Here is a 57,671-nt window from a genome sequence, read left to right as displayed (position 1 = left end):
TAACCGTACAACTTCTCCGCCTACGATTTCAACGATCGCAAGCTCAGGCTTGCATCGGACTGCAACCGAACAGCAATATCGTCATGCCGCCTCTCAACTGGCCTATGGATTGAATCTGTTGTGGCGCTATAAGCGGTTCAAAATGGGTGTTCATTTCAATCAGACACAATTAAATGTCTTTAAAACAAAAGGCAATGGTATACGGCAAAAGGCGGACTTTGAAGGTGATTTTTTGCGAAATATAAGTCTATATGCAAACTATACGATTCGGAATGCTTATTTATTTGGTGAGTATGCAAGCAGCATGGATGGCGGTTCAGCACTGTTAGCAGGATCTATGATAAGTTTGCATCCACGTTTATCATCGGTTGTATTGCTGCGGGACTATAAAAAGAATTTTCATACTTTTTATGGACAGGGATTTGGTGAATCGGATAACACCTCCAACGAGCAGGGGGCTTATTTGGGACTAACGTATCAATTGGGTAGAAAATTGCTCTGGTCCAATTATGCGGATATATTTCGTTTCCCGGGAGCAAAGTATCAGGCTGATACGCTATCTACAGGCGCTGATTTTTTTAGCCAGCTGAGTTACATGTGGTACAAAAAAGGCCAACTTTCATTGCGCTATCGTAACCGATTGAAACAAGTTAATTATCAGGGAGAGGGACAAACCGAGCACGGGCTTGTAAATACCAGCAAACAGCAGTTCAGGGTAGAATTTCATTACCGCCTAAGTTCAATATGGACGATTCGCTCCCGTGTAGAAGCTAATTTATTCCAAAAAGAGTATCAGGAAAATAGTTTCGGTTATATGCTTTATCAAGATTTGCTCTGGAAGTCTAGCGCGGGAAAATTTCAGTCGAATATACGCGTTGCGTATTTCGATGCGGCAAGTTATGATAATCGGATCTATGCTTATGAGCAGGATGTATTATATGCATCTGGTTTTGGAATGTACAATACAAGGGGATGGAGAATGTATTTCAATCTGCAGTATCGGTTAAGCCGCCATCTTCAGGTATGGACCAAATATGCGGTCTATTATTATCCGGGGCGAGAGAGTATTGGGACTGGACTGGACCAAATTGAGGGTAATAGAAAGTCAGAGGTTAAGATACAGTTGCGGTGGCAGTTATGAAAGAGCTTAGTTTTATACAAAGATTAGAGCGGCTGCCTACTCTTAAGATAGCGATCCTATATATTGTGACGCTTCTTTTCGCCCCTAAATTACCTATGTCGTTCCACATTTTCCAATGCGTTCAGCAGCTATTGGTTGTGCTGGTTTTGATAACGTTTTGTTGTTATTTATTAAAGGGAAGAATCCGCCAGTATGGCTACATCTACGGGTATTATGTGTCTGTTGTATTATTTGGGATTTTCCAATTTTGGCGCGAAGCCCCTTTGGTTACAATCAGTCATTTCTCCCATATAGTGACCGATAGTTATGTAGTCAAAATTATTGAAGAGCCCAAGGTGAAGCGGGATATCATTCGTTTTTCGGCGGAAGTAGTAGGGGCTTACCAAAAAGGTGAATTTGTTGAAACTACAGGTCGACTGATGTTATCTTTAAAATCCAGCCAGAAGAACCCACTGCAGTTTGGTGATCTATTGTGGTTAAAAGGTCAAGTAAAGGAAATAGCTCCGCCATTCAATCCAATGGAATTTGACTATAGACAGTATTTGAAAAGACAGCATATCTATCATGAAATTTTCGCAGTCTTTGGTCGGTATAAGCTGATCAGTAGGAAAGAAACAACGGCTTTTTCATTAACTGGGCTCGCTTTACAAACGAGGAGATATTTTTTGGTTAAGCTTCGTCCCCATATCAAAAAGGATGAGCACTTTGCTATTGCTTCAGCTTTATTATATGGTTCCCGGAGCGATATCAGTGCCGAAAGCATCCAGGCCTTCACCAATACGGGAACGATACACGTATTAAGTGTTTCGGGAATGCATGTTGCTGTTTTATTCAGTTTTCTATCCCTTATTTTCAAGCGAATTGCCTGGCCTTTCTATCTCAGATGGCTGCCACTAATTTTGTTATGGAGTATGATCTGGATATATGCTTTTATTGCAGGGCTTGATCCGCCGATTACGCGGGCAGCTATTATGATTAGTTTTGTGCTGTGTGCACAGCATTTTAAACGAAGCTTTTCAACACTGAATTCGCTTATTATTGCCGCATTATTGATTTTACTGGCCGTTCCCCGGGCTGTTGTTGATGTGGGTTTTCAGCTGTCTTTTTTAGCCGTTTTGGGTATGACGATATGTTCGCCGCTTGTCGAAGGATTCCTTCCGGTTAAAAGACCGATATTACGGCTTTTGAGAGATGCATTGGCTGTTTCTATTGCTGCGCAGCTATTGACAACGCCACTGAGCCTTTATTATTTTGGACAATTTCCAACTTATTTTCTGGTAGCCAATGTATTAGTCGATTTCCCTTCAACATTAGCGATGTATCTCGGTTTTATTATGACAATCAATCCAATGCAGGGGCTCAACGATTTATTGGGCTTTCTTTTGGAGCATCTCATCGCTTTCATCTTATACTGCTTGAAATTTATTGACCATTTGGCTTTTTCAACAATAAAAGTTGAACCTATGGGGCTGGAGCTTCTATTTTTGACCTATTTTGCACTATTTTCTTTTTTATATGCTTTTCAATGGAAAGATAAAAAATACGTTTGGCTAGGGGGATGCTGTGCAATTGGAATACTATTGATCACTGCGCAAAAATACCTGGAAAATAAAGATGTAGAACGGTTTCGGGTCTATAATACGAAACATGAGCTGACGATCGGCTATTTCAAAGGTGGGCGCAGTATCGTTTACAGCACATTTGATTCTTTGCAATCCCGAGGCTTGCAATATGCATGTGGAAGAGAAATCCAATTACTGACGAGGGAAAAAGTTCAGTTTGTAGCTTTGAATGGTCGGGAGCGGAAAAACTATCTTGTTACGCTCCCTTTAGGTAGAATTGCTATTTTATCGCATGCAGGGGGAACAATGACACCTGCCGACCTTGTCATTGTCAGAAAAAATTTACTAAATGGTTTACCTCGTTTATTGAAGCAAATTAGACCAAAACTTGTTATACTGGATGGATCCAATTCAATGGAGAAATCCAAGCATACAAAACGTATGTTGGATAGTTTGGGAATACAGAATTATCTCATGAAAGATAATTTTGCGTATGTTTGGGATAAGGAGAACTTATGACGCAAGATAGTATATCAATCTTAAGGCAATACTGGGGTTTCGATTCATTTAGACCCCTGCAGGAAGAAATTATTCAATCGGTCATTTCAGGTAAAGATACACTGGCTTTATTGCCGACTGGCGGCGGAAAGTCGATTTGTTTTCAGGTACCTGCCTTGATGCGAGAAGGGATTTGTATTGTCGTTACACCGCTTATAGCATTGATGAAAGATCAGGTTGAGCATTTGAAAAAAAATGGAATTCAAGCGGTCGCGATTTATGCTGGAATGCGGAAGAGGGAGGTGGATATTACGTTGGACAATTGCGTCTATGGGCAAATAAAATTTCTCTATCTTTCTCCTGAAAGATTATACAATGATATCGTAAGGGAGCGCATACGATTTATGAATGTAAATCTTTTTGCGATAGACGAAGCACATTGTATTTCTCAATGGGGGTATGATTTCAGACCTCCCTATTTAGAACTCGCTAAGTTACGGGAACTGCATCCCAAGGTTCCTTTTCTGGCCCTTACAGCGACAGCAACTGAGCGTGTCATTAGCGATATACAGCAGAAGCTGAATTTTCCAAAAGAAAATGTATTTGTCAAAAGCTTTCTCCGCGACAATTTGGCTTATATGGCCATTGAGGAAGAGGATAAGATGGGACGTATGGTCCGCATCATACACAAGTTGGGTGGATCCGGTATTGTTTATGTCAGAAACCGGCGGGAAACACAGGAGATAGCCCGTATTTTAGTCAATAATGGCATTTCGGCAGATTATTACCATGCCGGGCTCACGGGGCAGGAACGGGATCAGAAACAGCAAGGGTGGATGACAAATGTTGTTCGCGTTATTGTAGCTACAAATGCGTTTGGGATGGGAATTGATAAACCCGATGTACGGTTTGTCATTCATCTCGATTTGCCCGATTCGCTGGAGGCCTATTATCAAGAAGCCGGTAGGGCAGGAAGAGATGGCAAGAAGGCCTATCCCGTTATTCTTTATCAAAAGGCAGATGAGCGGAAACTTGTCGATAATTTGCAAGCTAGCTTTCCTGATATTCCATTTATTCAACAGACCTATCATTACCTTTGTAATCATTTTCAGATTCCCTATGGTTCTGGAGAAGGAGTGACTGTAGATTTTGATGTTGTTGCATTTGCAAAAAAATATCAGCTACCGTTGGTTCCTGTTATGAATGCGCTGAAGTTTCTGGAGCGGGACACTTGGTTGGTTTTGTCAGAAGCTGTTACAATACCTTCACGCTTTAAGTTTGAAATTGATAGCGCCGAATTGTATAAAGTTCAGGTGCAGTATGTCAAATATGATAAGCTTATTAAGGCTATTTTGCGCAGCTATGGTGGTGTATTTGAAAACTATATCCTCATCAATGAATATGAATTTGCACGTAAGTTAGGTCTGCCTTATGATCGTGTTGTCGAGCTGTTGAAGTCGTTGGAGACACTGGAAATAGCGAGCTATCTGCCTTCTACAGATGCGCCACAATTGACCTTTTTGCAGAACCGAGTCGATTACAAACACCTGCATATCGATCATATTTTTATTCGCGATCGCCATCAGGTGAAGGAAGAGGAAGTCAATGGCATGATCGGTTATATTGAACAGAGCAATTGCCGCAGTCAATCGCTGTTGTTATATTTTGGAGAGAAAAATGCGGGATTCTGTGAAGTATGCGATTTATGTCTGATCCGCAATCATCAGGAAAAGCAGCGGGCAAATATAAAAGCAGAAATCAAAAGCAGTTTACTTGCTGAAGCCAAAAACATTCATGATTTGGTGGCGAGTTTGACGATAGGCACAGAAAAGAAAAGAATAGAGATCATCCGTAATCTCCTAGATGCCGAAAAAATCCGCTTGGAGGATAATCTCTATTCTTGGAATACCTTGTTTTAAACTATTTCTCGATGGGTAGATTGAGCTCTTCACGGCCCCACTCTGACCAAGAACCATCGTATACACGGATTTGCTCATGACCAGCGAGATGACAAGCAAATGCTAAGACTGAGGCCGTGATACCCGATCCACAGGAGAATACATATTCATTTCCGGTCGCATTAAAATGATCAAATTGCTGTTTCAATTCATCAACGGGTTTATAAACGATTCCGTCAAATAATTCTTCGAAAGGGAGATTTTTGGAATGGGGGATATGCCCACCATGAAGGCCTTTCCGGGGTTCAGCTACTAAACCACTAAATCGACCTTTACTTCTGGCGTCAAAAATATTCACTTGAGTATCCCGATAATGTGTTAAGATATACTCTTTATCGGCATAAAGGTTTGCTTGAAATTGGGCTTTAAAATTACCGGGACTTGCAGCGGTTGTATACTGGTCTACGACGGGCAGTTTGTTATTTTTCCAAGCAGGAACACCGCCATTTAAAATAAAGACCTGTTCAAATCCCATGACCTTAAACATCCACCAGGCCCTTGGGCTTGAATAAACGCCCCATCTGTCATATAATACGACCGTACTATCCTGATTTATTCCCAGGCTTTGCATTTCCCTTTCGAATACCGCTGCAGAAACGAGGGTATGCGGTAATTTGGAAGTAGCATCCGAAAGTTTCCCTTCGATGTCAAAAAATTGAGAATGGGGAAGAACTTCGAACTTGGTATCCTTGATGGATTGACCAACTTTGTCGATGGTGCAATCGAGGAGGACAATGTCTGTATGCTGTCCCAGTGATTCCTGAAGTTCGGTGGGGTTAATTAAGGCTGATTTGAATGACATAACAATAACGTTTATTGATACAAAATTACAAAAGCATCCCTATAAAAACAAAGCGGCTGTCCTTTTGGAACAGCCGCTTTTTATGGATTGAAATTGCTAATTACTTAGCGTTTTTATCATTTTCCATTTGCTCTTTCAATTGAGCTAATACGTCTAAGTCGCCTAAAGTAGATTTTTCAACAGAATCTTTTACTTTTTTCACAGCTGAAGACTCAGCTTTAGCGTCTTTTTTACGGTTGTTAGACTCTTCTTTGCGAGCTTCTTCTTTCTCTTCTTCCCAGATACGAGAGTGAGAAATTACCAAACGTTTGTTCTCTTTGTTGAACTCGATGATTTTGAATGAAGTAACTTCATCAACTTTCAATGAAGAACCGTCTTCTTTAACAGAGTGTTTAGAAGGACAGAAACCTTCAACACCGTATTGTAAAGCTACGATATCACCTTTGTCACCAACTTTGATCACAGTACCTTCGTGGATAGAACCTTCAGTAAAGATCGTTTCGAAAGTATCCCAAGGGTTTTCTTCCAATTGTTTGTGACCTAAAGATAATTTGCGGTTTTCTTCATCTAATTCTAAAACAACTACGTCTAATGTTTCACCAACTTTAGTGAATTCGTTAGGGTGGTTGATTTTTTTAGACCAAGATAAATCAGAGATGTGGATCAAACCGTCGATACCTTCTTCTAACTCAACAAATACACCGAAGTTAGTCATGTTTTTAACAACAGCTGTTTGTTTAGAACCTACAGGGTAACGCTCAGTGATGTTTTTCCAAGGATCTGGAGTCAATTGTTTGATACCTAAGCTCATTTTACGCTCATCGCGATCTAATGTTAAGATTTGCGCTTCGATCTCATCACCAACTTTCAAGAACTCTTGTGGAGAACGTAAGTTTTGTGACCAAGACATTTCAGAAACGTGGATCAAACCTTCAACACCAGGGATGATTTCTAAGAAAGCACCGTAATCAGCAACTGTTACGATTTTACCTTTAACTTTAGAACCAACTTCTAATGCAGTATCTAAAGATTCCCAAGGATGCTCAGATAATTGTTTCAAGCCTAAAGCGATACGTTTTTTCTCATCATCAAAGTCTAATACAACAACGTTGATTGTTTGATCTAGCGATAAAACTTCTTTTGGATGCTCGATACGACCCCAAGAGATATCTGTGATATGCAATAAACCGTCAACACCACCTAAGTCGATGAACACACCGAAGTCAGTGATATTTTTAACTGTTCCTTCTAATACTTGACCTTTTTCTAATTTAGCAACGATTTCAGATTTTTGGTTCTCTAAGTCGTTTTCAATTAATACTTTGTGTGATACGACAACGTTTTTGAATTCGTGGTTGATTTTCACAACTTTGAATTCCATTGTTTTACCTACGTATACATCGTAGTCACGGATAGGTTTGATATCGATTTGAGATCCAGGTAAGAATGCTTCAACACCTTTGATATCAACGATAAGACCACCTTTAGTACGGCTCTTAACGAAACCAGTAATGATTGCATCATTTTCCAATGCCTCATTGATAGCTTCCCAAGATTTTTGAGTTTTAGCACGTTTGCGAGAAAGTACTAATTGACCGTTAGCATCTTCTTGAGATTCAACGAATACGTCAACTTTGTCACCAACTTTTAATTCTGGTAAGTCACGGAATTCTGATAAAGAAACTAAACCGTCAGATTTGAAACCAACATTTAAGACTACGTCTTTGTTGTTGATAGAAACTACAGTACCTTCAATAATTTCACCTTGGTTAACTTGGTTGAAAGTATCTGCGTATTGTGCTTCAAGTTTAGCGCGTTCAGCATCGCTATAATTTCCGAAACCTTTATCATTTGCATCCCAGTCAAATTCACCTTCTGGTGTGATCCAAGTGTTTGATTTGATTTCGTCGATTAAGTTTGAATCAGCTTCTGATTCAATTTTTTCAGTGTCTTTCACTACTTTAGTGTCAGCACCTTGTAGCTCTGCGTTTTTCGCTGCTAATTCTTTTTCTGCTTCTTGTTTTTTTGCCATTAATTAATTTTCTCCTTTTTCCTACTTTGTAGGAGTTGCAAAGGTACAAAAAAACTTTAAATGCAAAATTTTATTTTTCTTATTTTATTGAAAGACTTTCAGTTATACAGGCCTTTTGCTTTAGACATGTAAAGCTGCCTGTTCGAACGCTCGTTTAGCGTCTTCTACCGTTCATTTGTTGCCAACCTGACGGGGTAAATGAAGCTTTAAATAATTTTATACACCTATTCGTCTCTCTTAAAAGAGTTGAAAATGCGTGGTTTGGCAATAACAATGGTTTGTTTAGACAGCGCTATTGCTGCATTAAGCTCATAGCCCAATAATAAAATAAGCGTATTCAGGTAAATCCAGAGCATAATGACGATCAGTGTCCCGATGGATCCATAGAGTTTGTTATATGCACCAAAATGATTGATATAAAAGGTAAATATGGAAAACGTCAATATTGCTAAAATGGTAGCCATAGAAGCTCCGGGACTGAAGAGTTTCCATTTATTGGAGTTGGAAGGACCAAATTTGTAAATACAGCTTACCGTGAAAAAGTAAATAGCAAATATTATCAACCATCGGGCTACTTTAAGTAGAATGGCCCAGAAGCTCGACTTTATACCTGTTGTTTCCTTGAGGTAGTCTATGGTAATGCCAGCTAGGGTAAATATTGTCATCCCAACTGTTAACGCAAAAATAATTAGGAAAGCCAAGGCTAAGGCAAGCAAACGTTTTCTGACCCATGGCCTTCTTTCCGTCATGAGGGAAGCCTTATTGAAGGCATTCATCAGAGAGGCCATACCATTGGTTGCAAAATAGGCCGCAAATAAAAAACCGAAAGAAAGTAATCCACCATTTTGGTTTTTAATAATATCCTCCAAAGTCGTTTCAACAACCAGAAAAGCATTTTTGGGAATAACCACGGCCAGAAAGTCCAGCAACTGTTCCTGAAAATTATTGATCGGAATATAAGGGATCAATGTAAATAAAAAAATGATACCCGGAAAAATGGCCAATAAAAAGCTATAGGAAAGGGAAGAAGCCTTGCTGACAATGGAATCTCTCGATAGCTCCTGAAAGAAAAATACGGCCACAGTATAGAGTGGTAGCGAGCCAAAGCCAGGTAGTACGACACGTTTACTCCATTCGATTAATCTAAAATAAGGTTCAATATTTAATAGCCATTGGTGGATTTTCCCCATATCAATTAAAATAGTTACTCATCTTATCCAAGAAAACCTGTGGCGGCATACAAGGTCTATTTTTTTCCATGTTGACAAAGACCAAAGTTGTCTCGCCCTGGTTGAGTAGTTCTCCGCTTTCATTGAACAGTTCATATTCAAAAATAATACGGACGGCAGGTTTCTGGCGGATTGTTACCCGTATCGTGATCAAATCATCGTATTTGCCCGGTTTTAGGTATTTTGTTTTCATCTCCGTAACGGGGAGCATGACCCCCATTTCTTCCAGCTCCTTATACGATATCCCCGTGCTCCGCAGCATTTCAGTCCGCGCTATTTCGTAAAATGCAGCATAATTTCCATAATAAACATACCCCATTTGGTCTGTTTCTGCATAGCGGACACGAATCTGATGGTCAAATACAAACATTATTTTTTAATATTTCTGGCGTCCAATGCCTGTTGAAATTTACGTGCATTGATCAAATGCTCAGCCTCTGTTTTTGCAAAATTATGATAGCCCGAAAAATCATCTTTAGCACACATGTAAATATAATCATGTTGCTTAAAGTTTAAGACCGCATCAATTGCAGCAATACTTGGAATTGAAATAGGACCTGGAGGCAAGCCCCTATAGATGTAAGTATTGTAAGGATTGTCTGTTCTAAGGTGCTTATTCAATACCCTTCTAATGGTAAAGTCGTTGTTGGCAAAGATCACGGTAGGATCAGCTTGCAATAACATGCCTTTTTTGAGGCGGTTTAAATATAATCCGGCGATCATGGGCATTTCATCCTGGTGTAAGGCTTCACCTTTGACAATAGAAGCCAATGTACTGACTTGTTGCGGTGTCAGGTTAAGTGCTTTTGCTTTTGCCGTGCGATCTGCATTCCAAAACTTTTTCCATTCATCATCAAAACGAGCAATTACTTTTTCGGGATTGGTGTTCCAATAAATTTCGTAGGTATTGGGGATAAATATAGCAATCAGATTTTCTTTTGTAAATCCATATTTCTGTGCTGTAGCCTCATCATTTAGTACCGCGATAAATTCTGCAGAATCTGCCTCAAAACTTTTACCAAGGAGTGCGGCCATATTCTCTTTCAGTCGCACATTGGAAAATCTGAATTTTACAGGTTCTTGGTAGCCACCAATCAAATTGCCAACTAAGCGTCTATTGTTCATACCAGGGGTTAACAGATAACGTCCGGGTTTTACACTTTGCTCATATTTTTTATATTGTGCGGCACGCTCAAAGGAAGCGATGTCATCCACAAGATTTGAATCCTTGATTGATTTCAATACATCTTCATATTTTTCGCCCTCGTGTATGTACAGGTATTTTTTCTCTCCCGATACATTGGAAGCATAAAATGCTTTATAAAATGTCCAAGCAAAATAACCTCCGATAACGATAACGATCAGGGCAATGATTTTTAACCAACTTGGTATTCCTTTTTTATTTTCCATGCTAAAATTTTTTATTCATTTGTTGTTCGCTATTAAGGGCATTCATACAGCCTTTAGCGGTCAATGGTTGATGAAATCGCCCAGATATGGATCGGTTTCATCTTTATATTTTATACAATTCCTGAATCTGCAACAAACGCTAATCCATCATAATGGAGATTATGCCATGCAGCTTCATTTTTAAGTCAATACACTTAAAAGCCAAGACTATTCCCTTTACTTTCTTTTTCTTTTTTCTGCCCTGCAGTTGGATTTGTTGTTGTCGATTTAGCTGCTGGCGTATTTGTTGTGGTACTTTTCGCTGGAGCAACGGGCTTAGACTGAACCGGAGCTTTTGCTGCTGGCGGAGTAACCTGTGTTTGGTTTGCCTGTGGTTTAGGAGTTGGCGTACCTCCAGCTGGAGCACCTGTAGTTGTTGTTGGTGCCGTCAATGAGAGCGTTATGTCTATTTTAGCCCCTAAGCTGGTTAAGCCTTTTTCTATTCCTGGTGATTGTACACTGATTACTGCGGTGGCTGTATCCGTTACATTGGGATCATAAGTCACTGTGCCTAGGCCTAGACCAGCTCCAGATAGGGCAAACTTCGCTTCGTTTAATGGAAGACCAATTAAGTTGGGTATTTCCACTTCATTAGCACCGAGTCCATTTCCCAAAACTAGATCTATACGTGAACCCTTAGGAATCATGCGCCCGTTACGGATTGATTGTCCAGCAAATTGAGCATCCAATACGATGTCCCTAGCGATATCGGCGACATAAGAAGTGTCTCCGATTCTAAGGTTATGGTTTTTCAAAATAGCCGTTGCTTCGATCAATGTTTTATCCTTTATATTCGGAAAGGCAACTTCAGGTGCAACTTGTGTGATAATGGTCAAATAAATAGTCCGCCCCGATTTTACATGAAATCCTTGTTCGGGATCCTGCTCGATGACCATTCCTGGTTTGGCGTCCATCTGGTAGACGGAGTCAATTTGATATTCCAGCCCCGCGTCTTCCAGCGCCTGGATGGCAGCACTGATATGAAGGCCTTTCACTTTAGGAACGGCTATAGATTCATCATGTTTGGTATATATTTTCAGTCCAACATAAACGAAAAGGAATAGACATACTATCGCGATAAAAGCGGCAATAAGATTTTTCCTAAAAGTGGGGGTCTGAAGATATTGTACGACTTTGGACATTTCTCTGTTTTGATAAAAATTAATTCTGCATAGAACCGCAATATTAAAGCCAAGTTTGCAGAATGATTAAATAAAATTATTCCTCACAAAATTATTCGTTTTTCCGTGTATAGCAAATTATATTTGCTATTCGAATCGCTAAAATTTATGAAAGCAAAAATAGCATTAATAACTGGAGGTTATACAGGAGAAGCTGAAGTTTCTTTTAAAAGTTCTGCCTTTGTCAATTCTCAACTTGATCACGACAAATACGATATATATTTGATTACAGTGACCAAAGAAGCATGGTACTATGAAGATTTGGACGGTAAGCGGCATCCGATTTCAAAAGCAGATTTTACACTTCCATTGAACGGAGATATCTTAAGCTTTGACTTAGCATTTATTATGGTGCATGGTGTGCCTGGAGAAGATGGAAGACTTCAGAGCTATTTTGATTTATTAGATATTCCATATACCTCATGTGATGCCTTGACTTCGGCATTGACTATGAATAAAGGGTATACAAAAGCGATTTTATCGGATATTCCCGAGTTGCATTTGGCAAAATCGGTCTTATTGTTTGAATCGCAACGCCTGGAAGCGGTCAAAATCGTCGAAAGCAATCTTTCGCTGCCGTATTTTGTGAAACCTAATGCCGGTGGAAGTAGTATCGGAATGACCAAAGTAAAGGAATCGGCACAACTGCAGGAAGCGATTGATAAAGCTTTTGATGCAGAGAATACCGGGAAACAGGTTATTGTTGAAGAATTTGTGACTGGACGCGAATTTTCCGAGGGAATTTTTAGGAATTCAAAAGGCGAACTCGTTGTTTTGCCGGCTACCGAAGTTCGTACTACACGTGAATTTTTTGATTATGAAGCCAAGTATGTACCTGGATTGACCGAAGAGATTACACCAGCAGACCTGACTACGGAAGAGCAGGAGCGCGCTGCACGTATTTTAAGGGAAATTTATGTGAGATTGAACTGTAAGGGTATGGTTCGGGTGGACTTCTTTTTGGAAAATGATACCGATAAATTTTATTTTATCGAAATTAATACCATTCCCGGGCAGACTCCACAAAGCTTTATTCCGCAGCAGGTACGGGCTTTTGGAATGAAGGAGGGGGATTTTTACGGGGAGTTGATCGAAACGGCTCTACAATCGAAATAGTTTTGCTCTATCTCAGTAGGACTTGAGGCAGGGACTATATGGCTGGAGCGCGGATAAGCATACATTCCGATGATGACATACTGCATTTCTCAGCCACAGCCCGCTGATCATTCGCATAAGCAGCCTTCTAGCCAAGGGGGATAAAAATACGCCACGATGGCGCTACACAAAAAAGGCTTTCAATTTTCTGAGAGCCTTTTTTGTGTTTTATTTTCTGAAATCAAATTTCGATAGATCAGGTTTAAACTTTTTAACTCTTTTCAGCTCCTCCTGATAAATTACCTGGCCGATATTTTTTAAAAAAGGATAGGTTACTGTTTCATATTCATAGCGTCCATCGTTGTAGATGCCATTTTCATTGGACTGTACAACAACGGCGAGCATAAATTCCACGCCATGTTCAAAGTCGACGACATAGGCATTATCAATATTATAGCCATAGGAATCTCCATACTTGTTGAAGATCCGGATGTTGGGATTTAAGATCGCATTTTTTTCACGGCCATAAAAAAGGAGCTTGCTATACGTTGGCCAGAATTCTGCTGGATCATATTTTGGAAAATCCGATTCAAAGGGATAGCGCGACATATAATCATAGAGGAGCGCGTAGTCATCTTTTTTCAGATTGAATCTTTCTTGAGGCTGAAATGCTTCGGGAAATAACAGCTTCTTCAATATCAGCTGTTGATCTTGCAAAGCGTATACATTTAATCCTTCAAAACTCCAGGGTTCATGAACAAGTTCATCTTTATCGTTCATGTAACCTTTCCCCTGAAGCGTATTGGACAGCTCGATGGTATAATCCTTGGGATCGAACTGTGCTTCTTGTTTATAAATAATATCCTTCCCCTTATAAAAGGTGACGGGGTTAGTATGTTTGGCCCATATGCCTTTGTCGCCAATGGCAAGACGGTTGACAATGCGGCTGTAATTAGTGCCGTATTTTTTTAGTTTCGCATTCAGTTCTGCACGGCCAATAAATTCGAAAAGCCTGTTTTGGGCATCGTTGTCGCTGGTTAATAAGATCTTTTTAACATATTGAGCAACAGATGGAAGGCCATTGGCGGCGGATTCATCCACAAGAACCTTAGTCTGCTTTTCAAAAGCAGAATCGATGCGTAGTGGGGTATCTTTGCTGAGACCGTCAATATGCAGGTCATTGATTTTTTCCAAAGCCAGAATTGCTGTCGGCAACTTCACTGTACTTGCGGGATAAAAATACCAGTTCGGATTCAGTCGATAGCTATAGGACCTGAAATGTGGCTTATTGGATTTGTCACGATCAATCTGTGTATACAGAATTTGTACTTCATTTTTCGTCGGATGACTTAATATGTTTTGAAATAGATCGGGATGACTTTGGAGTAATTTTTCCAGGTAAACAGTATCTATCTTCTGAGCGTATAGATCTGACATGAATAGAGTAAAAATTAGGGTGAGGTATTTTTGCATGTGCTTTAGATCAAAGTGTCGCGCCTGTAAGCTCTTCTATAGCTTTTAATGGTGATAGGATCATGAAGCAAAAAGCTCCATGATCCTATCGCGTTTTGCTATTCGTAAACATGGAATTATTTTCGCGTATAAACTTCAAAGGTATAAGCAAATGCATGTTTGTCATCGGCCTGATGCGAATCTGAGGCAACTAATTCCCATTCTTCTGACGGTAATTCAGGAAAGAAAGCGTCACCTTTGATAGTTGTATGTACGCGCGTCAGAAGCACTTTATTTGCCAAGGGTAGCGCTTGCTGATAAATGTTTGCGCCACCAATGATGAATACCTCACGTTCATCCCGGCAATACAAGAGTGCCTCTTGGATGCTGTTGGCAACATCAATATCTTCTCCCTGGAAATTCGCGTTACGTGTAATGACAATATTTCTTCTGTCTGGCAATGCTTTGCCTATGGCCTCAAAAGTCTTTCTGCCCATTAGGACAGAGTGCTCAACGGTATTTCTCTTAAAATATTTAAAGTCGTTGGGTAAATGCCAAGGCATCTGATTGTCGATTCCGATGGCATTGTTTTCCGACGCAGCTACGATTAATGTGATCGTTGGGTTGCTCATTTTTGATATAAGGTGATTATTCGTTCGCTAAAATATATTACAAAATCAGGTACCTTTCTTGTTAAACGGCCACCGGAGCTTTGATATGTGGATGGGATTCGTAGTTTAACAATTCAAAATCTTCAAACTTAAAATCAAAGATATCTTTTACTTCAGGGTTTATTTTCATCTGGGGTAGCGCTTTTGGCTCGCGGCTCAATTGGAGCTCCGTTTGCTCGAAGTGATTACTGTAGATATGTGCATCGCCAAGGGTGTGGATAAACTCTGCGGCTTCCATGTCACAAACCTGTGCGACCATCATCGTCAATAAAGCATAAGAGGCAATGTTGAAAGGAACGCCCAAGAATATATCGGCACTACGTTGATAGAGTTGACAGGACAATTGCGGCTTTAAGATACCTTTTTCAGGTTGTGCCGGAGCGACATAAAACTGAAAAAAGGCATGACAAGGAGGTAATGCCATATGCTCTATTTCGGCAACATTCCATGCCGATACAATAATACGGCGTGAATCCGGTGAATTTTTTAGCTGGTTGATAACCTGTGTGATCTGATCGATATGACGGCCATCGGGTGTTGGCCAGGAGCGCCATTGTGATCCGTATACAGGGCCTAAATTTCCTTGTTCGTCAGCCCACTCGTCCCAAATGCTTACGCCATTTTCTTTGAGATACTGAATATTGGTTTCACCTTTAAGAAACCAGATCAATTCATGGATAATGGATCGCAGGTGTAATTTCTTCGTCGTTACCAAAGGGAAACCTTCCTGAAGGTTGAAACGCATCTGATATCCAAAGACACTTTTGGTACCTGTGCCCGTACGATCTGTCTTTACAACACCATTCGTATATACATGTCTGAGTAAATCTAAATATTGTTTCATCTGTAAAAAGTAATTATTAAATACCAAATATCAATACTATAATCGAACTGGACAGAACGAATAACACTATTTTATGTGTCTGATTCTCAATCGGGGAATATTTGAATACATCATGTCCGGCTCTAATTTAGTTTGTCCGTAATAAGCCGCCGGTGCATTCAACCTTTCAAGATAGTCAAAACTAAGGAAAATCCTTATAACGAGAAAGTCAAAACTTAAAATGGTAAGAGGGGTTACTGAAAAAAAATGTAATTTTGCAAAATATTATGGAGAATAAAAAAGTAGCTTTTTATACACTTGGATGTAAACTGAATTATTCGGAGACATCATCCATTGGTCGTTTATTTAAAGATGCGGGCTATGATACCACAGCGTTCAATAGCCGTGCAGACGTCTATGTAATCAATACATGTTCGGTAACGGATAATGCTGACAAGAAGTGTAGAAAAGTAGTGAAGGAAGCTTTAAAGCACTCTCCCAACGCCTATATTACGATTGTTGGCTGTTATGCGCAGCTAAAACCAAAAGAGATTGCAGAGATTCCCGGAGTGGACATGGTCTTAGGTGCAGCTGAAAAGTTTAATATTATTGAGCATATCAATGATTTGACGAAACAGGAAAAAACGATCGTTTATAATGGTCCAATCGATGAGACCAATCAATTTGTCTCGGCTTATTCGATTGGCGATCGTACGCGTACGTTCCTAAAAGTACAGGACGGCTGCGATTATTCATGTACATTTTGTACGATTCCTTTGGCACGTGGCGGAAGTCGCTCGGGCAAGATCGAAGATATTGTGCGTCAAGCAGAAGAAATTGCAGCTTCAGGCGTCAAAGAAATCGTTTTAACAGGTGTAAACATTGGCGATTTTGGCATTCGGGATGGTAAGCGCGAAGACCGGTTCTTGGATTTGGTACAAGCACTGGATGAAGTCGAAGGGATTGATAGAATCCGTATTTCCTCGATAGAACCCAATCTTCTTTCCAATGATATTATTGAGTTTGTGGCCCAATCAAAACGTTTTGTTCCACATTTCCATATGCCATTGCAGTCTGGAAGCAATAAAATTCTGGGTTTAATGCGCAGAAGGTACAAAAGAGAGCTTTACACAGAGCGCGTCGCTTTTATCAAGTCATTGATGCCTAATTGCTGTATCGGTGTTGACGTTATTGTCGGATTTCCGGGAGAAACACGTGAAGACTTTATCGATACATACAATTTCTTGAATGATTTGGATATTTCTTACCTGCATGTCTTTACCTATTCAGAAAGGGAGAATACGATTGCTGCTCAAATGGACGGTGCTGTACCGGGAGCTCAACGCAGCGACCGTAGCAAAATGTTGCACATCCTTTCGGAGAAGAAGCGCCGTGCGTTTTATGAGTCACAGCTTGGTGAGACTGGTGATGTTTTGTTTGAAGCAGACGAAAAAGATGGTTATATGCATGGTTTTTCTAAAAACTATGTCAAAGTACGGACCTTATACGATCCATTATTGGTGAATGAGGTTGTGCCGGTTAAATTTATTGAAGTAACGGATTCCTGTGAAGTGGAAGTAGAAGAAATTCCGGAGACACTGACACATTAACCTTTTTAAGATTTATAACATACAAAGGTTTAACATATAAAAAAGGCAATCTTATTAGAGAAGATTGCCTTTTTTCGTTAACGGGAATTCCATAATTTCCCTATTGATTGCAGCACACAGTTGTGTTCTTGATCAAATTGACTACAGTACTCCGACCGGAAGTGGATCGGTCGCCTAATGCGTACTGCTCTTTGCTGCATTTAACCAGATGACGGTACCCAAGATCAAAAGTACCCCGAGCCATTGTATCGTGGATACACTTTCATGAAGTATAAAAAACGACATACAGGTGGCTACGGGTAGCTCCGCCGAACTTAATATTCCGCCTAAGGAGAAGCCCGTTTTCGGTAGGCCATAGGCAAATAATAAAGGCGGGATGACCGTGCCAAATAGCGAGAGGATCAAGCCGAAATAGAGGAAGTTACCATCAAATTGACCATTCCATAAATAAGCAGGTGGAAACAAGGTGAAGACCAGTATACAGGCCCCCGTTACCATAATAGCGCTTTTTTGAATGGGGTGATAGTCATTGCCGACACGACCGTTGACGATCATGAAGACCGAATAGGCGGTCGCTGCTAAAAGACCAAATAAGACACCTGTTAGGTTGAGGTGTTGCAAGCCTTTTTCAAGAAGTCCAGTCGCTAATAATGTTGCAATGAGTACAATGCCGATACCAATCAGGTTGTTTTTTGAAGGTTTTACCTTGAAAAAGATAAATTCGATTACCACACCGATCCAGATATACTGCATGAGCAGTACGATGGCCAACGAAGCCGGGACGAGCTGTACACATTTGTAATAGAGAATGCTCACCAAACCGGTCGAAGTACCACTGATTAATATCTTGATCCATGAAGATTTCTTGCTTGAAGAGTGAAATGACTTTGCCGAAAAGAGTTTGATGATGATATAGATAAGCCAAAGGATAAGCATGCCAAACAATACCTGAATTCCCGTTACCTCTCCTAAATTCAACCCTTTACCATAGGCTTTTTTAACAAACGTTGATAGTATCCCAAAACTACTCGCACCTAAAAAGACAGCTAATGCACCTTTTAATTTTTCCATTCTCAAATAAATTAGGCGTCAAAGTTACGATTTCTGAACAATTCTTTTTCTTATCTGACGTTCTTATCAAGAAAAGCAATCTCCGGGGGCAAGCAAATTTATTGGATATCAACAGCAATTTAATTAAGTTTGTTATGCAAGTAAGTTTGTTAAGCAAGAACGTAAATCGAACCGCATGGGTGTCAGATCTTATTTTATCTTCTTTTTAGGTGCAGTTCTATTTTTGAGCAGTTGTTCAACGAAGAAAAAGGTACTTAGCTCCAAAACACATTCTTCCAATGGTTCGGTTTTGACAGATGCGAGCTCAGCGCGTGGAAAAACTTTTTCGGGATCCAAACTTGACAATTATGCAGACTTGCTCAATGTGAGTACCAAAAAACTAAATCCGCACCTTTATTCCTTTATTGACGATTGGATGGGGATACCGCATCGTATGGGTGGACAGACCAAATCGGGGGTAGATTGCTCGGGATTTGTTAATCTGCTCTATATTGAAGTATACAAAGGGAATTTGCCGCGGACTTCGCGTGACATGGAAGGAATAGTAAAGAGAAAAAAGGTCGATAAACTTGAAGAAGGAGATCTCGTGTTTTTTTCTTTCGGACGAAATGGAATAGATCATGTTGGTGTATACCTGCATAATAATAAGTTCGTTCATGTTTCGACACGGAAAGGTGTTATTATCTCTGATCTTACCGACAGTTGGTATGCGAAGACCTTTGTTGACGCGGGCTCTCCCAATATCTAAACGCGTGAATTTCATGTAGGTTTTATGTCATATCTTGATATAAACTTTTATACCCTGTATAAATCCTTATTTTTGTCAAAATTTTATAGAAATGACAATCAAGAGTAAGAAGATTTTTTTGGGCCTTTGTATTATTGTGCCGTTTTTGATGTATTGTGTTTATTACTATAGTAATATGATCAAAAATGCCCCTTTTCGTTTTGCCGATTTTGAATCCATTGAATTCAAATATGGCGAGCCGAACCACATGGTCAACGAATACAATTCAAAAACACGTATCTATAAATATTTAGACAAAAAAGATTCTCTAATTACCGATACTGTAAAATTTACAAAAGACGATTTATTATACCTGCATCGCAAAGCAATGGAGCTCGGCTTTTGGAACTTGGATACCGATATGACCGGTCCTGAATGGCAGCAGGATTCAACAAATTCTAAAGTCCCACGTTTTTATTTAGAGTTCAACTATAAAGATAAGTCCAAGCATATCACTTTGGATGCAGATTTTGCAGGCAACCCTCGGATGCACGATGCAGCAAAATCAATGATCGATGAAGTCAACCGCATGTTGGCAACTGCGCAAGCCAGATAGTTAAGAAATAGGCCCTAAGGGTAAAGAGAGAAATCAAGTCATTGGTTTCTCTTTTTTTGTGCCGAATATCCGTCTGTAAACAAAGGATGGAAGAAGGATTTAACCCGCCAACAACATATATGTTAGTAGGGATTTTATAGGGACTTAATAGGGACCTGATAGGGACCTCATTCGGATGAATACGTATAAAACACGGATAAGGTCCCTATAACGATACTGCCAAATATGGATTAATTAATACAGGAGTATTAAATGGCTTCCTTTGTTTTTTGATAAATTCTTTATATTCTCTTTATACTCCGTTAACCTGAATCGAATACTTTAGCGCCAAAACAAAATTTCATATGAAAGCATTTTTGGCACTAGCAATTTCCTGGGCATGCGTAAACGCTGTGCAGGCGCAAGATTTTGCAAAAGGAAAAGTTTATCTGGACGTAAACAAGAACGGAAAATTAGATAAAAACGAACAAGGTATTGCGTCTGTTTCTGTTAGTAACGGGCGTGAAGTGACAACGACTGATAAAGATGGTAATTACCAATTGCCCGTTGGAAATGACAACATCATTTTTGTGGTTAAACCAACAGGCTATGCTTTGCCCTTGGATGAAAATAACCACCCAAAATTCTATTATATCCATAAGGTAAACGGTAGTCCAGTTTCAAAATACCCTGCTGTTGCTGCTACAGGAAAAATCCCTGCTGCTGTAAATTTTGCAATGTATCAACAAGATGAGGATCCTAAGTTTTCAGCTTTTGTTTTTGGTGATCCACAGGCTTACACGGAGGAAGAACTGGCCTATTTCAAAAATGGTGTGATCAATGAAATTTCCGATAAGACAATTGCGAAATTCGGAATAAGCTTAGGCGACTTGGTGGGAGACGATCTTTCACTTCAGCCAAAATATAAATCGGTGATTTCCACGATGGGCTTGCCATGGTATAATGTCATGGGAAACCACGATATGAACTATGATGCTAAAGTGGATAGCCTCTCCGATGAATCGTTCGAGCGGACGTTTGGCCCCAATAATTATGCGTTCAACTATGGAAATACGCATTTTATCATTCTTGATAATATCATTTATCCGAATCCACGGACAGGTAAAGGTTATTTAGGCGGATTCCGTAAAGATCAGCTTGATTTTGTGGAAAATGACTTAAAAAACGTTGCTAAAGATAAATTGATTGTGTTGGCATTTCATATTCCTTTATACCATCAAAACTCGGATGTCTTTCGTAACGAAGATAGACAACGTCTGTTCGATATTTTGGCTCCATTTAAGCATACCTTGTCTTTATCCGCGCATACACACTTTCAGCGGCAATATTTTTATGGGCAAAACGAAGGATGGAAACAAGAAAAGCCACATCACGAGTATAATGTGGGTACGACCTCTGGCGACTGGTATTCAGGCGAGTTGAATGAAAAGGGAATTCCTGTTTCTACAATGCGGGACGGTACACCAAAAGGGTATGCCATCTTAAAAATCGAGGGCAACCAATACAGTTTTGATTATAAGGTTGTCGGTAAGCCAGCAACGTATCAGATCGATTTATATGGCGCATCGGTCGTTCCAGAAAAATACACAAAGAGATATCCGATATACGCTAATTTTTTCATTGGAAAGGAAGGTGACAAGGTAACGTATAGAATCAATCAGGGCGAATGGAAGGAAATGGATTTTGTCAATGAAAACGATCCGGCATTCCTAAATTCTCTTGCTAAATACGATACAGCAACTGAATTAAAGAATACGCGTAGACCTTCGAACCCCGAAAAATCCAGTCATCTGTGGACAGCTAATTTGCCCAAACTTAAAGCTGGTAAATATCAGATTGAGGTTCAGGCGATTGATCTTTTCAATAGAGTACACCTGGCAACAAAGACTATTGAGGTGAGATAAATAACCATTTGTAGAGTTGTTTTAAGTTTAAAGATAGCTTAAGATGCACTTAACATAACGATCCTATATTTGTGTAGAGTAATTTTTGATTCATAAAGAGTTAGGGTTAATGTGTAGATCTGTTGTGAAACACGTCTGAAAATTTAGTTTGTTTTTAAAGTGAAGGTAATCTCCCCAGATTACCTTTCACTGTTTTATACCTTTTAGGCTATCTTACGATACCAGCATTTAACTGCTTCTCGGCTGGCCTGTTCTTACAGTTCATTTGATTTATGCAGACAAGGTTTTGCCTGGTAATTCGTTTGGTATGAACCTTAGCAATATATGAACACATAGTTCGGCTGAACACTTGGTTCGACAGCGATATTTTCTTCTGAAAGTGTCTGACGTTATTGGCCAGAAAGAACATTCCGTTCGCTTTTATTGTTGTTGGTCTGCGAAGTCATGAAGGCTTTTATGCCGGATAGCACGCCGAAAATCATCCGATGCCGGATTTTCAAAGATCTCCAGGTCGAAGTATTTTGTGGCGGCAAATAGGTGGTCGAATACATCCGAAACAATTCCTTCGTAATATTCCCAGCGGATATCGTTTACAAAGAAATAAAGTTCGACTGGAACACCGTGTTCGGTTGAAGCAAGCTGACGCACCATCAGGGGCATGGTCTTGTGGATATTGGGGTTTTGACGTAAATAGGTGAGTGTGTAAGCTCTGAACATCCCTAGATTTGTCATTTTGCGACCATTTATGGGGCTTGACTGATCTATTTGCTGTTGGGTGTTGAATTGGTCAATTGTCCTGGCGCGCTCTTCGATATACGGCCGCAGGATCTGTATATTTTTGAGTTTTTCAATTTCTTCATTTTCTAAAAATCGAATCGTGGAAATTTTGATATTTATGGCCCGCTTTAAGCGCCTACCGCCCGACTGCTGCATGCCCCTGTAATTTTTGAACGAATCCGACAATAGCGTATGTGTTGGTATCGTCGTAATGGTCTTATCAAAGTTCTGTACTTTTACATTATTGAGGTTAATCTCTTTGACCGTTCCATCGGCGCCATATTTGGGCATCTCTATCCAATCTCCGACACGGATGGAGTCATTGGCCGAAACTTGTATACTGGCAACAAATCCTAGTATAGTGTCTTTGAATACCAACATCAGAATTGCGGATGCGGCACCCAAGGATAATAAGAAAGACCAGGGAGATTTTCCTGTCAATATTGAAAAGCAGATCGTTCCGCCGATAAATAATAAGATAATCTGACAGACCTGTAAATAACTCTCCAGAGGTTTGTCTGCAAAAGATTTCTTCATGCGCAGCATATCCCGCAAACTTTTCAGGAGCGAATGAATAATCAATAAACTGACGACAGTCGTGGCTATGTCAAGTATTTTATTGCTGTTTTCTTTCCAGGTTGGAAAACCCATGAAGATAATGGGCATGATATATTGTGCCACTAATATCGGAACAAAATGAGCAACAAGTTTCAGTGTTTTATTACGGATCAACAGATCATCAAAGCGGTTTGTACTACGTCTGATGGCTTTGATTGTTAACAGGAGTAATGTTCTTTTGGTGAAATAGTCAATGATGATCAAAAACAAGACAACCAGTAAGAGTAAAAGGATCGAGTTAACAAAATGACTCCCCTGATTATCAAGGCCAAATTGTTTAATCCATTGAAATGTCCAATTATAGATGTGGGATTGAGAATCTTTGAATAATTCCGTTGCTGTGCTTTGCATGTTACAAATATACAAAAAGCCGCAATTAGCGGCTTTTTGTTATTTTGAATTGAGCGGTTCACGCTCGTGTTTATGTCTAAAGAAGACTGCAAAAAGGACTGCTATAACCAAGGTGTAGATGGCAAAAGCTAGCCAGATGTCATGCCAGTCTTTCAGCATGAGGTTACCACTTAACATGCCGTCAGGTAAGATTGAGATACTCTTTTCCTGCAGAAAATGTAAAAAATGGGTGTTGTCGATTGTTGTATCTAAATATTGTGCGAGATCTTTGCTGTTTTGAAAACTTTTGGTAAAGTAGTGGTCAATGATCCAACCCGATGCAAAACTGCCTACAACGGCACCGAAACCGTTTGTCATCATCATAAATAAGCCTTGTGCCGAGCTGCGTATGCGTGATGTTGTGGAGGTTTCAACAAATAAAGAACCTGAGATATTAAAGAAGTCAAATGCCATACCATAGACGATACAGGATAATACAATCATCCAAAGTCCGCCTGCAGGGTCACCAAATGAGAATAATCCAAAACGTAATACCCAGGCAAACATCGAAATCAGCATGACCTTTTTTATACCGAATCTTTTGAGGAAAAATGGAATAGCAAGAATAAAAAGTGTCTCGGATATCTGCGAAATGGACATAATGATGGTCGAATATTTCACAACGAAAGATTCTGCAAATTTAGGGTAGAATTTAAATTCATCCAAAAACACATCACCGTAGGCATTGGTCAATTGGAGTGCGGCACCTAAGAACATGGAAAAAATAAAGAACAAAGCCATTTTATAATTTCCAAAAAGTTTAAATGCTTCCAAGCCTAATAGTTGTGTCCAGGAAGCATCTTCCTGTTGTAACTTCTTCGGTGGACATTTAGGTAATGTAAAAGCATAGAGACTTAAAGCCAAAGCTGCGGTTCCGGCGATATAAAATTGATAAGCTGTGGCCTTGTTGCCTGTTAAATTGGTGATCCACATGGCGACGATAAAACCTATGGTTCCGAAAACCCGGATGGGGGGGAATGCCTTGACCAAATCGTAGTTATTTTCATTTAATGCCGTATATGCAATGGAGTTGGATAGGGCCAAAGTCGGCATATAAAAACACATTGCCGCAAGCATCGCATAAAAAAAGGTGTTTGGATCATTTACCTGAGGTAAATAGAATAAAACACCCGCATAACATAAGTGAAGAATAAAATATAATCTTTCGGCATTTATCCAACGATCGGCGATAATTCCCATCAAGGTAGGCATAAATAAAGAAGCGATCCCCATGGTTGCAAAAATAGCTCCAAATTGTGTACCATCCCATTGTTTTGTGCCAAACCAATAGTTTGCTATTGTAATCAACCATGCTCCCCAGACAAAAAACTGAAAGAAGCTCATAATGGTCAATCTTAATTTAATAGACATAAATCGATGTTATTTAAAATTTTTGTTTCGCTTTAATGAAAGGAGTTATTTTCTTTTGGAAATCTCATCCCTAATCAATGCAGCCTGCTCGTAGTTTTCTTCGGTCAATGCCTGATTAAGTGCTTGCTCCAGTTGCTCATCTGTCAACGTGGAGAAAGGATTTTGTGGGGATTTTGAAGGTGTTTTTTCTTCGATCTCAACAACACTTGGATCCTGAACTTTGTTGGATTTGTCTAGGTTTTCCAAAAATGCAAACTCATGTCCCTCAATGATAATTCCAGCAGAGGACATAATAAATTCGTAGGCATAGATCGGAGCTTCAAACCGTACAGCCAGTGCAACGGCATCGGATGTGCGGGCATCAATCTCGACAATCTTGTTGCCGTCGGAACAGATAATTTTAGCATAAAATATCCCTTCAATCAAATTATAGATCAGTACTTCAATGAGTTTAATACCAAAAGAATCTGCAAAAGATTGAAATAGGTCGTGTGTCAGCGGACGACTAGGAATCATTTTCTCTATCCGAATAGCAATAGCTTGAGCCTCGTGGCTGCCGATAATGATGGGCAATCTTCTGTTGCCCTCCACTTCTCCCAATACAAGAGCATAAGCCCCAGATTGCGTTTGACTATAGGATAAACCAACGATATCTAATCTGATTTTCTTCATTTTAATTCCAAAGCGGTCTACAAACTTAGATAAATTTGCTTTTATATGCAATTATAACAAATAAAAACTCCCCATTCATTTTGGATAAATGGGGAGAATATATCGGAAGAAAGCTTTAAATACCTTTGTAAGCCTTCAATGCCTGCGTTAATTTCGGAACGACGTCGAAAGCATCGCCTACAATTCCATAATCGGCCACTTTGAAAAAGGGCGCTTCTGGATCTTTGTTGATGACAACGATTGTTTTAGAAGAGCTTACTCCGGCCAAATGCTGTATTGCTCCGGAGATACCGATAGCAATGTAGAGATTGGGGCTAACAACAATACCTGTTTGGCCTACGTGCTCCGAATGCGGGCGCCAGCCTGCATCAGATACGGGTTTTGAACATGCTGTAGCTGCACCAAGGACGTCTGCAAGTTCTTCCACCATACCCCAGTTTTCAGGGCCTTTTAAACCACGCCCAGCGGAGACGACGATTTCAGCTTCCGGCAGGGAAACTTTGTCTGTTGCTCGGACAATCTCTTTGACCATCGTTGTAAAATCTGTTTGGTCAATATTGGGAGCAAAAGTTTCGACAGTTGCGCTACCACCGGTCTCTTTTGTTTCATATGCATTCGGGCTTAGTGCGATGACCTTTATATCCGAGGATAGTTCGAGCGTAGCGAACGCTTTATTGGAGAACGCTGTTTTTTTGACAGTCAGTTTGTCGCCATTGATTTTCGGCAATTCGAGCGCGCCATCGGCCAGACCAGCCTCTAATTTGGCTGCAATACGTGGAGCGAGTCCTTTGCCCGAGAAAGAGTTGGACAGCACAAGTATTTTTGAGCCGGTACTCTTTACGGCTTCAGCAATGATGCTTGCATACGCTTGGTTTACAAAAGAAGCGAGTCGCTCATTGTCGACATTTAATACTTTGGAAGCACCGTACTTGCCCAAGCCAGCAAGTTCGTCTCCAGCGACATTTCCAATTGAAATCGCAACAAGATCAGTCTGTATGTTATCGGCGATGGATTTTGCATAAGAAACAACTTCAAAAGCAGATTTTTTGAATTTTCCATCGGTATTTTCTACGTATACGAGTATAGACATGGTGTTTTAGCGTTTAAAGATTAAATAACTTTAGCTTCGTCGTGAAGAAGAGAAACTAATTTTTCTACCTCGGCAGCGTCAACAAGTTTGACCGTACCGCGCGGAGCAGGTGTCTCATAGCTGACAATGTGTTCAAGAACGTCTATAGTGGAAGGTTCCAGCACATCCAATGGTTTGGTCCGCGCACTCATAATACCACGCATATTAGGTATTTTTGGCTCGGCAACACCTTCTGCTGTACCAATGACGATGGGCAGCTTTGCTGTCAATACTTCTTTTCCGCCTTCAATCTCGCGCTCAACTGTGACTGCGTCGCCCGCAATATCAACTTTTTTGGCAATGGAAACAGAAGGGATATGCAGCAGTTCTCCTACGATTGCCCCCACTTGAGCACCGTTATAGTCGATGGATTCGCGGCCAGTTAAAATTAAGTCAAATGCATTGTCTTTGGCATACTTTGCTATCTGATTAGCAACAAACCAAGCATCGCGTGGAGCGGCGTTAATCCGTACAGCATTGTCTGCGCCAATTGCCAATGCTTTTCGAATGGTTGCATCTGTAGATGCATCGCCCACATTGATGACAGTTACGGTTCCTTTTCCACCTTCAGCCAACTCAACTGCTTTGGATAAAGCAATTTCATCATAAGGGTTTATAATGAATTGTACACCAGCTGTGTTAAATGCAGTGTTGTCATTTGTAAAAGTGATTTTGGATGTAGTGTCAGGGACATTACTTATACAAACTAATATTTTCATATACGATTGGTTTTACTCAAACTTACCATATTTTCTTTCAATTAAAAAGCGCTAAGGCGTTTTAAATGCTGTTAAAGAGTCGTCTTGTGATTTTGATGAATTTTTAATTTTACCAGTTGTTTTCGTGTATTTTTTTTGATATGATATGATATTTAGGTGTTTTGTTGTCTTTTTTGTATTTTTTTATTTTAAATAGCCGATTCTTTATAATGGATTTATTGCGTCAGTAAATTGTCATTTTATATGCTAGCATAGTAATTTTAGAAAGCATCGCAGCTCATTCGGGGTTCCTGTTTATAAAAAGCTTTCGTGTGATATGGAGAGATGCGGAATTGTTTGAGGGGGATACACAATTAAATTGCATATAAAATGCAATTTGTCTAAGTTTGAAATAAAAAAGATATGTCGACACGATTGGATCAACTGAATGAATTTTTGAAAGAGAGCCCCGAAGATCCTTTTTTAAAATATGCAATTGCAGCTGAATATCTCAAGCAGGAAGATGAACAAGAGGCTTTGTTGAGATTTGAGAATTTAGTACATACAAATCCAGATTATGTAGGAACTTACTATCATTTGGGCAAATTGTACGAAAAATTAAATAAACAGGCGTCCGCGATTGATACCTATAGATCCGGAATTGAGATCGCTCGGAAGACACGTAATTTCCATGCTTTGGGCGAGTTACAAGGTGCATTATCATTCTTGACAGACGACGATGAAGATGATTTTTAATCTTTTCTAAATTTTTGGTATTTAATTTGTTATGAATTTATTGGTGTAACTGTTAGATGCTGATTTTTTTGAATTTGGAATGAGATGAAAAGGTTTATTTGGATTGTGGGTTTGTTGTTGACAATTGGAATGGTGGGATGTGATAATCCCAAACAAAGTGTTGCGGTCTATAAAGATAATTTACAGGACCTAAAAGGTAGGGATAAGGCGGAAGTAGTGATTGGTGAATACAAAGGCGTCATGCCTTGTGCGGATTGTGATGGTATAGAAACACTTATTTCATTGCATGCTGACAATACCTACCAATATTCATCTAAATACCTTAATAAAAGTGATGATGTGTTTATGCGTGAAGGAAAATGGAAATTGGATGGTAACATTATTACACTGGACGGCGTTGACTATAAGTTCAAATTAGGAAATCGGATACTCAGTCAACTGGATCTCTCTGGAAATGACATAACGGGCGATATTTCCAAATATTATGTTTTGACAAAAAATTGATATGTAGCCTAAGGGATATATTAAAACATAAAAAGCCGAAAATATACTTTCGGCTTTTTATGTTTTTGGATGTATAGCTGTTTTTCGGCTATTGAATAAGTTCTTTCTTGCTGCAAGCCTGATAATTTATTTTTCACTTGCGGGGCATGCTTGACGCTTTACCTATAAATGCTATTTGTTCTTTGTACAAAGTTCTTTCAAGGTTGCTACCACAAAATCGACTTCTTCCTTTGTATTATGCTTGCAGAATGAAAAACGAACCGAAGGACGCTCCGAGCTTGATTTGATTGCACCCAATACATGCGATCCGATGTCTGTTCCTGAGCTGCAGGCACTGCCACCAGAACAAGAGATTCCTGCAATATCCAGGTTGAATAAAAGCATGTCAGCAAGGTCACTACATGGGAAAGAAACATTCAGTACGGTATACAGTGATTTTTCTGGTTCAATAACACCATTAAAATCAATTTCGGGGATTGCTTTCTGCAACTCGTCGATCATATAAGATTTGAGTCCTTGAATATAAGCGTGGTGTTCTTCCATGTGCTCATAGGCAAGTTCTAAAGCTTTGGCAAGCCCCGCGATTCCATAGACATTTTCTGTTCCACCACGCATGTTGCGCTCTTGTGCTCCACCATAGATTAACGGTTTAATCTTGTTATTCGCATTGATGTAAAGAAAACCCACCCCTTTTGGGCCATGGAATTTATGGGCAGCCCCTGTTATAAAATCTATTTTAAGGTTACCAAGGTCATGTGGATAATGCCCCATGGTCTGTACCGTGTCCGAATGGAATATCGCATTATACTTTTGGCATAACTCGGAGATACGTTGAATATCGTTGAGATTTCCGATCTCATTATTGGCATGCATAATGGAAACAAACGTACGCGGATTGGTACTTAAAAGTTCTTCCAGCTGGGTGAGATTTAAATTACCTTTTTCGCCAACTTCCAATAAGTCGAGGTGCACCTTACCGGCTTTTTCAAGTTCTTCTAAGGTATGTAATACGGCATGGTGCTCAATAGGTGAGGTGATGGCATGGGTTATCCCAAAGTCGGCGATTGACCTAACGATGGCCATATTGTCGGCCTCGGTTCCACCCGATGTGAAGAATATCTCTGCTGGAGATACATGAAGTAGATTGGCAATCGTTTTACGGGCTTTTTCTACAATTGTTTTTACTTGTCGTCCGTGACTATGGATAGAAGATGGATTTCCAAAGTTATTGTTCATCACATCAACCATTACTTTTATTACTTCAGGATCTAAGGCTGTAGTCGCTGCATTATCAAAATATACTTGCATGCTGCAAAATTACAAATCTCCAAAGTAAATTAAAGGTATTAAATGACTTATTTTTATCATTTTATTTTCCTAATTATAGCTGATAGGTGTTGGCGTGCCGGGGGCTCATCAGAATTAGGTTCTTTTTGCCAGGGATAGTATAGGATTAGAAAATTTACGTTCTGATATAGAAAAATGGGGCTGTCTCCTTTTTTGGTATAAAGCAAATGTAGGAGATATTGTATATTTTATAGATTTGCGTTGTAGTGAAAAAATGAAGAGTCAAAGGCTGTCTTAGTAGCTTTTTTAGCATACTGTTTTTGAGAAATGACCTTCCTTTTTTTCGCTTCCTAAGGCAGAACAGAATGTAAAGCGGAATTGCAGTCCAGCTTGAATATCTAGGAGGACAAGTCCAAGGGAAGTTTCACTATAAATTTTACATTTTCAACCAAAAATTATTATGAACACACTCTAGCAGGTTGTTGTTATTGATTGATGTTGGGAGTAAGGAACTGGTCGTTTGTTTTGGACATATTTTTTCTAACTTAGATAAAAAGCTGTGCCATTACGGTAATCTTCGATACGGATAAAGGTCTGTTAAAGTTGCAGGGATGTGTACATGCCCATACGTCTGCAGAAAGTCCTCTTCGTTTTGTTATGGAGGCCACGGGCGTTTACCACGAGAAGTTTGCTTATTTTTTGGAATCCAAGAGATATAAGATTATTATTATCTTGTCTAATAAGATCAGTAATTACTTTCGTACACCGTAGGTTAAGGCAGTAACAGACACAAGCTGTTCGGAAGCTATCGCCCTATTCGGCCCAAAACGTCGGCTTGAGTTGTGGCACAGCCCAGATCCTAACTAAAAAAGGTTGAACCAGCTGACCCGTGAATGAGATCAGCTGATTCGGGAACGTACTGCTGTCAAGAACCATCTCCATGCAGAACAAACGGAGGCCTAATCCATTAAAAACTCCGTAGGAAGAATAAAAGAACGAGTATTGAGCATAGAAGATATTTACACTGGTGGCACCAAGATAGAAGCCATTGCTAATAAATACATACACAAGTCATTGGGTTACAATGGTGTGATGAAGCACTTCGAGGGGTTACATAAGCTGGTAAAAAAAGCTGTCACTATGGACTGGCTGGAAAAAGACACGTTTGCTAAATTCAAACTCCGTTTTAACAAGACCTAAAGAGGGTATCTCACAAAGGAGGGATTTAATTTACTTGCCCATAAGATGGTTTCCATCGAACGCCTACAATCGGTACTGGATATACTCCATTTTAGCAGTTATACAAGACTGACAAATATAGAACATGGGAAACCTCACGAGAGGCAACATTTTGAAAGGAATAGACGGTGGGGATTGGTTGGTAACCAATAGGAAGAAAATGGAAACGGTCGTCATTGCTCCGCTATTATCCCAGGCATCCGAACTCATAGAGAAGTATCATGACCACCCGAAACCATGCAACAGTAACATGCTGTTCCCTTTCATTTCTAACCAATGCATAATGCGTAGAAACCGAGCCTTTTCAGTCCATAAACTATATAAGTCTCAACTCTTTTATTCTAAAACTACGTTAATTAAGAGAAAAATGAAATTACTTTTTTCTTTTACAGTGAAATAGTTTATATTTATAGCGATAAATTACTTAATTATGAATATAATTATAAAATCACTTATTTTATTTACCGCCTTAATTTTATTTTTCTCCTGTTCAAAAGAATTAAACAAAAACGAAGTAGACAATCAAAAACTGTCAATAGATGTAAAAGAGTCAGCGAATTCATCAAAGCATCATTCGGATAAAGAAAGAGATCTATTCATTACAAATAGAATAAAATCCATACAAGAAGACCTTGATATCACAACTTCACAAATCATAACTGCAGAAACGCCTGCCTGCTCAGAAGTTTCTGATAATATCTCGTACGAAGTTATCCCTGTAATTTCAGATAATTCTACAAAGGGATATCTTTATATTTTTGAAAAAGACAAAAACTATGAATCTTTTTACCAAGAAATAAAATATAACAATGATGGAGTTGCACAAGGATTCGTAATATGGTCAGAAAAAAGCCAATACGTATACAGTACAAATGAATCTATGTACAAACCAAAAGATCCTTCAATGGATTATTCGGCATCCAATAATAAAGCTAAAGAGGAGGATTATTTAACTTGCGTTGCTAGAGTATTCCAACAAGCAAAGGCTGCGTGTGAAGCAGACCCTAAATGTAATTTGCTTTGTTATATAACGGGGCCAACATGTGAAGGATGTATGTTGGCAGCCGCAGCCGCAGCGTGCAAAATTTACAAGTAGAAAATATAAATCATTATAGATAAATATCATGGAAATATTATTTTTAATCGGTGGTATACTAATTCTCTTTACCTATCTACTTACAATATATAGGATAAGTAAATCTTCAGAAAGGATTCAACTTTGGAAATTATTATTGATAGTCTTTATCCCTTTTTGGGGATGCTTAGTCTATCTTCTGTCCAGTAATAATTTAAAACGTATTTAAAGAGAAATTCTCTTTTAAACAAAAGTTAAATAAGGTGAGGATCATTTACCACAAGAATGGGGAGTGTAACACCTGTGTCATTGGATAATTAACCAAAATCTAAAAGCCTCTATCAAGTTTGAGCCTATCCCAAAATTTAATGTAAAGTTGGGATATGGTCAAACCCCAGTTATACATTGGCATCGTCCATTTTTTTGCGATATCCTTTATGATCAGATACATCAATTTCATTATTGCCTGTTCGGAGTTGAAGGCTCCTTTAGACTTAATGATTTTTCGTATCTGACGGTGCATTTCCTCGATCGGATTTGATGTGTATGTAGTCTTTCGAACCTGTTCCTCGTACTCAAAGAATTTACTTGCCTATTTCCCTCGAAAGACAGCCGATTTTTATATCCCATTTCTTCATTCACGGCTTTATAGACCGGATTTGATATCCTCCATTACAGGCTTTTAATCTTTCTCATTTACATAGTCGCGCTTTAAAAAGCCAGATTTTGCTTCTGATTTGATTTATTATGCAGATATTGTTTCTATTTTTTGAAAGATCATTAAAAAGAAAGTTTTCCAATTATTCATCATCCTTTTGAAGTTGAAAGCAAGGGTAGCTAGTATAATATTTATATTATCGCCAAATATGCCCCTGTAAAAGTTGTGACCCAAGCGATGATCTGCTTTGAGATGTCCAATGACAAGTTCTATGGATGCCTTTTTAGGATGCGCTTTCTTGAATCTTTTTGGGATTTAAATTTTGGTGGTTCCTATGGTTGATTTCCCTCGATACACTCTGTCTCCAGTGGCTGTTTTGGAAGATTACAATTTGCCAGTAAGGAATTATACTTGTTTAATGCGGATTTTAAGGTATGTCCGTCATATTCATTTCGAAAGCCCATTGATCCGACGATCACTCCGCTTATATTATAAATGATCGAAGCCTTATTTCCAAACTTATACTTCTTATGTTCTTTCCCTTCAGAAATACACTGTACTTCAGGCTCGTGCAGTGAATAGATTTTCTCCTTGCTATATCTGCTTTGTTGTAGCACCCGGTTGAAGAGAGCCAGTTCTGAAGCGTACATTCGCTCTGCCGGTTTACGTTCCAATTCCCGAACTAGCCTACCGGCAATGGTCTTTACCTTTTATCTGCTTTAATTGCCTTCTTTTTGTTTCTGGGATGATTGCGGAAGCGCTGGTCAACCCCCAGCTTTTTTAATGTAGGTGTGCAACTTTGGCGCACGACAATACCTTCTCTGTCGGTTATCCGGCTACATTTTTTTGCATCGGTAGGAAAAGTGATGATTTTCTCCTGTAATGTTCTATCCAAATTCACGTGCGGATTATCCGAGTCATTAGGTTGCTCCCCGAAAACTAGACATACATTTAAGGTATGAAATAAATAGATTAAATTAGCAAAATGTGGCTTGCGGAACCCCCACCGCTATTTGCTCTGTGCTGTTCTCGCTTTGCCTGTTTACATCTAATGGCTGATGTGGCATTACAAGGCTTTCCTTTCTTTCACAAACCAATCAAACTGTCAACGATTGTTTTCTTGTATGTGCTGAAACCCTTATATTTACACTAATCACCGAGCAAACTATAAGTGAGCAAAAATTGAGGGGTTCTTTAAAAGGTTAGCCAATGATTTGACTGTTAGGTGTTTGCGGAGGTTAAGAATCTTCCTGCTACGATCAGTATCACAATTCCTCCCAATGCCAGTGCCAAACCTAAGTAGGCCGCAATATCGCCCGTTTTGGTGTAAAAAGTAATTTCTTCATTTAAGTTAATTTCCTGGTTTAGGGCTGCAGGCTGCCACCATTTAGTCTGTTGTACAATATCGCCACGTTGATTGATAAAGCCTGAAATCCCTGTATTTGCCGATCGAGCAACCCAGCGCCTGTTTTCAATCGCACGCAGTTTGGCATACTGTAAATGCTGGTCTTTACCCGAAGTATTGCCCCACCAGCCATCGTTGGTGATAATGGCAATAAACTGAGCGCCTTTTTTGACATATTGGGAAACATAATTGCCCCAAATGGATTCATAACAGATTACGGGTGCGGCACCAATACCGCTTTGGGCATAGAATACCGAAGGTTCAGCCTGTTTTCCGTAGCCACCTGTCGTACCGCCGAATGCCTTGAATAGTGGTTTCAGGAAATTCATCGCTGCGCCAAAAGGCATTTGCTCTACGCCCGGCACGAGTTTAGACTTATGGTAAAACTGAAGTTTGGAGGAATAATCGATCAATGTCGCAGCGTTGAAATTATCCTGGTATACATTAGGAGCTATTTCACGCGCAGTAGGTGTTTTTGCATAGTTGTACAACTGATAGCTTTCAATACCTGAAAGTACATTGCCATTTTTATATTGATCTAAAAATTTTAAAATGCGCTGGTAAGAATAGGTTTCCCTAAAGTTTTCCTCGTCAAAATCGCCGTTCTGTGAAAGTGCAGTTTCAGGCCAGATGAAAAACTCCGTATTGGGTTTGGCGACTGAATTTGATAAGGCGAATAAGATGTTTAATTGTTCCTCGGGACTTAAATTGAATTTAATATAAGGGTCAATATTCGGTTGAACAACAACAATCTGTGCAGGATTCTGATGTTCTTCGTAGTTGAAGTAACGTATCAGCGAGTAAGTGCTGGGAACCAGTAATATAGTCGCTAAAGAGGCAATCGGGACAATCTTACGTTTGATCGGATAAAGTCCTTTTCCATTGAGGTAAAGTGTAAATACCAAGATATTGACCAGCCAGATCCATATTGTTCCGCCATAGATCCCTGTGATGTCGTACCATTGGATCAATTGGTGGAAACTTGCGAAACCATTGCCTAAAGTCATCCAAGGGAAGGCTAAATCCCAGGATTCGTGTAGAAATTCATAGCTTATCCAAAATCCCATTAATCCGAAAAGGGATAACAGGATGTTCGTTTTGCGTCGTAATTGCCCATATAACCTGAAAGCTAGTGCCATTAAAGCGGCGCCAAGACAAAAAGGTATCAGACTGATGACAACAGCGGCAAAGGGCGGCATAACTGCCGAGATGGAGTTGTATACCCAGTAAATGGAAGCCGTGTTCCAAACAACAGCCGTGAGTCCCGCTGTAAGAAATACTTTACGGCCTTTTCTTTTGAATGTTTCACTGCGGATAATGTTTTCTACAGCAATCAGCAAAGGAACAAAACCAATAAATAATAAGGGACTGGAATAGGGGATTGGAGGCCAGCCCAACCACAATAAAAAGGCACTTAAAAGTGCCAGTAAATAGTTATTTTTCACTCTATATTTTCTCCCATTTATGATTATAAACTGGATAAAACTTCTCTCTTTTTACTCTCGTATTCCTCTTGGGTAATCAATTGTTTGTCGAAGAGCGTTTTTAATTTTTTGAGCTTTAAGGTAATTTCATCATCTTCCTCTTCTTTAACGGGTGGAGCGGGCGGGATGTTTGATACCGTTGGCGCTGGCGGAGTTACTGGTGCCGATACAACAGGTTGAGGTGCCGCCGGAGCTGTAACTGCTGGCTGAACCGGTGTATTATTTTCTGGCCGTTCGATAATCACTTCCTTTGCAACTGTTGGAGCAATGACTATTTTTTCTTTTTCGGCAGCCAATTCCGCTTTTTTATAGTTTTCAAGGGCGGCTTTAATATATTGATACAATTTCCTAGCCTGAACTTTAGGGATATAGTCTATGCTTAAGTTCTCGCCAGTAAATGGTATAACCGTAACTTTTGAACCGAATATTTCTTCCTTAAAGGCAATATCCTTGATATCTTGCCAACCGAAGATTTCAAAATCAGTAGCCAGACCCAGTTTAGTAAATTCGCACATAAATATGCGCTTATTACTGATGGTGATACTATCTGGTAAAATAGTAACTGCAGGTTTCTTTTGAACTGCAATATAATCTATTTTTTCCCCTGGAGTAAGCATATCTTGGACTTTAGTAACCAATTTTTCAATGATTTTTATGTCCTGCCCGTCCTGTGCAAATTGTTCCATGTTCATGTCAAATACTTTTTAATACATAAAGATTGTCAAAATTTATTCCAATCCCGCTACACAAAATACAAATTCTCCTTTAATCGGATTGTTTTCAAAGTGTAATTTTAAATCAGTTAATGTTCCGCGAACATTTTCTTCATAGAGTTTGCTCAATTCCCGTGATATCGAGGCTTGTCTTTCTGCTCCAAAAACGGTGATAAATTCTTCGATGGTTTTGAGAATACGATGTGGCGACTCGTAGAAGATCATCGTTCTTTTTTCCTCTGCCAAAGCTTTTAAGCGCGTTTGCCTTCCTTTTTTGACGGGTAGAAAACCTTCAAAGCAAAAACGGTCGTTGGGAAGGCCCGAATTGACAAGCGCTGGCACGAAAGCTGTTGCGCCTGGTAAGCACTGCACTTCAAGCCCTTCTTTGATGGCTTCACGCACCAGCAAAAATCCAGGATCTGAGATCGCCGGTGTCCCTGCGTCTGAAATCAATGCAATGTTTTGCCCTTCTTTCAAGAATTTAATGATTTCAGATACCGCTTTATGTTCATTGTGCTGATGATGCGCAAATACTTTTTTGTCGATTCCAAAATGCTTCAAAAGCGGAGCGCTGGTCCTTGTATCCTCTGCTAAGATGAGGTCCACTTCTTTCAGGACATTGATCGCACGGAACGTCATGTCCTCCAGATTGCCAATAGGTGTCGGAACTAAATATAACATGGTCAAAGTTAAGTTTTTTTTACTATATAATATGCGCTAAAACATTCTGTGCTTTTTGGAGTTTTATTTTAAAGATAATGGTAAACTCCATCACTTTATTTTAAATAAATTATGCAATACATTGAAAAAATACAGGCACATCTAGGCGCAGAAGCGAGTTATTTGTTAGAATTTGATCAACCCGCAGTTTCCAAAACAATGCTTCATCTTCCACAAGCAGCATTTATTGACCAAGTATATAGTTCGAGTGACCGTAGCCCGCAGGTCTTGCGGAGTTTGGGGCAACTTTTTGGAACGGGTCGGTTAGCCAATACCGGGTATCTTTCGATATTGCCCGTAGATCAGGGAATCGAACACAGTGCAGGAGCTTCTTTTGCGCCAAATCCTCAGTATTTTGATCCGGAAAATATTGTCAAGCTAGCTTTGGAAGGAAACTGCAATGCCGTGGCATCTACCTTTGGTGTCTTAGGAGCCGTTGCCCGAAAGTATGCACACAAGATTCCGTTTCTGGTTAAAATCAATCATAATGAACTATTGACCTATCCCAATCGAGCCGACCAAATCTTGTACGGAACAATTCGCGAAGCCTGGAATATGGGGGCAGTTGCGGTAGGGGCGACCATCTATTTTGGATCTGAGGAATCAGACCGTCAGATTATCGAAGTGGCAAAAGCATTTGAAGAAGCACATTCTTTGGGGATGGCGACGGTATTATGGTGTTATCTGCGTAACTCGGCGTTTAAAGTAGGTGATAAAGATTATCATTTAGCAGCGGATCTTACCGGACAGGCCAATCATTTGGGCGTAACGATCAAAGCGGATATTATTAAGCAAAAACTACCCGAATTAAACGGAGGCTTTAAAGCATTGAATATGGATAAAAGTAGTTATGGAAAGTTGGATGAACGTATGTATACGCAACTTTCTTCCGATCATCCTATTGATTTATGCCGCTATCAGGTGCTTAATTGCTTTGCCGGTCGGGCTGGCTTGATCAATTCTGGTGGAGCTTCGGGACAGAATGATATCCAGGAAGCTGTAAAAACTGCGGTTATCAACAAGCGTGCAGGTGGCACAGGGTTGATATCTGGCCGTAAGGCTTTCCAAAAGCCAATGAATGAAGGTGTCGCATTATTACATGCCATTCAGGATGTTTATTTATGCGATGAGGTAAGCATTGTTTAGCAAATGCGCATCACATGAGTTCATCAGGTTGAATCTCACGACAAGGGTTGTATTATACATCGAATTATAGAGTGTATCGATTAGGCGTCTAATGGATACCCTCTTTCTATGGATTATGGGGTGTAAATACCGATTCCATGGGACGATCGGTATTCCATGGGCTGATGTTTGTTTTCCGGTACTTTGCGATAGAAATAGAGAGCCTTAAAGTAGTCAAAAAGCCTTTTGGATGGTGGTTTAGGAATAAAATTGCTTGTAAATAAAGGCAAATTTATCTAAGTTTGTTCACTATTTTAAATAACACATTTATATTATGTTGCAATTGAATTATATCCGTGAGAACAGGGATACGGTAATCGAAAGATTGGCTGTCAAGCATTTCAAGGAAATTGGATTGGTCGACGAAATCATCAGTTTAGATGAAGAGCGTCGTAAGATCCAATCGGAATCTGACGCACTTTCGGCAGAGGCTAATGCGGCAGCAAAACAGATTGGAGATCTGATGCGCCAAGGAAAAAAAGAAGAAGCTGAAACCGTTAAATCCAAATCCTCGGGATATAAGGAGCAAGTGAAGCAACTTTTGGATCAATTGGGTACAATTGAAGCAGAATTGAATGAGAAGATCGTGCAATTACCTAATTTACCGCATCAATCCGTTCCAGCAGGTGTAAGTGCTGAGGACAATGAAGTTGTTTTGAGCCATGGCGAAATCCCTGCATTGTCGGAAGATGCATTGCCGCACTGGGAATTGTTGAACAAATATGATATTGTTGATTTAGAGCTTGGCGTAAAAGTTGCCGGAGCAGGTTTTCCTATCTATAAAGGTAAAGGCGCTAAATTGCAACGCGCATTGATCAATTTCTTTTTGGATCAGGCAGCAGAAGAAGGATATGAGGAAGTACAGGTGCCTATCTTGGTCAATGAAGATTCTGCATTTGCTACGGGACAATTACCGGATAAAGAAGGACAGATGTACTATGTGGGTAACGACAACCTGTATTTAATCCCTACGGCTGAAGTTCCGGTCACCAACATTTATAGAGACGAGATTGTGAAAGAAGCACAGTTTCCAATCAAACATTGTGCTTATACACCATGTTTCCGTCGTGAAGCAGGTTCATACGGGGCACATGTACGTGGGTTAAACCGGTTACACCAATTTGACAAAGTGGAAACGGTACAGCTTGTACATCCTGAAAAGTCTTATGAAGTGCTGGAAGAAATGAGTTTATACGTGCAGCGTCTGTTGCAGAAATTAGAGCTTCCTTACCGTGTATTGCGCCTTTGCGGTGGAGATATGAGCTTTACTTCTGCATTGACCTATGACATGGAAGTGTATAGTTCTGCTCAGAAACGTTGGTTAGAGGTATCTTCCGTTTCCAATTTTGAAACTTATCAAGCGAATCGTTTGAAAGTCCGTTTTAAGAATGCCGATGGCAAGATGCAACTGGCACATACGTTGAACGGTTCGGCATTGGCTTTACCACGTATAGTCGCAGCGATACTGGAGAATAATCAAACGGAAAAAGGAATTAGGATTCCTGCAGTTTTGGTGCCGTACACTAAATTTGAGTATATCGATTAAATATCAATAAATAAGTCGTCTTTAGACTTATTTAATCTCAATATGAAAGACGCTCAGCCTGAGAAGGTAGAGCGTCTTTTTTTGTTATAATTCGATTTTTAAATGTTTAGAATCATTATAAATTAATCTTCTTTTTGATACAAAAATTTAATAAATTAATATGTTAACGATTTCTTATAGCATTGTTAATGTTTTGTTAAATATAGTTGATTCCGTATAAAATTCTGTTTGTAAATAGTTTGATGAGTTTTTATTCTAAATTGAATCTTTTGTAACAATTTGTAAAATTGTGAACTTATTATTGCGGTATTTCCTGTTTTCTGGAGATTATGTTAAAAAACTTGTAAAAACAACTTTGGCTTTCTATATTTGACACCGCTAATAAAAATCGCACTAACTATTATTAACTGTAAATGCTGAAAAGAGCAAATTTACAGCTGGATATTTATCTAAGAACTGACCCTGCATCTACCTAGGGCCCGCTTTTCCACAAATATTTTCAACTGTTACTGAATAAACTGCAATAGCAATTATGCTTTTTGCTGTTTATTGTCTAGGCAATTTATGTTTGGACGGTTATGATAACGGATATAATTTATATCACTATATAGGATTAGAAAAAATAATAAAATTAACTAACTAAAACATGAAACAAACATTACTAAGTTTTCTTGTTGGCGGTATGATTCTGACTTCGGTTGCATTCGCTCAAGAAAAAAAGATTAGTGGTCGTGTTACATCTGCTGACGGTAAAGCAATACCAGGGGTGACAGTAGTTGTACAAGGAACTAATCAGGCAACGCAGACTGATACTGATGGTAATTATTCATTGAATGTACCGGCAGGTAAGGTTGTCGTATTCCGTTCCGTTGGTTTTGATGATAAAACTATTATTGTTAATAACAACAGTACTGTATTCAATGTCTCTTTAGTAAATCATGACAATGCCTTGGAAGAGGTTGTTGTCACTGCAAATGCAATTAAGCGTGAGAAAAGAACGTTAGGTTACTCTGCGCCGACATTGAATAATGAAGAATTACGATCAGGTCAAAATTCGAGTGCTATTAATGCATTGGCTGGTAAGGTAGCTGGTGTGAATATTACATCAACATCGAATTCACCAGGTAGCTCATCTCGTGTAGTATTACGTGGTGGTTCATCAATTTCAGGGAACAACCAAGCATTAATCGTTGTTGATGGTGTTCCTATTGACAATTCCAGCGTGATTGGTGGTGGCTCATCGCTGTCTAGTGTTGATTTTGGTAACCGTGGTAATGATATCAACCCTGATGATATCGCATCGATGACCGTATTAAAAGGCCCTGCAGCTGCTGCATTGTATGGATCGCGGGCATCTAATGGAGCCTTGATCATTACAACTAAGACCGGTAAAAAAGGTGGGGGTAAAACAGATATTACCTTTAATACAACAAATACTTTTTCTTCCATTTTGAAATTGCCTGAGTTTCAAAATGAATATGGTCAAGGTTATCCTGACTATGACGATGATGGAAATCTAGTTTTTGTCAATGATCCAAAGGAAAATTGGTCATGGGGAGCGCCTTTTACAGGAAAAACGCAAGAATGGGGCCAAGCTATTAATGGAGTAAGACAGACAAAACCATATTCGGCCGTAAAAAACAATATTAAAAATTTTTTTAATACTGGATTTGCAACAGATAATAATTTAGGTTTCTCGGGCGGTAGTGAAAAATCATCTTTCTACTTGGGTCTAAATTCTTTGAACTCAAACGGTGTTTATCCTGGGAGCAAAGATAACTACAATAAATATGGTGTTCGATTCAATGGTCAAACTGAATTCTCTAATAAATTTTATGCAGGAATTTCAGCTAACTATAGTCAGATTAACTCGAACAACGTAGGTGGAGGACAAGGAAATTCGTCTGTATACAATAACTTGTTACAAACTCCCCGTGATATTCCTGTTGCTGATCTGAAAGATTTAAATAATCCATATAATGGGTATGGTTATGTTGACGCAAATGGTCTAAACCATAGTAATGAGTATGGTTATTATGGGGCATATTCAAGGAATCCATATTGGACATTGGCAAATTATAACAACTACAATAATGTAAATCGCATTATGGGTAATTTTAACGTAGGTTATAAGCCATTTGAGTGGTTGGACTTCAAAGAACGTGTAGGGGTAGATCATTATACAGACCGCAGACGTTCAGAATCTCCTAAATATAGTTTTACACCAATCGATAAGACGTCAGGAAATTATTCGAGTGCTAATGATCTTATTAACAATGGAGAGTATCGTATCGATCAATATAATGTAACAGAGGTTATTCATGATTTCATGGTGACTGCTACACATGAATTTAATCAAGATTTTAAAGGATCATTAATGTTGGGTAACAACATTCGTCAGCGTAATGTTTCTAATCTAAGTACAGCAACCAACGAAAGCGGAGGTTTGGTACAGCCTGGCTATTACAACTTAGCTAATTCTAATGGTCCATTGAACTTGATCGAAGATTCATGGTCAAAACGTCGTTTGGTTGGTGTTTATGCAGACTTGAACTTGTCATATAAAAACTTCTTGTACTTACAAGCTACAGCACGTAATGACTGGTCATCTACATTGCCTAAGAAAAACAACTCATTCTTTTATCCAAGTGTGAGTGGGTCATTTGTATTTTCTGAGTTGTTGAGCACGGAAGTTAAGAACATTCTTTCTTATGGTAAATTGCGTGCTAACTACGCAAAAGTGGGGTCGGATACTGATCCATATCAATTGTTGACAACGTTCTCTAGAGGTGAAATCAATGGTGGATTCGGAACTACAACCTTCCCATTTGGTAATGTTTCTGCATTCATGTCTGGTTCTACATTAGGAAATGCAGAGTTGAAACCAGAAATTACCACATCAGCTGAAGTAGGTGCTGAATTAGGTTTCTTTAGAAATCGTTTGACTGTTGATTTTAGCTATTACAACAATAACTCAAAAAATCAAATCTTAGCAATTCCTATTGCGAATTCTACAGGCTACGGATTCAATGTTGTCAATGCAGGTAAAATCAAGAACTCTGGGATCGAACTTGCATTACGTGGAACTCCGGTGAAAACAGAAAACTTCAGCTGGGAATTGATGGGTACTTTCACCAAAAACAACAATAAAGTTGTGGAATTGATGGATGGAATTGATCAAGTTTCTCTAGGCGGTTTTTCGGGTATGTCTATCGTTGCGGCAAAAGGTCGCCCTTATGGAGAATTTTATGCAGTAACGAATGCAACCGATGCTGAAGGTAGAACGATTGTAAACCAAAAAACAGGTTTACCTGTGCCGACTTCGGATGCAAAATACTTAGGAAGTTACAATCCTAAATTCCAAGCATCATTAGGAACGACTGTCAATTACAAGAGCTGGTCACTGACGGCGTTGTTTGATATGAAACACGGCGGTGTATTCTATTCACGTACCAAAGATATCATGGCATTCACAGGTACATCTGCTGAAACAGGAGGTGAGCGTTTTGGTCAAATCTTCCCGAACTCTGTTTACTTAGATGCAAATGGTAATTCTGTTGTAAATACGACAGCTACTTATGACAAAGTGGATTACTACCCATATTTGGAGGCGGGTATGAATGTGGTCGATGCTTCTTATGTGAAGTTGCGCAACTTGGCTATCTCTTATAAATTCAAGAAAGATATGCTAAAAAATACACCTTTTGGTGATGTAACTGTTGGTGTGTTCGGTAATAACCTATTTATCTGGACTCCAAGTGAAAATAAATATGCAGATCCAGAAGTGAACTCTGCTGGTGCTGGAAATGCACAAGGTTTTGACTATACTGCTCAACCGTCTTTACGTAACTATGGTGTCAATGTGAAGGTATCCTTCTAAACTATAAAGAATAATAAAATGAACAAGAATATAAAGAAGTTTGTTTTTGCTGCATTGGTTGGATCCGTAGCATTTACAAGTTGTAATAAGTATTTGGATGTTAACGACAATCCAAATAATCCAGAAAAAGTTGAACCAAACCTGTTGCTACCTACAGTTGAAGCCTCTTTAAGTCAGATTGTTGGTAATCAACTTCAAGTGTATGGTGGTTTATGGGCGCAATATTGGACACAGGCTCCATCCTCATCACAGTATCAAACTATTGATCAGTATAATCTTAAAAATACGGCTTCGGATCGTATTTGGTCAACAATCTATAGAAGTGCTTTAAATAATGCTGAAATAATCATTAATTCAGAGAGAGGTGCTAATAACTATACAATTGGTATGGCGTATTTGTTGAAAGCTTATACATTACAAGTAGCTACTGACGCTTTTGGAGATATTCCGTTGGATGAAGCTTTGCAAGGAGCGACGAACTTAAGTCCAAAATATCAAACACAGAAAGAGGTATACAACAGTATTTTCGAGAGTATTGATAAAGGCGTCGAGTTATTGAAAGGCGATCTTGGTACCACACCTGGTGAACAAGATATGCTGTTTGGCGGTGATAAAGCTTCTTGGATTGCGTTCGCAAATACCTTGAAATTGAAGGCTTATTTACGTATTTCAAATGTGGATGCGGCGACTGCACAAGCAGGTATCAAAGCATTATATGCTACAAATCCAACATTTTTAAATAAAGACGTTTCCATCACGTTTACGACAACTGGTGGTAACCAGAACCCATTCTATACAGAAATGGTAGGTTTAGATTACGTTCAGAACGTGGTTGCAAGCGGAACTGCTGTTAAAGCATTTGAAGCAAATAAGGATAAAAGATCTTTTGCATTGTACAACAGATTGTTCAAAGCTGACAACATTACTCTACAGGATACAGTAGCCTATTTAATACAAGGCGACTTTAGAGGACAAAATATGAAGAAAGTTTCTGCTCCTTCTCCAGCGACTGGCGCAAATGCGAAAAATACAGCTTCTGCAATCGCTCCTGTAAAATTATTCTCTATTGCCGAAAGCAAATTCTTGCAAGCTGAAGCTGCTTTGAAAGGATGGGGAACAGGGACGGTTTCAACGTTGTACAATGAAGGTATTACAGCTTCATTTGATTATTTGGGTACGGAAGGACTGTCTTCTTATTTAGCTGCTGCTGGTAAATTTCCAACTGATGCTTCAAAACAATTAGAAGCAATCATTACGCAGAAATACTATGCAATGAATGGTTTTCAAAACTTTGAAGCATGGACCGAATATAGAAGAACAGGTTATCCTACATTCTTGATTCAATCAAAAGCATCAATCTTGGCTAATGGTGAAATGCCGCAACGTTTGTTGTATCCAAATACTGAGTTGACAACTAACTTAAACTATCCAGGTACGAAAGCGATTACAGTACCGGTTTGGTGGGACGTTAAATAATCTTTTAGATTATATGCTTATAAAAGCGGCAATTTCGAAAGAAATTGCCGCTTTTTTTACTTTGTTGAGTGTAATAATTTCCGTTATGCAACATTTTTTTCACTAAATTGTTGTTTTTGAAACTAATTTATGTATGTATATTGTGCTTACGAAATCACATTATTTAATACTTTAAATTTAAATGAAAAAATCAATTTATTTTGCTCTTGCAATTGTCGCATTAACTAGTTCATGTAATTGAATTCGATAGGTAGTTGATGATTTACACTCAATATTAATTAAAAAAATAATTAAACTTTCTTCAAAATAGCCAATTCAGTCTTCAATTCCTCCACTTGCCTTTTAAAATCCTCAATTCTTTCATACCTTTCTTGAAGCAGCTCATCTTTTGATTTAATCTGAGCTTCATATAACCCCTTGATAAATTCTATGTTGTTATCATTATAATCGGAGTTAAATAACTGATTTACCTTTTGGTTATGAGAGATGTAGTTATTAACTTTTGAATCGAAAAAATACTCTGGATCAACCTCAAATAATTCGCCAAGAGTGACTGCATTATCCCAGGATAATTTATTCTGATCAGACTCTAATTTTGATATAGCGGGTTGAGAGATGTTTAATTTCGCTGCTAGAACGTCTTGCCCCCAGCCTTTTTGCTCCCTCAATAATCGTATTTTAGTACCTGTTGTCATATCACTAATTTTTATAACTAATTATAACTCATAGTTATGTTTTTATAACTGATTGCTATTTGATTGTAGTGCAGAAATTTAAATCTTTGTAAAGTTAATTACCAAATATACTAAAAAAAGCAAAAAGTCGGATTGTAAAATAAGATAAAATATAATACTTTTGCTCCATCTCATATAGGTGGATGCGCTTATGAGTCTTGTCAATGAAACCTGAGAAATTTCAATTTGGAACAAGGCGATAAGTGGATCAAAACGCCCGTCAGCAATGGCGTGGCGTCCGCTTACTCGTTCCAGGGCTTCTCAGGGCCTCATTGACAGTAGGTTGGATGTCACGCCATTGTTGGTTTCTAACACTGCAACAAGACTCGTTACCAATAAAACGAGTTATGAACAAAAAACAACAATCAAAGAACATCATCGCTGCCCCCGAGTAGCTCGGCTGGTTTGGCCAAATAAGATTTGGCTTCTCTTGCCATGGACTGCGTAAAGCCAATATTATACACCTTTGTGACCCCTCAATCAAACGCGCTCTGGTTCCAAGAATGAATTAATTATTACAAATGTGAACTGATGAGTAACATCAGGCTCCCAATAAAAAGCTGATTTCGATCGGGGAGGGGATACTATGTACTTTCGGTTACGAAGATTTACTGAAAAATGAACAGGATTTTAGCGCTACAACTTGCTTTTGACTTGATAATCTTTGATGTCCATAAGGACGACTATGACCCTATTAAGGATATTGAAGCATTCTGGAATCACTATGCGCTAGAGGTTATTTCTGCTAATATGCTGCAGCTATTGAGTACGCATCTTGATGGTGGCACGGTAGAAAATAGGCTCCTGAAGGATGAGGAAATGCAGGAATTTGCAACTGCATTGAATCGCGTATTGATCGCCTATTGCATCGCCAACCATCGCCATATAGACCTGAGTGAAATTCAGCTGGCAGCAGAAGCAAAAGACCGCATAGGAAAAGAGCTGGAATTGAGCAAAAAAATCGTTGATTTTTTCGGTAGGTTATCGGAATAACCACTAACAAACAAATTATGAATACCCTAAAATTACTAGCCTTTGTAAGGCTATATATAACCTATATATTTCAAGTACGTGCGAAGCACTACTTAAGCATAAAATCTGCACTAATCAAGCGAATGTTAAGGCTGTTTTCTTTAGACTTTTGCCGGACAAACTTCGCCCCAGCTTCTGCCTTTCATGCTACTGGCATCGAGTTTTCATCGGGATTTCATCGGGCCATACCGATCAAAACCCGATGCCGACCCGATGAAAATCCGATGAAATGTAGAAATTTGACGGGTATTGGTCAAATAATGCTCCACTATAGGTGGACACAAGAAACACACAAGCTTGACTATAGCGCGACCCTAGGTTCACCCTTCCTAAGCCCTTGTTATACACAAGAACGACTAAAGGATTGCACAAGCCACACGCAGAAAAATGAAGCTTTTCAGCGTACGGAAGATTTCGAATTGATAGATGGATTGAGATTGAAGCTATTGATTTTAACGTGTTTTAATCTGATATGTGAGGTTAAAAGAACAGGGGGCGGTACTGAATTTGGTTTGGTGCGTCAAGTCGCTCAGCAGGCTTTAAAATGTTTCTCAATAGGTACAAGTTTTAAGAGCGCATATCGAATGATTTTGACATGGATGTTTTTAAGCCTAGTTTTTCAATCATGTAAATTTTCTTTTAAGGCATTGAAGAGCATCAGAGCTCTAGCTTTATTAGCACTGATGGTTTCTATGTTTAGTTTATCAGCTCAGACGCCCCGCAAGGACAGCGGGGCCGATGGGCTGGATAAAATAAAAGGGCTCCAGGTTGGTGATAGGTTACCGGATAAATTTTGGTCTACTTCGTATCTCGGACTTAAAGATGGTAATACTGCTGAATTTAACTTTCATCAATCAAAAGGAAAATTTATCCTACTGGATTTTTGGGCGACCTGGTGTACTGTCTGTGTTAAGGGATTCCCAAAAATTGATAGCCTACATCGAGTCTTGAAAGACAATGTGGCGATTGTTCTAGTTAATCAAAAAGGCAATAGGGATACCAAAGAAAGTATTGCAGCTTTCTTTGAACGCTATCATAATCGTTTTCCCTACGCAATGGATATGCCTCAGATTTTTCAAGACACTATATTAAATCAATATTTTCAACATCGAAGCATTCCCCATTATGTCCTGATTTCTCCAAAGGGCAGGGTCTTGTCTTTAGGTTCTATTCGTGAATTTAAGGCGATGATAGAAATATTGGATCTTTCTTTTTATAAAAACAGCGAAAAAGCATTAAAAGAAAGGAGAACAAAATGAAGTATATGCTAAAAGTCTTTTGTTATATTCTTATCCTCCTTCATTTTGCCACAGGCCAAACTCGCGAAAGATTATGGAAAGGTAAGATTCTGAATTCCAGTGGCACACCGCTGGCAAATGTAAATGTGGTTTCAAAAAGTAGCTCTGTGCGCTCGGACAATGCCGGGAAATTTACTGTAAAGGCCGGACTAAATGATTCGATACGCTTTTCCCTGATCGGATACCAGCCGGAAACTATAATAGCTCGCGGACACGATGATAACCTCGTTGTGGTGCTAAAAGAGCTAACAAATCAATTGGAGGAAGTTGAGATAAGTACAGGCTATCAGAAACTGAAGGTCAACCAGATCAATGGCTCAGTGACGGTACTGAAAAAAGATCTGCTGGAAAAGCAGGTTGGAATGAATATCCTGGATCGCTTAGAAGGGGTAACAAATGGACTTGTTTTCCAAAAAGGAAAAACCAATCTCAATCCGCAGAATAAACTGGGGATCACCGTACGTGGATATGGTACCATAAACGGTCCACTGGATCCCTTAATCGTATTGGATGAATTTGTCTATGAAGGGGATATCAATAATATCAATCCGAACGATATTGAATCTGTAACAGTCCTGAAAGATGCCGAGGCGACTTCGATCTATGGTGCCCGGGGTGGAAATGGAGTGATTGTCCTCACTTCAAAAAGGTCAAAAATGGATGGAAAAACACGACTTGATCTAAATTTCAACACCAGTGTTAAGGAAAAGCCAGATCTTTCTCCATTGGCTATAGTGGGCAATAAGGATTATATTGACCTAGAGGAAATGCTATTTGCCGCTGGCCAGTTTGATAGTCGGCTGGACAGCTGGGATGGGCCACCTGTTTCGCCTATCGTTTATTGGTTGGATAAAAGGCGTAAAAATGAAATCTCGGATGATGTATATAAGTCTCATAAAGCGTTTTACCTAAAGTCTGACCTGAGGCAGCAGTATAGCAACTATTTTTATAAACCTGCACAGACGCAGCAATTAGGTGTAAATATCTCAGGAGGGAGCGCATCCAATAGCTGGACTCTTTCGCTGGGGCAGGACTGGCAGAAAGATAATTATAGCCGGCCCGCTGCACGTACAACCATTAGGCTTTCCAATACGATGACCTTGAATAAATGGTTGAACGTTAATGTGTCAGCATCTTATTCCAATAAAAAAAATAGGAATAGCAATATTCCTTCTTATGCTACACTTGCAAGTGTGGGCAACCAGTATGTGGTACCCTATCTGTCTTTGTTTGATGAGAACGGCAGCCCAGCGGCATTTTATGAAAACTATGGAAAAACAGTGCTGGATACAGTAGGAAAAGGACGGTTATTCGACTGGAATTACTATCCTGTCGAGGATTTTAAATACAATACAGAAACGAATACGATCCAGGAATATATCGCAAATATTGGTATCAGTATCAAGCTTTTTTCCGGTGGCATGTTTAAAGCCAATTACCAGCGTCAGCGTCAAGACGGACTGATCGATAACCATTATATGAAAGAAAGTTATTTTGTGCGCGATATGGTGAATACGTTCAGTCAGATCAATCAAACCACAGGAAAGGTAACTTACATCGTACCTTATGGGGATGTTTTATGGAAAACAGGCAATAACCAAGAATCTTATGCTTTTAGAAGTCAATTTGATTTTAATAAAAAGGTAGGCCAGCATGCTTTCATTGCGATGGCCGGACTGGAGATGCGGCAAACAAAGGCATGGGGCAGTAGCATGGTCTATTATGGTTATCGTGAAGATCCGCTATCCATGGTTCCAGTCGATTTTACAACGAGTTATCTCAAGAAACCTTTCGGAAGTTCGGGTACAATAATGGGAACTCCAAATTTGTCTCCAACCAGACTGAATAGATTTGTAAGTGTTTACGGAAATTTTCATTATACCTGGAAAGATCGTTATATGCTCAGTGGAAATATAAGAAGAGATGGCTCGAATATTTATGGCGTAGCGACGAATGACAAATGGAAGCCGCTTTGGTCTTTAGGTGCGGGCTATGTGCTGTCCAAAGAATCGTTTTTTGAGAAACTTCCTTTAAATTATCTAAAGCTTAAAGCAACATTGGGTTATAGTGGTAATGTTGATTTGAGCCGGTCGGCCTTACCGATTAGCGGTTCGGCGACAAATTCAACCATCAATGGTTCGTTGCCTTATGGAAGGATCGGAACAATCAACAACCCTTCTTTGCGCTGGGAAGAAGTGATGCAACTGAATACGGGACTGGAGTTCGCGCTAAAAGATTTCCCGCTTTCCGGTTCCATAGAATACTATATTAAAAATGGATCCGATCTCTATGGCGAGACCAATTATGATTATACGAGCTGGGGCGCTAGGGGAACGATCATCCAGAATGTAGCGGCAATGAAAGGAAAAGGATTGGATGTACAGCTAAATTATGACCTAAAATCAGGTGTATTGGGATGGCAGTCGTCGCTGATCTATAATTACAATAATAACAAGACAACTGCTTATTACTACCCCAATGACCAAAGTCAGCTCTATCGTATGGTAAATGCTTCTGGCACTCAGATCAATCCGGTTATTGGCTATCCGCTGTATGGTCTTGCGGCATTTATCTGGAAAGGACTTGACGATAACGGAAATCCGCAGGGAATATGGAATGGGGAAATATCGACGGATTATACTGCAATTAATGAAGGTTCAATAGGAAGTGCGGGGGAGGGTGGTTCAGCCTATTTTATTGGTTCTGCCATACCTGTTCATTTTGGCGGCTGGTTGAATACATTTACCTATAAGAATCTGAGTCTGTCTTTCAATTTGAGTTATCGCATGGGCTATTACTTTCGGAGATCTTCGTTCACTTCCAGTGCTCTTATCAATTATGGAACGGTTCATCCTGATTATTATGATCGTTGGCAGCAAAAAGGAGACCATACGAACGTGCCATCTTTCGAATTTCCATTGACTATGCCCGGGCGGGATGCGTTTTATGGTGCTAGTGAAATCCTTGTTGAAAAGGGCGACCATATCCGACTCCAGTTTATCAACCTGACCTATAATTTGCCCAAAATAAGCAGTGGAATCAATAATATACAATTATTTGCCAATGCGGCCAATCTAGGAATTATCTGGCGCGCAAACCGGCGCGGGCTTGATCCAGATAATCCCGAAGCGATTCCTTTGCAGAAAAATTATTCACTTGGCCTTCGTGCCAGCTTTTAACCATTTGCTGTATGAAATTGACGATATATTTTATTTTATGCTTTCTGGTTGCATGTACTTCCTGCAGCCATTACCTTGATCCAAAGAATAGCAATGCCTATCAGGTTCCGGCATCGATACGGGACCTGCAGGAGATACTGGATGATTTTGGCTATATGAATGAGCGGAGAACACCTTCATATGCTGAATCGGCAGCTGATGATTATTTTCTGCTGGACAACAATTATAAGGCTCTTTTACCGGAAATGAAGTTGCTGTACAAATGGGAAGCTTTCGATTATGCATATCCCAATGATTGGTCTTCGGCCTACCTGCCTATATATAATGCCAACTTTTGCCTGGAAATATTGGACAAAATTGAAAGGACCGATGTCAACAACAGTGACTGGAAAAATGTCTACGGCTCGGCCCATTTTTACAGGGCTTACTATTTACTTCAGTTACTATGGACTTACGCTCCAGCGTTTGATCCGGAGGGAAAGAATGGGGAGAAAGGCGTTGTCTTGCGTTTTAAATCTGATTTCAATGTGAAGAGTGAATTTTCTACGGTAGGTGAATGCTATCAGCAAGTAGTGAAAGATGCTCAAACGGCCGCAGAAAATTTAGATGATGCCCCATTGCTGAAATCACGGCCTTCAAAAGCAGGAGCATATGCACTATTAGCCCGGGCTTACCTGTCCATGGGTCTTTACGAACAAGCAGGAAATGCCGCCGATGAATCGTTGAAGCTGTTCAATGAGCTAATGGATTATAATCAGCCTGAAGACGGAGTAAAGATTAGCGCTTCGGTGCCCTTTTCGAAGTTTACGAAGGAAACGATCTTTTATTCTGAGATGGGTCAAAAGTTTCAGAACTATATCCCAACGCGCGCTTTAATCGATTCTAATTTAATGAATAGCTATGAGAGCGCCGACCTGAGACGGATAGCTTTTTTTAGTGCTTCGGGCAAGTATTTTAAATTTAAAGGAACTTATTCCCATTCCATACAGTGGATGTTTTCGGGGTTAACAACGGCAGAGATGCTTCTGATACGCGCGGAAAGCAATGCACGGAAAGGTGCTTTGAAAGCGAGCATGCAGGATGTTAATCTCCTGCTAAAAAATCGGTGGGATCGTACGAAGGTATTTGTGCCAAAAGCAGCACAGTATAGCAACGAAGCTTTGGGGATTGTATTGCTGGAAAGACGAAAAGAACTGTTGATGAGGGGAATTCGTTTATCAGATATTAAACGCTTGAACCTCGAAGGAAAAGCCATTAAAATGGTTCGTATGATAGAAGGAGAGCGGGTGGAGCTTAGTCCGAATTCATCAAAGCTAATTTTAAATACTCCTACAGACTTAGATGCTTTTCTAAGATAAGAACTGAATCAATCCAATGTATCATTGTGCTGAAAGCCCATAGCCGAAATTAGGGGCTATGGGCTTTTCGATTTATGGATCCAAAGGTTTGTTCAATGGATCATTGTACTCCGGTGTGGACGCCGAAGAAGGAGACACACCATAGTTGTTGGTGCTGTGCTGAAATGTCTCGATCGTTACTTTGGAAGGATCGATATTATTTCCACTATTCATCGTGCTGCTAGATGGTACGGCAATTGAACAAGCGACATCCTGGTCTTCCGAATCTGAGCAGCTGGTAGAACTCCTCTGCCAATTTGCAGTATTTTTTACATTTGTATCCGAATAGGGGGCTGGAGAACCAGCTGGCGAAACATACGTAAATATTAAGTCAGTATCTTTATTTTCGTTATTTAGTTTAATTACTTTAAAAGAACTGAATCCAATTATAGCAGCTCCGGCTAACATCACCGTTGCATGCTTTTTGATGAAAGATATTGCTTTCATACCGAGGCCTTTTTTATAAGAGCAAAAAAAGTTTACCTCCACAAAAAACTCAAATTTTTATTGATGACTGATACCTTGCTTTAACGAGGTGTTTCAGTCTGTTTTATACCTCGGGATCGATTTTTACGGGCTGTCCATCACGTATCATAATTTATTTCTATACCGGCTAAGCCGGGAATAGTGCAAATTTTCGCGGAAAGCGTTTTTGAGAAGTGTGATAATGGAAGAGTATGACAATACCTAAATGAATGGGCGGTGTAAAGGTAAAGCCAATTGATAGGTTCCTTTTCTCGTGCCTTTCCATGGGGCTGGTTGGGCCAGTCAAGTACCATCCCAATATGGATAACGTAAAAAGGACCATATTTACCACCAAATGCCATTCCCACGACAAACTTTCAAATACGGATGCGCAGCCACACGGTTTCTGCGGATATAGATTGAGCAGTCCTAATGCAATATAGACACTGAAAGAGGATAATAAAGCTATAGATAGCAGTAGTCCTATTTTTTTATACCGACCGGCTAAAAGGATTCCGGTAGTGAACTCAAAAGTAGGAAGTGCAAGAGAAAGAGGTTTTGCCCAGCTGCTTGGTAACGGTTGCCGGAGAAGAGCATCCTGGAATGCACTGGGTTCTATGAGCTTGTCTATAGCCACATAGATCCAAAAGACCATAAATCCGATTCGGATGCTTTCCATTGCGATATGTGCTGTTCTTGCGTTCATTTTTTTTAGTTGTTACTGTCTTTTCTAATCTATAAAAGAAGCATAAGAGTATTGGGTTGAATTTTTAATTCAACTATTTGTAAATCAGTATATTGTGAATTATTTTTCTTGGTTTGTTATATAGCTTTTATTACCTTTGTCTTATTACTGATTTAAAATCTAATCTTCTAATTCTTCTATATACTACTAGCAATAAAGGCTAGTTCGTACCTGCTAATACGCTGTATTTTTTATAAGTATCTGATTTTTAAGTTTATAATTTTATTGAAAATGATGTTAGAGAGGATAGACGAATGGCAAAAGAAACAAATATGTACGATCGTTACTTTTTTCAATTATTAGACTCACAGCCTAATGCAGCGCTTGAGCAAATTTTTGCGCATTATGGCGGGGGTCTGGAAAAGTATATCCGTCGTTTTATTTATGATGATGACGATCTAGTCAAGGATGTATTAAATGAGACATTAATCGTAATCTGGGAAAAAAGGCAATTGGTCGCGAAGCTGGAAGCACCTGTATATTGGATGCAGCGCGTAGCGAAAAATAAAGCTCTTTATTACATTAGAGATGAGGCAAAATACAATAAGATTTCGCTCGATAACGGTCTGGATATGGCTAGTGGTCAATGCGCAGACGATAGATTCGCCTATAACGAACTTGAGATGCTGATCTTGGAGGCTTGTGAGGAATTACCTCCCCAGGATCGGGAGCTCGTCATTAAATCGAAGTTTGAGGGTAGGAGTAACAAGGAATTAATGGCGACCTATGGAATGGCAGAACAGACGGTGAAAAATAAATTGTCTAGGGCACTGAAGGTGATCCGAAAAAAGTTGAAAGATCTTATGGGCTTATTTGTTTAATACAAGGTGAAATGATTTACAACAGAACATATGTAAAAGAACTGATTAGGAAGCGTATGGACGCGAGTATCAGTTTTACAGAATCCGATCAATTAGAAGCAGCCGAGAAAATTTTTAGTGAAGAGGAATTTGATGAAATGATTGCCGAGGTGATCGAAGAAATGTCTACTAATCGGTCAAACGAACTGTCCATCGAGTGGCGGCCTGATTTTGAAAAGATCCGGGCTGCGGGAGATCGGTTAGCTAGGAAAAAGAAACGGCAATTATGGTGGGGATGTGCTGCAGCAGCAGTTTTATTTCTTTTGCTACCGGCTGTAATTGTCATCTTAAAACACAGGAATTATAGGGCTGAAATCGGTCTGGAATGTGCTAGTATGTCGTCTGGTGTGGAGCTACCATTGTCTGAATCTGCAGGTACAATAATGCTTGCTGATTCATCTATCATTCGATTGGATACGAATGCAACCGGAGTATTGCTTGATTTAAACGGTATTTCGCTCGCCAAGACCGTCGAGGGGGTATTGGAATTTGATAAATCATCCAGCGGGCGGGAGGTAAATACAAAAGATACGGCTATCGTGATCAGAACAGCTGCTCGTCAGCAATGTGTTATAGAATTCTCTTATGGTATGCGGGTCCGGCTAAATGCCCAATCAACTCTTCGTTATCCGTTGACGCAAGGAGATAGTACACATCTGTTTATCGAGGGCGAGGCGCTTATAGATATACCTAGTCAACTATTTGGGAGCGTGATGGTAATACAAACTAGCAATGGAAAAATTTCGAGTGATTACGGAAGATTTGAATTAGCATCTTATGCCCAGTTTACGCGGGCAACGGTATCACATGGAGAGGTGCTTGTCTCTGATCGCAGATCAAACAAAAGACAGGTGCTTCAATGTTTGGATGAAGCTGTGGTTATCAAATCATATTTACCGAAGGGCGAAAAAGTACGACAGGATAGTCTATTTTATTTAACGAATGGGGATTTCGAACAAGCTTCACAATGGGCGAATGCTGTACGTGAATACAAAGATGTCCCACTGACAGAATTTGTCTGGCAGATGAGCCGCTGGCATGGATTTACGGTTAAAAACATGAAATGTATACCGAACAAGTTGATAAGTACGACTGTCTGCTATAGGACCAATCGGGAAAAGGTCTATGCCGTAATACGCGACGCTGGGGTGTTGATGTATGAGAAAAAAGGGATGATAAGTTTTTGCCCTGAAGATCATAAGGAAAGTCGTACGGCGATGAAATAAGAAAGTCAAATTGCTGTTTTATGAAGATAGTTAATTTCTCATGTAAATAGTTTTCGTTTTTAATGTAACAATGTTACTTTAAAGTGGATTCTAATTAAAAATAATTACTTTTTAATCAGTTTGTTATGGTTGTTATTGAATTATTTGTTACTACAAAATTATGTCAGCATTGCAAATTTTGAAAAAAGTTATAATTTTGTTTTAACATTTTTTAACAAGTTGAAACAATTCAATTTAAATGATGTTACTAACTATAACGCGAATATAAATTATCGGAAAGTCCATTGCTAGCCAAAGTATTTATCAAGAATAAACATTTTAATAAACTAAACATATGAAACACAAATTACTCAGTTTTTTCGTGGGTAGTATGATTCTGACTTCTGTGGCATTTGCACAGGAGAGAACGGTCAGTGGTCATGTTACAGGAGTTGATGGCAAACCATTGGCAGGTGTAACAATCATTGTCCAAGGATCAAATACTGCTACCCAAACAGATGCAAATGGTAATTATTCGTTATCAGTACCTAATGGAAAAGTTATTGTATTTCGCTCTGTAGGCTTTGCAGATAAAACGTTAATCGTTAAAGAAGGACAATCGGCTTTTAACGTAACGTTAGATAACGCCGACAATGCCCTTGACGAGGTGGTTGTGACAGCTATGGGGATTACTCGCTCAGAAAAATCATTAGGTTATTCGGCTACAAAAATTGGTGGCGCAGAATTAGCGGCGTCTCGAAATACGAATGTTGCTAATGCATTAGCTGGTAAAGTCGCGGGGGTTCAAGTCAATTCAACCGGTGCATCTCCAGGAGCGGTTTCTTCGGTGGTGATTCGTGGTTTTAGCTCTATCAATGGATCTAACCAAGCGCTTTATGTTGTTGATGGAGTTCCATTGCAAACAAGCAATTTCCAAACTGATGGTACTACAATTGCCGCAGGCGGTATATCCAGCATTTCTTCTGATGATATTGAATCAATGACGGTCCTTAAAGGAGCGGCAGCTACTGCATTATATGGCTCCCGTGCATCCAATGGAGTAGTTGTTATTACAACAAAGTCAGGAAAAAAAGGGAATGGTCGAAATTTTTCCCTATCCTATAACGGTGGTATGCAATTTAGGGAAATGTCCGTTTTTCCAATCATGCAAAATGAATTTGGACAAGGTTGGAATGGTCAACAAACTTATATTGAAAATGGATCTTGGGGACCTCGACTAGATGGTTCACAACAATTGTTCGGACCGGTCTGGGATAATAAACAATTATATCATGAGTATTCCGCACGAAAAAATAATGTTAAGGACTTCTTAGATATTGGCAAGTCATTTA

47 protein-coding genes and 1 pseudogene (2 of these 48 running past the window's edge) are annotated in these 57,671 nt (G+C 39.4%); 24 read left to right on the top strand and 24 right to left on the bottom strand.

All coding sequences use genetic code 11. The features are described 5' to 3' along the window. From B4N43_RS19365 to B4N43_RS19355, 3 genes are all read left to right on the top strand, one after another. A protein-coding gene (locus B4N43_RS19365; protein ID WP_286735909.1) for a helix-hairpin-helix domain-containing protein crosses the window boundary here: on the top strand, positions 1-1,141 show its 3' portion. The gene continues 896 nt to the left of window position 1, outside the view; 1,141 of the gene's 2,037 nt are visible here — the last part of the coding sequence; its start codon lies off the left edge, out of view; it ends in the stop codon at positions 1,139-1,141. A gap of 95 nt (positions 1,142-1,236) precedes the next feature. Further along, a complete protein-coding gene (locus tag B4N43_RS19360) occupies positions 1,237-3,222 on the top strand; it encodes a ComEC/Rec2 family competence protein (protein ID WP_286735908.1) in 1,986 nt (661 codons plus the stop codon). Next, positions 3,219-5,120: a RecQ family ATP-dependent DNA helicase gene (locus B4N43_RS19355; protein ID WP_088160432.1), complete on the top strand. Its 1,902-nt coding sequence runs from the start codon at positions 3,219-3,221 to the stop codon at positions 5,118-5,120. Before B4N43_RS19360 ends, B4N43_RS19355 begins: the two co-directional genes overlap by 4 nt. A 1-nt stretch (position 5,121) precedes the next feature. Here B4N43_RS19355 and B4N43_RS19350 read toward each other — a convergent pair whose 3' ends face one another. The 6 genes from B4N43_RS19350 to B4N43_RS19325 all read right to left on the bottom strand — a co-directional run bounded on the left by B4N43_RS19350 (position 5,122) and on the right by B4N43_RS19325 (position 11,813). Beyond that, positions 5,122-5,961: a sulfurtransferase gene (locus tag B4N43_RS19350; protein ID WP_088160433.1), complete on the bottom strand. Its 840-nt coding sequence runs from the start codon at positions 5,959-5,961 to the stop codon at positions 5,122-5,124. Between the two features lie 100 nt (positions 5,962-6,061). Beyond that, complete coding sequence (gene rpsA, locus B4N43_RS19345) at positions 6,062-7,993, bottom strand: 30S ribosomal protein S1 (protein ID WP_075991301.1); 1,932 nt, start codon at positions 7,991-7,993, stop codon at positions 6,062-6,064. Between the two features lie 224 nt (positions 7,994-8,217). Next, positions 8,218-9,183, bottom strand: coding sequence for a YihY/virulence factor BrkB family protein (locus tag B4N43_RS19340; RefSeq protein WP_070564997.1), 966 nt, complete (start codon positions 9,181-9,183; stop codon positions 8,218-8,220). 1 nt (position 9,184) lies between these two features. Next, the gene (locus tag B4N43_RS19335; RefSeq protein ID WP_070564999.1) at positions 9,185-9,592 is read right to left on the bottom strand and encodes an acyl-CoA thioesterase; all 408 of its coding nucleotides are present in this window, start codon (positions 9,590-9,592) and stop codon (positions 9,185-9,187) included. Then, positions 9,592-10,632: an endolytic transglycosylase MltG gene (mltG, locus tag B4N43_RS19330; protein WP_286735906.1), complete on the bottom strand. Its 1,041-nt coding sequence runs from the start codon at positions 10,630-10,632 to the stop codon at positions 9,592-9,594. Before mltG ends, B4N43_RS19335 begins: the two co-directional genes overlap by 1 nt. A gap of 194 nt (positions 10,633-10,826) precedes the next feature. Next, positions 10,827-11,813, bottom strand: a complete 987-nt coding sequence (locus B4N43_RS19325) for a PASTA domain-containing protein (protein WP_070565008.1) — start codon at positions 11,811-11,813, stop codon at positions 10,827-10,829. Between the two features lie 147 nt (positions 11,814-11,960). Here B4N43_RS19325 and B4N43_RS19320 point away from each other — a divergent pair, with 147 nt between their 5' ends. Beyond that, positions 11,961-12,968, top strand: coding sequence for a D-alanine--D-alanine ligase family protein (locus tag B4N43_RS19320; RefSeq protein ID WP_286735904.1), 1,008 nt, complete (start codon positions 11,961-11,963; stop codon positions 12,966-12,968). A 207-nt stretch (positions 12,969-13,175) separates the two neighbouring features. Here the strand turns inward: B4N43_RS19320 and B4N43_RS19315 are convergent, their stop codons facing one another. From B4N43_RS19315 to B4N43_RS19305, 3 genes are all read right to left on the bottom strand, one after another. Next, complete coding sequence (locus tag B4N43_RS19315; RefSeq protein WP_286735903.1) at positions 13,176-14,384, bottom strand: serine hydrolase; 1,209 nt, start codon at positions 14,382-14,384, stop codon at positions 13,176-13,178. A gap of 152 nt (positions 14,385-14,536) precedes the next feature. Then, positions 14,537-15,031, bottom strand: a complete 495-nt coding sequence (locus tag B4N43_RS19310) for a dihydrofolate reductase (RefSeq protein WP_112373640.1) — start codon at positions 15,029-15,031, stop codon at positions 14,537-14,539. A gap of 61 nt (positions 15,032-15,092) precedes the next feature. Further along, positions 15,093-15,914: a thymidylate synthase gene (locus B4N43_RS19305; RefSeq protein ID WP_070565019.1), complete on the bottom strand. Its 822-nt coding sequence runs from the start codon at positions 15,912-15,914 to the stop codon at positions 15,093-15,095. A 266-nt stretch (positions 15,915-16,180) separates the two neighbouring features. Here B4N43_RS19305 and mtaB point away from each other — a divergent pair, with 266 nt between their 5' ends. After that, positions 16,181-17,503, top strand: coding sequence for a tRNA (N(6)-L-threonylcarbamoyladenosine(37)-C(2))-methylthiotransferase MtaB (gene mtaB / locus B4N43_RS19300; RefSeq protein WP_112373639.1), 1,323 nt, complete (start codon positions 16,181-16,183; stop codon positions 17,501-17,503). Positions 17,504-17,677: 174 nt separating this feature from the next. Here the strand turns inward: mtaB and B4N43_RS19295 are convergent, their stop codons facing one another. Beyond that, positions 17,678-18,574, bottom strand: coding sequence for an EamA family transporter (locus B4N43_RS19295; RefSeq protein ID WP_201639672.1), 897 nt, complete (start codon positions 18,572-18,574; stop codon positions 17,678-17,680). A gap of 175 nt (positions 18,575-18,749) precedes the next feature. Between B4N43_RS19295 and B4N43_RS19290 the strand changes: the two genes are divergently transcribed. The 3 genes from B4N43_RS19290 (at position 18,750) to B4N43_RS19280 (ending at position 21,821) form a co-directional block, all read left to right on the top strand. Beyond that, complete coding sequence (locus B4N43_RS19290; protein ID WP_112373637.1) at positions 18,750-19,322, top strand: C40 family peptidase; 573 nt, start codon at positions 18,750-18,752, stop codon at positions 19,320-19,322. Between the two features lie 175 nt (positions 19,323-19,497). After that, the gene (locus tag B4N43_RS19285) at positions 19,498-19,917 is read left to right on the top strand and encodes a hypothetical protein (protein ID WP_070565307.1); all 420 of its coding nucleotides are present in this window, start codon (positions 19,498-19,500) and stop codon (positions 19,915-19,917) included. Between the two features lie 344 nt (positions 19,918-20,261). Beyond that, positions 20,262-21,821 carry a calcineurin-like phosphoesterase family protein gene (locus tag B4N43_RS19280; RefSeq protein WP_286735901.1) on the top strand — a complete coding sequence of 520 codons (1,560 nt, stop codon included), beginning with the start codon at positions 20,262-20,264 and terminating at the stop codon, positions 21,819-21,821. Between the two features lie 420 nt (positions 21,822-22,241). Here the strand turns inward: B4N43_RS19280 and B4N43_RS19275 are convergent, their stop codons facing one another. From B4N43_RS19275 to B4N43_RS19255, 5 genes are all read right to left on the bottom strand, one after another. Then, positions 22,242-23,567, bottom strand: coding sequence for a mechanosensitive ion channel family protein (locus B4N43_RS19275; protein ID WP_286735900.1), 1,326 nt, complete (start codon positions 23,565-23,567; stop codon positions 22,242-22,244). A gap of 39 nt (positions 23,568-23,606) precedes the next feature. Continuing rightward, positions 23,607-24,977, bottom strand: a complete 1,371-nt coding sequence (locus B4N43_RS19270; protein ID WP_286735899.1) for a nucleoside permease — start codon at positions 24,975-24,977, stop codon at positions 23,607-23,609. Positions 24,978-25,022: 45 nt separating this feature from the next. Continuing rightward, positions 25,023-25,649, bottom strand: a complete 627-nt coding sequence (locus B4N43_RS19265; protein WP_088160444.1) for a bifunctional nuclease domain-containing protein — start codon at positions 25,647-25,649, stop codon at positions 25,023-25,025. Positions 25,650-25,764: 115 nt separating this feature from the next. Next, positions 25,765-26,739, bottom strand: coding sequence for an electron transfer flavoprotein subunit alpha/FixB family protein (locus B4N43_RS19260; protein WP_075991316.1), 975 nt, complete (start codon positions 26,737-26,739; stop codon positions 25,765-25,767). A gap of 20 nt (positions 26,740-26,759) precedes the next feature. Continuing rightward, entirely contained in the window at positions 26,760-27,497 is a 738-nt protein-coding gene (locus B4N43_RS19255) for an electron transfer flavoprotein subunit beta/FixA family protein (RefSeq protein WP_075991317.1), read from the bottom strand. A 402-nt stretch (positions 27,498-27,899) separates the two neighbouring features. Between B4N43_RS19255 and B4N43_RS19250 the strand changes: the two genes are divergently transcribed. Together B4N43_RS19250 and B4N43_RS19245 are read left to right on the top strand one after the other, a co-directional pair. Next, the gene (locus B4N43_RS19250; protein ID WP_248933084.1) at positions 27,900-28,232 is read left to right on the top strand and encodes a tetratricopeptide repeat protein; all 333 of its coding nucleotides are present in this window, start codon (positions 27,900-27,902) and stop codon (positions 28,230-28,232) included. A gap of 84 nt (positions 28,233-28,316) precedes the next feature. Next, positions 28,317-28,736 (top strand): copper resistance protein NlpE, encoded by a 420-nt coding sequence (locus tag B4N43_RS19245; protein ID WP_075991319.1) that lies wholly within the window; start codon positions 28,317-28,319, stop codon positions 28,734-28,736. A 171-nt stretch (positions 28,737-28,907) separates the two neighbouring features. Here the strand turns inward: B4N43_RS19245 and B4N43_RS19240 are convergent, their stop codons facing one another. Continuing rightward, positions 28,908-30,044 (bottom strand): cysteine desulfurase family protein, encoded by a 1,137-nt coding sequence (locus B4N43_RS19240; RefSeq protein ID WP_286735895.1) that lies wholly within the window; start codon positions 30,042-30,044, stop codon positions 28,908-28,910. A 981-nt stretch (positions 30,045-31,025) separates the two neighbouring features. Between B4N43_RS19240 and B4N43_RS19235 the strand changes: the two genes are divergently transcribed. Together B4N43_RS19235 and B4N43_RS19230 are read left to right on the top strand one after the other, a co-directional pair. Further along, positions 31,026-31,223 carry a phage integrase SAM-like domain-containing protein gene (locus tag B4N43_RS19235; protein WP_286735894.1) on the top strand — a complete coding sequence of 66 codons (198 nt, stop codon included), beginning with the start codon at positions 31,026-31,028 and terminating at the stop codon, positions 31,221-31,223. A 469-nt stretch (positions 31,224-31,692) separates the two neighbouring features. Beyond that, on the top strand, positions 31,693-32,358 hold the full coding sequence (locus B4N43_RS19230; RefSeq protein WP_286735893.1) for a hypothetical protein: 666 nt from the start codon (positions 31,693-31,695) through the stop codon (positions 32,356-32,358). A gap of 307 nt (positions 32,359-32,665) precedes the next feature. Here the strand turns inward: B4N43_RS19230 and B4N43_RS25645 are convergent. From B4N43_RS25645 to rsmI, 5 genes and pseudogenes are all read right to left on the bottom strand, one after another. Continuing rightward, positions 32,666-33,107 (bottom strand): annotated as a pseudogene (locus tag B4N43_RS25645) (transposase); the annotation flags it as partial. A 220-nt stretch (positions 33,108-33,327) separates the two neighbouring features. Further along, positions 33,328-33,645, bottom strand: a complete 318-nt coding sequence (locus tag B4N43_RS19225) for a hypothetical protein (protein ID WP_286735892.1) — start codon at positions 33,643-33,645, stop codon at positions 33,328-33,330. 571 nt (positions 33,646-34,216) lie between these two features. Beyond that, positions 34,217-35,845, bottom strand: a complete 1,629-nt coding sequence (lnt, locus tag B4N43_RS19220) for an apolipoprotein N-acyltransferase (protein WP_286735890.1) — start codon at positions 35,843-35,845, stop codon at positions 34,217-34,219. A gap of 23 nt (positions 35,846-35,868) precedes the next feature. Beyond that, entirely contained in the window at positions 35,869-36,576 is a 708-nt protein-coding gene (locus B4N43_RS19215; protein WP_201665890.1) for a PH domain-containing protein, read from the bottom strand. A gap of 36 nt (positions 36,577-36,612) precedes the next feature. Continuing rightward, on the bottom strand, positions 36,613-37,278 hold the full coding sequence (gene rsmI, locus B4N43_RS19210; protein ID WP_083663502.1) for a 16S rRNA (cytidine(1402)-2'-O)-methyltransferase: 666 nt from the start codon (positions 37,276-37,278) through the stop codon (positions 36,613-36,615). Between the two features lie 111 nt (positions 37,279-37,389). On the opposite strand from rsmI, the gene B4N43_RS19205 reads away from it, so the two are divergent. From B4N43_RS19205 to B4N43_RS25565, 5 genes are all read left to right on the top strand, one after another. Beyond that, positions 37,390-38,463, top strand: coding sequence for a class I fructose-bisphosphate aldolase (locus B4N43_RS19205; RefSeq protein ID WP_286735887.1), 1,074 nt, complete (start codon positions 37,390-37,392; stop codon positions 38,461-38,463). A gap of 313 nt (positions 38,464-38,776) precedes the next feature. After that, positions 38,777-40,048, top strand: a complete 1,272-nt coding sequence (serS, locus tag B4N43_RS19200) for a serine--tRNA ligase (protein WP_286735886.1) — start codon at positions 38,777-38,779, stop codon at positions 40,046-40,048. A 646-nt stretch (positions 40,049-40,694) separates the two neighbouring features. Further along, on the top strand, positions 40,695-43,928 hold the full coding sequence (locus B4N43_RS19195) for a SusC/RagA family TonB-linked outer membrane protein (RefSeq protein WP_286735885.1): 3,234 nt from the start codon (positions 40,695-40,697) through the stop codon (positions 43,926-43,928). An 18-nt stretch (positions 43,929-43,946) separates the two neighbouring features. Beyond that, positions 43,947-45,404, top strand: coding sequence for a SusD/RagB family nutrient-binding outer membrane lipoprotein (locus B4N43_RS19190; RefSeq protein WP_159731788.1), 1,458 nt, complete (start codon positions 43,947-43,949; stop codon positions 45,402-45,404). A gap of 181 nt (positions 45,405-45,585) precedes the next feature. After that, complete coding sequence (locus B4N43_RS25565; protein ID WP_376749022.1) at positions 45,586-45,645, top strand: lipoprotein; 60 nt, start codon at positions 45,586-45,588, stop codon at positions 45,643-45,645. A gap of 49 nt (positions 45,646-45,694) precedes the next feature. On the opposite strand, the gene B4N43_RS19185 is transcribed toward B4N43_RS25565, so the two are convergent. Then, positions 45,695-46,099: a helix-turn-helix domain-containing protein gene (locus tag B4N43_RS19185; protein WP_286735884.1), complete on the bottom strand. Its 405-nt coding sequence runs from the start codon at positions 46,097-46,099 to the stop codon at positions 45,695-45,697. 657 nt (positions 46,100-46,756) lie between these two features. On the opposite strand from B4N43_RS19185, the gene B4N43_RS19180 reads away from it, so the two are divergent. The 4 genes from B4N43_RS19180 to B4N43_RS19165 are packed head-to-tail and all read left to right on the top strand — an operon-like array spanning position 46,757 to position 53,005. Continuing rightward, positions 46,757-47,131: a hypothetical protein gene (locus tag B4N43_RS19180; protein WP_159731782.1), complete on the top strand. Its 375-nt coding sequence runs from the start codon at positions 46,757-46,759 to the stop codon at positions 47,129-47,131. A 17-nt stretch (positions 47,132-47,148) separates the two neighbouring features. Then, complete coding sequence (locus tag B4N43_RS19175; RefSeq protein WP_286735883.1) at positions 47,149-48,429, top strand: TlpA family protein disulfide reductase; 1,281 nt, start codon at positions 47,149-47,151, stop codon at positions 48,427-48,429. A gap of 5 nt (positions 48,430-48,434) precedes the next feature. Continuing rightward, a complete protein-coding gene (locus B4N43_RS19170) occupies positions 48,435-51,647 on the top strand; it encodes a SusC/RagA family TonB-linked outer membrane protein (protein ID WP_286735882.1) in 3,213 nt (1,070 codons plus the stop codon). Between the two features lie 11 nt (positions 51,648-51,658). After that, positions 51,659-53,005 carry a RagB/SusD family nutrient uptake outer membrane protein gene (locus B4N43_RS19165; protein ID WP_286735881.1) on the top strand — a complete coding sequence of 449 codons (1,347 nt, stop codon included), beginning with the start codon at positions 51,659-51,661 and terminating at the stop codon, positions 53,003-53,005. A 72-nt stretch (positions 53,006-53,077) separates the two neighbouring features. Here B4N43_RS19165 and B4N43_RS19160 read toward each other — a convergent pair whose 3' ends face one another. Together B4N43_RS19160 and B4N43_RS19155 are read right to left on the bottom strand one after the other, a co-directional pair. Then, entirely contained in the window at positions 53,078-53,491 is a 414-nt protein-coding gene (locus tag B4N43_RS19160) for a hypothetical protein (RefSeq protein ID WP_286735880.1), read from the bottom strand. Positions 53,492-53,657: 166 nt separating this feature from the next. Further along, positions 53,658-54,215 carry a MauE/DoxX family redox-associated membrane protein gene (locus tag B4N43_RS19155; RefSeq protein WP_286735879.1) on the bottom strand — a complete coding sequence of 186 codons (558 nt, stop codon included), beginning with the start codon at positions 54,213-54,215 and terminating at the stop codon, positions 53,658-53,660. Positions 54,216-54,508: 293 nt separating this feature from the next. On the opposite strand from B4N43_RS19155, the gene B4N43_RS19150 reads away from it, so the two are divergent. The 3 genes from B4N43_RS19150 to B4N43_RS19140 form a co-directional block, all read left to right on the top strand. Beyond that, on the top strand, positions 54,509-55,075 hold the full coding sequence (locus tag B4N43_RS19150; protein ID WP_286735878.1) for a sigma-70 family RNA polymerase sigma factor: 567 nt from the start codon (positions 54,509-54,511) through the stop codon (positions 55,073-55,075). A gap of 11 nt (positions 55,076-55,086) precedes the next feature. Continuing rightward, positions 55,087-56,340 (top strand): FecR domain-containing protein, encoded by a 1,254-nt coding sequence (locus tag B4N43_RS19145; protein ID WP_286735877.1) that lies wholly within the window; start codon positions 55,087-55,089, stop codon positions 56,338-56,340. A gap of 334 nt (positions 56,341-56,674) precedes the next feature. Continuing rightward, positions 56,675-57,671 carry the 5' end (the start) of a SusC/RagA family TonB-linked outer membrane protein gene (locus B4N43_RS19140; protein ID WP_286735876.1) on the top strand. 2,237 nt of this gene lie beyond the right edge of the window, so only the first 997 of its 3,234 coding nucleotides appear in the window; it begins with the start codon at positions 56,675-56,677; the stop codon falls past the right edge of the window.

The organism is Sphingobacterium sp. UBA1897 (assembly GCF_002337775.1).
GTDB lineage: Bacteria > Bacteroidota > Bacteroidia > Sphingobacteriales > Sphingobacteriaceae > Sphingobacterium > Sphingobacterium siyangense.
This window is presented reverse-complemented; position numbering and strand designations above follow the sequence as displayed.

Coding starts and splice junctions, on each gene's coding strand:
- B4N43_RS19310 (WP_112373640.1), bottom strand. CDS start 15,031: ATGAGCAACCCAACGATCACATTAATCGTAGCTGCGTCGGAAAACAAT.
- B4N43_RS19160 (WP_286735880.1), bottom strand. CDS start 53,491: ATGAAAGCAATATCTTTCATCAAAAAGCATGCAACGGTGATGTTAGCC.
- B4N43_RS19340 (WP_070564997.1), bottom strand. CDS start 9,183: ATGGGGAAAATCCACCAATGGCTATTAAATATTGAACCTTATTTTAGA.
- B4N43_RS19195 (WP_286735885.1), top strand. CDS start 40,695: ATGAAACAAACATTACTAAGTTTTCTTGTTGGCGGTATGATTCTGACT.
- B4N43_RS19165 (WP_286735881.1), top strand. CDS start 51,659: ATGAAATTGACGATATATTTTATTTTATGCTTTCTGGTTGCATGTACT.
- B4N43_RS19245 (WP_075991319.1), top strand. CDS start 28,317: ATGAAAAGGTTTATTTGGATTGTGGGTTTGTTGTTGACAATTGGAATG.
- B4N43_RS19145 (WP_286735877.1), top strand. CDS start 55,087: ATGATTTACAACAGAACATATGTAAAAGAACTGATTAGGAAGCGTATG.
- B4N43_RS19255 (WP_075991317.1), bottom strand. CDS start 27,497: ATGAAAATATTAGTTTGTATAAGTAATGTCCCTGACACTACATCCAAA.
- B4N43_RS19230 (WP_286735893.1), top strand. CDS start 31,693: ATGAATATAATTATAAAATCACTTATTTTATTTACCGCCTTAATTTTA.
- B4N43_RS19290 (WP_112373637.1), top strand. CDS start 18,750: ATGGGTGTCAGATCTTATTTTATCTTCTTTTTAGGTGCAGTTCTATTT.
- B4N43_RS19225 (WP_286735892.1), bottom strand. CDS start 33,645: ATGTACGCTTCAGAACTGGCTCTCTTCAACCGGGTGCTACAACAAAGC.
- B4N43_RS19335 (WP_070564999.1), bottom strand. CDS start 9,592: ATGTTTGTATTTGACCATCAGATTCGTGTCCGCTATGCAGAAACAGAC.
- B4N43_RS19215 (WP_201665890.1), bottom strand. CDS start 36,576: ATGAACATGGAACAATTTGCACAGGACGGGCAGGACATAAAAATCATT.
- B4N43_RS19175 (WP_286735883.1), top strand. CDS start 47,149: ATGAATACCCTAAAATTACTAGCCTTTGTAAGGCTATATATAACCTAT.
- B4N43_RS19260 (WP_075991316.1), bottom strand. CDS start 26,739: ATGTCTATACTCGTATACGTAGAAAATACCGATGGAAAATTCAAAAAA.
- B4N43_RS19305 (WP_070565019.1), bottom strand. CDS start 15,914: ATGAAACAATATTTAGATTTACTCAGACATGTATATACGAATGGTGTT.
- B4N43_RS19280 (WP_286735901.1), top strand. CDS start 20,262: ATGAAAGCATTTTTGGCACTAGCAATTTCCTGGGCATGCGTAAACGCT.
- B4N43_RS19355 (WP_088160432.1), top strand. CDS start 3,219: ATGACGCAAGATAGTATATCAATCTTAAGGCAATACTGGGGTTTCGAT.
- B4N43_RS19250 (WP_248933084.1), top strand. CDS start 27,900: ATGTCGACACGATTGGATCAACTGAATGAATTTTTGAAAGAGAGCCCC.
- B4N43_RS19240 (WP_286735895.1), bottom strand. CDS start 30,044: ATGCAAGTATATTTTGATAATGCAGCGACTACAGCCTTAGATCCTGAA.
- B4N43_RS19315 (WP_286735903.1), bottom strand. CDS start 14,384: ATGTCAGATCTATACGCTCAGAAGATAGATACTGTTTACCTGGAAAAA.
- B4N43_RS19285 (WP_070565307.1), top strand. CDS start 19,498: ATGATCAAAAATGCCCCTTTTCGTTTTGCCGATTTTGAATCCATTGAA.
- B4N43_RS19320 (WP_286735904.1), top strand. CDS start 11,961: ATGAAAGCAAAAATAGCATTAATAACTGGAGGTTATACAGGAGAAGCT.
- B4N43_RS19325 (WP_070565008.1), bottom strand. CDS start 11,813: ATGTCCAAAGTCGTACAATATCTTCAGACCCCCACTTTTAGGAAAAAT.
- B4N43_RS19270 (WP_286735899.1), bottom strand. CDS start 24,977: ATGTCTATTAAATTAAGATTGACCATTATGAGCTTCTTTCAGTTTTTT.
- B4N43_RS19190 (WP_159731788.1), top strand. CDS start 43,947: ATGAACAAGAATATAAAGAAGTTTGTTTTTGCTGCATTGGTTGGATCC.
- B4N43_RS19170 (WP_286735882.1), top strand. CDS start 48,435: ATGCTAAAAGTCTTTTGTTATATTCTTATCCTCCTTCATTTTGCCACA.
- B4N43_RS19265 (WP_088160444.1), bottom strand. CDS start 25,649: ATGAAGAAAATCAGATTAGATATCGTTGGTTTATCCTATAGTCAAACG.
- B4N43_RS19350 (WP_088160433.1), bottom strand. CDS start 5,961: ATGTCATTCAAATCAGCCTTAATTAACCCCACCGAACTTCAGGAATCA.
- B4N43_RS19205 (WP_286735887.1), top strand. CDS start 37,390: ATGCAATACATTGAAAAAATACAGGCACATCTAGGCGCAGAAGCGAGT.
- B4N43_RS19155 (WP_286735879.1), bottom strand. CDS start 54,215: ATGAACGCAAGAACAGCACATATCGCAATGGAAAGCATCCGAATCGGA.
- serS (WP_286735886.1), top strand. CDS start 38,777: ATGTTGCAATTGAATTATATCCGTGAGAACAGGGATACGGTAATCGAA.
- B4N43_RS19295 (WP_201639672.1), bottom strand. CDS start 18,574: ATGGAAAAATTAAAAGGTGCATTAGCTGTCTTTTTAGGTGCGAGTAGT.
- B4N43_RS19185 (WP_286735884.1), bottom strand. CDS start 46,099: ATGACAACAGGTACTAAAATACGATTATTGAGGGAGCAAAAAGGCTGG.
- B4N43_RS19150 (WP_286735878.1), top strand. CDS start 54,509: ATGGCAAAAGAAACAAATATGTACGATCGTTACTTTTTTCAATTATTA.
- B4N43_RS19275 (WP_286735900.1), bottom strand. CDS start 23,567: ATGCAAAGCACAGCAACGGAATTATTCAAAGATTCTCAATCCCACATC.
- B4N43_RS19360 (WP_286735908.1), top strand. CDS start 1,237: ATGTCGTTCCACATTTTCCAATGCGTTCAGCAGCTATTGGTTGTGCTG.
- mtaB (WP_112373639.1), top strand. CDS start 16,181: ATGGAGAATAAAAAAGTAGCTTTTTATACACTTGGATGTAAACTGAAT.
- rpsA (WP_075991301.1), bottom strand. CDS start 7,993: ATGGCAAAAAAACAAGAAGCAGAAAAAGAATTAGCAGCGAAAAACGCA.
- mltG (WP_286735906.1), bottom strand. CDS start 10,632: ATGGAAAATAAAAAAGGAATACCAAGTTGGTTAAAAATCATTGCCCTG.
- rsmI (WP_083663502.1), bottom strand. CDS start 37,278: ATGTTATATTTAGTTCCGACACCTATTGGCAATCTGGAGGACATGACG.
- B4N43_RS19180 (WP_159731782.1), top strand. CDS start 46,757: ATGAACAGGATTTTAGCGCTACAACTTGCTTTTGACTTGATAATCTTT.